Source organism: Pseudaquabacterium inlustre, from assembly GCF_038066595.1.
GTDB classification, from domain to species: Bacteria; Pseudomonadota; Gammaproteobacteria; order Burkholderiales; family Burkholderiaceae_C; genus Pseudaquabacterium; species Pseudaquabacterium inlustre.
In genome coordinates this window covers 1-57,671 of sequence record NZ_JBBUTH010000008.1, presented here as the reverse complement: position 1 = coordinate 57,671, position 57,671 = coordinate 1, and the positions used below count along the sequence as shown (strand labels likewise).

The window sequence follows — 57,671 nt, the reverse complement described above, 5'->3', positions numbered from 1 at the left end:
GTCCACGGCCCGGCCGCCGCCACCCGTCGCCTGGCCCGCCACGGCGTGCGGCGCTTGCGCTACGCTGCGCCGCTTCGATCCCACCACACGAGGAACCCCTCCATGCGCTACCGCCGTCTGGGCCGCAGCGGCCTGCAGGTCAGCGAGCTGTCGCTCGGCTCCTGGGTCACGTACCACAACCAGGTGGACGTGGACGCCGCCGTCGAGATGATGGCCGCGGCCTTTGATGCCGGCATCAACTTCTTCGACAACGCCGAGGCCTACGCCGCCGGCCAGAGCGAGGTGGTGATGGGCGAGGCCCTGCGCCGCCTGGGCTGGCCGCGCCTGAACTACGTGGTCAGCACCAAGTTCTTCTGGGGCCTGGACCGCGCCGGCGCGGCCATCAACCGCAAGGACACGCTCAACCGCAAGTACCTGATGCAGGCCATCGACGGCTCGCTGCAGCGCTACGGGCTGGACTTCATCGACGTCGTCTACTGCCACCGCCCCGACCCGCACACGCCGGTCGAGGAAACCGTGTGGGCCATGAGCGACATGATCACCCGCGGCAAGGCGCTGTACTGGGGCACCAGCGAGTGGAGCGCCGCCGACATCCGCGCCGCGTGGGAGATTGCCGAGCGCCACCACCTGCACAAGCCGGTGGTCGAGCAGCCGCAGTACCACCTGTTCCACCGCAAGCGGGTGGAGAAGGAATACGCCCGGCTGTACGAGGACCTGGGCCTGGGCCTGACCACCTGGAGCCCGTTGGCCTCGGGCCTGTTGACCGGCAAATACCGCGACGGCGTGCCGGCCGATTCACGCGGGGCGCTGGAAAACATGGCCTTTCTGCGCGACGGCCTGACCGACGCGGCCAAGAACGCCGCCGTGGCGCAGCTGGCACCCATCGCCGCCGAACTGGGCGGCAGCACCGCGCAGCTGGCCATCGCCTGGGCCACGAAGAACCCGCGCGTGTCCAGCGTCATCACCGGGGCCTCGCGGGTCAGCCAGCTGCACGACAACCTGGGTGCGCTGGCCGTGGCCGAGCGCCTGACGCCGGAGGTGATGGCGCGGATCGAGGAAATCACCGCACCGCTGGCAGGCTGAGCGGGCGCACACGCTCAAGTTGCGCCTGGCCGGGCCGAAAGGCCGAGAGCGATGCCCGGTGAATTCCTGCTCACGCGGCACGAGCCCTGGCTCGTGCTCGCCTCCCTGCTGCTGGCGGTGGTCGCGTCCTATGTGACGCTGGACCTGGCCCGGCGCGTGCACGCCGCGTCGCCCGACACGGCGCGCTGGTGGTGGCTGGGCGGCTCGCTGGCCATGGGCACCGGCATCTGGGCCATGCACTTCGTCGGCATGCTGGGCTTCGATGCCGGCATGCCGCTGGGCTACCGCTGGGCGCCCACCGCGCTGAGCTGGCTGGCCGCCGTGCTGGCCGCCGCGGTGGCGCTGGGGCTGGCGGCGCGGCCGCAGCTCACGCGGGCGGCCTGGCTGGGCGGCGCCACCAGCATGGCCGCCGGCATCTGCGCCATGCACTACACCGGCATGGCTGCGCTGGACATCGCGCCGGGCATCGATTGGCACGGCCCGATGGTGCTGGCCTCGGTGGCCGTGGCCTGGGCGGCCTCGGCCGCGGCGCTGGGCATCTTCGTGCTGCTGCGCGGCCACCGCGGGGCGCGGCGCCGCCTGCTGCAGTGGGGCGCGGCGCTGGCCATGGGCGCGGCCATCGGTGGCATGCACTACACGGCCATGGGCGCGGCGCGCCTGCCGCTGGGCGCCGTGTGCCGCAGCGCCGACGCACTGGGCGGCCAGCCGCTGGCCCTGCTGGTGGGGGCGATGGCCCTGCTGGTGCTGGGCGGGGCGATGCTGGTGTCGCTGAACGACAGCCTGCGCGAGGCCCAGCGCCGGGCGCTGGAGCGCTCGCTGCACGAGGCCGACCAGGGCCTGCGCGAGGCCACCGATGCGCTGCAGCGCCAGGCCTTCGTCGACGGCCTGACCCACCTGCCCAACCGCGCGCTGTTCCTCGACCGGCTGGAACATGCCCAGGCCCGCGTGGTGGCCGATGCCGTGGCCGCCGGCGTGGCGGGCGATCCGCCCGAGGCCTGTGGCGGGCTGGCGGTGCTGCAGATCAACCTGGACGGCTTCCGCCCGGTCAACGAGAGCTTCGGCGCCGCGGCCGGCGATCTGCTGCTGTGCGAGGTGGCGCGCCGCCTGGCGCTGGACATGCGGAGCAGCGACACGCTGGCGCGTCTGGGCGCCGACGAGTTCGCGGTGCTGATCGAGACGCGCGACGCCGGTGCGGCGGCCGAACTGCTGGCGCAACGCCTGCTGGCGCGGCTGGGTGCCAGCTACGAGCTGGACGGCCAGGCGGTCACGCTGTCGGCCTCGGTGGGCATGGCCGTGTGGCCGGGGCATGACGCCGCTGGCCCGCGCCTGCTGGCCTGTGCCGATGCCGCGCTGCAGGCGGCCAAGCGTGCCGGCGGCAGCGGCTACCGCGTCTACGAGCCCGGCATGGCCGGCGACGGCGGCGAGCAGGTGCGCCTGCAGCATGACCTGCGCCTGGCCCTGGCCCGCGGCGAGCTGATGCTGCACTACCAGCCCAAGGTCAGCACCGGCGGCGGCGGCGTGCACGGGCTGGAGGCGCTGCTGCGCTGGCGCCATCCGCAACGCGGCCTGGTCAGCCCGGCGCAGTTCGTGCCGCTGGCCGAGCGCTTCGGCCTGATCAACGCCATCGGCCAGTGGGTCATCGAGGAGGCTTGCGCGCAGCTGGCGCGCTGGAAGGCCGAGGGCCTGCACTGCCGCGTGGCGGTGAACCTCTCGCCCTACCAGCTGCGCCAGCCCGACCTGCCCGCGCAGATCGCCCAGGCGCTGCGGCACCACGGCCTGCAGCCCGCCGACCTGGTGTGCGAGATCACCGAGAGCGCGATGATGGAACAGGGTTCAGCCGAGCAGGCGGTGATGCAGCGCATCGCGGCGCTGGGCGTGCGCCTGTCGATCGACGACTTCGGCACCGGCTACTCCAGCCTGGCGCACCTGCGCCACATCCCGGCCCGGCAGCTCAAGATCGACCGCAGCTTCGTCGTCGACCTGGCCAAGGACCCCGACGCCCGCGCCGTGCTGGACGCCGTGGTGCGCCTGGCCCACGCCCTGCGCATGGAGGTGGTGGCCGAAGGCGTGGAGACCGAGGCGCAGCGCGTGGTGCTGGCGGCACTCGGTTGCGACATCCTGCAGGGCTACCTGATCGCGCGGCCGATGCCGCCCGACCAACTGGCCCGCTGGCTGGCCGAGCGCAGTGCGGAAGCCGCGCGCGCGGCGCCGCTGGCCCTGGGCGAGAACATCTGAGCGGCGGCGCGCCGCGCCACGCTGTCAGCGCTGCAGCGCCGCCAGCTGCGCGGGCGTGCCCACGTTCTGCCATGGCCCGGCCAGCAGGCTGCCACCCAGGCGCCCGGCCGCCGCGGCGGCGAACAGGCGCGGGCCCAGCGGCGCATGCGTGCCGGGCGCGATGCCATCCACCAGGCGGGCGCGCACCAGGGCCAGGTTGGCATAGGTCAACGGCCGCGGCTGGCCCTCGGGCGGGCGGCTGACGCGGCCGGCCCCATCCAGCGCGAAGTCACCGCGCGGGTGGAAGTCGGGGTTGGGCACCAGCCACAGGTGGGCGTCGTCGGGGCCCTGGGCAAAGCGCTGCGCCAGCTCGGCGCTGAAGTCGAAGCCCGGCGCCACGATGTCGCCCGACACCAGCCAGAAACACTCACCCAGCAGCGGCAGGGCCTTGGCGATGCCGCCGGCGGTTTCCAGCGCGCCGCCGTGGTCGCGGCCTTCCATCGAGTAATGGATCGTCAGGCCCCAGCGGCGGCCGTCACCCAGCGTGGCCGGGAATTGATCTTCCAGCCAGGCGGTGTTGATGACCACCTCGCGCACGCCGGCGCGGGCCAGCGCCGACAGGTGCCATTCGATCATCGGCTGGCCATGCACCGGCAGCAGCGGCTTGGGGCAGGTGTCGGTCAGCGGCCGCATGCGCTCGCCGCGGCCGGCGGCGAGGATCAGGGCCTTGAGATTCGGGGCGGTGCTCATCGGGCCGGCAGTGTATTTGGACACCCGGTTCCGCGAGTACGCGGAACCACCCGCCAAGCGGGGTGAGCGCGGACACGAAGCATCCAGTGGATGCTTCGCGCCAGCGAACGCCGGCTTCGGGCGGCCGGGCGCTCGGCCGGCCCCGCGAATGTCAACCGAGGCCTATTGGTGCCGGCGCGTTCTGCACGATCTTGCGGAACAGCGGCTCGTAGGCGCCGTCGGCAGCATGGCCGGTCAGCGGGTCGCGGTTGGTGGCGAAGGCCTCGTCCAGCGCCAGCCAGTCCTCGGGGCTGAAGTGCTCGCGCGCGGCGGGCAGGATCTCCTTCTCCTCCACCGCCATGTGCGCCAGGTAGGCATCGACATAGCGGTCGAGCGCGGTCTCGAAGGCCGGGCGGCGCGGCTCGCCCATCACCTCGTAGGCCAGCAGCGCGTGCTCCAGGCTGCGGATGGCGGCCTCGCCGCGGGTGTGGTCGGCGTCCAGCTTGTCCAGCGTGGCAGCCAGCGCCGGGCAGCGCGCGCGCACCAGCGGAAACAGCAATTCGCTTTCCTTCGGGTGGTGCAGACGCTCGGGGAATTCGTCCACGTACAGCAGCATCGCGCGCAGCACGTCGAAGTCGGGCGTCTTGCCGTCGCGGCGGCTTTGCTGCACCAGCAGCACCATCGAACGCAACATGGCGGCCAGCGCCTGGTGCTCGTCCTGGATCACGTGGAGAGAGGGGTGTCGCATGGTGTGGGCCTGGCTGGGCCGGGGGCTGTTGTCGGATCAGGCCCAAGGCTCGCGCCACGGCGGCCATCGCGCCTTGCGCAAGATCAAGCACGGTGGCGCTGACCCGCCGGCCCTGGCCGGTACCGCCGGGTTCGGACGGGCGGCTAAAATCGCGGGTTCCCCCGCCCTGAGCCCCGCTGTTGACGCGGGCGCCAGCACCCCTCCAAGAACCGCACACACCGGCAGCGCGCATGGCCCTCCCCACCTCCCCCGACACCCTCGGCCTGATGGCCAATGCGATCCGCGCGCTGGCGATGGACGCCGTGCAGCAGGCCAACAGCGGCCACCCCGGCGCGCCCATGGGCATGGCCGACATCGCGGTGGCACTGTGGGGCGGCCACCTGAAGCACAACCCGGCCAACCCGCACTGGCCCGACCGTGACCGCTTCGTGCTCAGCAACGGCCACGGCTCGATGCTGATCTACGCGCTGCTGCACCTGGCCGGCTACGACCTGCCGATGAGCGAGCTGCGCAACTTCCGCCAGCTGCACAGCAAGACCCCCGGCCACCCCGAGGTGGGCATCACCCCGGGCGTGGAGACCACCACCGGCCCGCTGGGCCAGGGCATCACCAATGCCGTGGGCATGGCGCTGGCCGAGAAGCTGCTGGCCGCCGAGTTCAACCGCGACGGTCACACCGTGGTGGACCACCACACCTACGCCTTCCTGGGCGACGGCTGCCTGATGGAGGGCATCAGCCACGAGGCCTGCGCCCTGGCCGGCGCCTGGAAGCTGAACAAGCTGATCGCGCTGTACGACGACAACGGCATCTCCATCGACGGCCAGGTGCAGCCCTGGTACATCGACAACGCTGGCCAGCGTTTCGAGTCCTACGGCTGGAACGTCATCGGCCCGATCGACGGCCACGATGCCAAGGCGGTTTCCGCCGCCATCGCCCAGGCCAAGACCTCTGAAACCAAGCCCACGCTGGTGATCTGCAAGACCGCCATCGGCAAGGGTTCGCCCAACCGCGCCGGCACCAGCAAGGCCCACGGCGAGCCGCTGGGCGCCGAGGAGATCAAGCTCACCCGCGAGGCCCTGGGCTGGACGCATGAACCCTTCGTGATGCCCGAGGCCGCCTACGCCGCCTGGGACGCCAAGGCCGCCGGCGAGGCCGCCGAGAGCGAGTGGGCCGGCCGCTTTGCCGCCTACAAGGCCGCCTTCCCCGAACTGGCCGCCGAATTCGCCCGCCGCATGGCCGGTGATCTGCCCGCCAGCTTTGCCGACGTGGCCACCGAGGCCGTGGGCAGCGCCCATGACAAGGCCGAGACCGTGGCCAGCCGCAAGGCCAGCCAGATCGCGCTGGAGCACTTCACCGCCAAGCTGCCCGAGATGCTGGGCGGCTCGGCCGACCTGACCGGCAGCAACCTGACCAACACCAAGAGCACCGCCGCGCTGCGCGTGGATGCCGCCGGTGCGGTGGTCAAGGGAGAGACCGGCAGCATCGGCCGCCACATCAACTACGGCGTGCGCGAGTTCGGCATGGCCGCCATCATGAACGGCGTGGCCCTGCACGGCGGCTACATCCCCTACGGCGGCACCTTCCTCACCTTCAGCGACTACAGCCGCAACGCCATCCGCATGGCCGCGCTGATGAAGCTGCGCGTGATCCATGTCTTCACGCACGACTCCATCGGCCTGGGCGAGGACGGCCCCACGCACCAGAGCGTGGAGCACGCCGCCAGCCTGCGCCTGATCCCCGGCCTGGACGTCTGGCGCCCGGCCGACACCACCGAAACCGCCGTGGCCTGGAGCATGGCCCTGGCCAACCGCGCCCGTCCCAGCGCGCTGCTGCTCAGCCGCCAGAACCTGCCCTACGCGCCCAAGGCCGATGCCGATGTCATCACCCGCGGCGCCTATGTGCTGGCCGAGCCCAGCGAGGTGGGCCTGAAGAAGAAGGCGCAGGCCGTGATCATCGCCACCGGCAGTGAAGTGCAGCTGGCCCTGCATGCCCAGGCCGCGCTGGCCCAGGCCAAGATCGCCGTGCGCGTGGTGTCCATGCCCAGCACCAGCGTGTTCGACCGCCAGGACGTCAAGTACAAGAAGGACGTGCTGCCGGCCAAGCTGCCGCGCGTCGCCATCGAGGCCGGCGTCACCGATTTCTGGTGGAAGTACGGCTGCGCCGCGGTGGTCGGCATCGACACCTACGGCGAAAGCGCCCCGGCACCGGTGCTGTTCAAGCACTTCCATTTGACGGCCGACAACCTCGTCGCCACGGTGCGCAAGGTTCTCGGCAAGTAAGCACTTCACACGGCACACTGCGCCCGGCGCATCGTGCCGGCGCTCGATGCCTCCCGGTTTTTCATTGACCCGCTAGGAGATAGAGACATGACCATCAAGATCGGCATCAACGGCTTCGGCCGCATCGGGCGCATGGTGTTCCGTGCCGCCATCGCCAACTTCAAGGACATCCAGGTGGTCGGCATCAACGACCTGCTGGAGCCCGACTACCTGGCCTACATGCTCAAGTACGACAGCGTGCACGGCCGCTTCAAGGGTGACGTGTCGGTCGACGGCAGCAACCTGATCGTCAACGGCCAGAAGATCCGCCTGACCGCGGTGAAGAACCCGGCCGAGCTGGCCTGGGGCGACGTGGGTGCCGACATCGTGGTCGAGTCCACCGGCCTGTTCCTGACCAAGGAAACCGCCGAAGCCCACCTGAAGGCCGGTGCCAAGAAGGTGATCATGTCGGCCCCCAGCAAGGACGACACGCCGATGTTCGTCTACGGCGTCAACGACAATACCTACGCCGGCCAGACCATCATCAGCAACGCCAGCTGCACCACCAACTGCCTGGCCCCGGTGGCCAAGGTGCTGAACGACACCTGGGGCATCAAGCGCGGCCTGATGACCACCGTGCACGCCGCCACCGCCACGCAGAAGACCGTGGACGGCCCCAGCAACAAGGACTGGCGCGGCGGCCGCGGCATCCTGGAAAACATCATCCCGTCGTCGACGGGCGCGGCCAAGGCCGTGGGCGTGGTGATCCCCGAGCTGAACAAGAAGCTGACCGGCATGGCCTTCCGCGTGCCCACCAGCGACGTGTCGGTGGTCGACCTGACCGTCGAGCTGAACAAGGAAGCCAGCTACGACGAGATCTGCGCCGCGATGAAGGCGGCCAGCGAGGGCGCCATGAAGGGCGTGCTGGGCTACACCGAGGACAAGGTGGTGGCCACCGACTTCCGTGGCGAGAGCTGCACCTCGGTGTTCGACGCCGAAGCCGGCATCGCGCTCGACAAGACCTTCGTCAAGGTGGTGAGCTGGTACGACAACGAGTGGGGCTACTCGAACAAGGTGCTCGAGATGGTCAAGGTCATCGCCTGACCTGCTTTGGCGACCTCCCCGGGGACTGACCCTGGGGGGCTGCGGGCAAGCTGGGCTTGACCCTGCGGCAGCAAAACTTCACGTGGCCGGCCTAGCATGCCGGCCACGTGCGTTTTGGCCCTTTGCTCGGCGCTTTGGCGGCGCTGCAGTCGTGGAATGATGTGGCGATGAACCTCCGGCTGTCCTTCTGGCTCGGGCTGCTGCCCGCATTGGTGCTGGCCGTGGGCCTGCCCTGGTCTGCCCCGGCGCAGGCCGATTCCGGCCATCCGGCCGCCGCCCGCCTGGGCCGCAGCGCCGCGCCGGCCGAGGCGGCGGGCGATGCGCGCGTGATCGTGCAGTACAAGCGCGGTGCCGCGCTGCTGGCCGCCTCGCCGCGCCAGCCGCAGCATGCGGCGGCACTGGGCACGCGCCTGGCGCTGACGCTGAGCAATGGCCGTGTGCTGGGCGAGCGCATGCAGGCCCTGCGCGGCAAGGGCCTGAGCTCCAGCGCGCTGGCGGCCCGGCTGGCCGCCCAGCCCGATGTGGAGTGGGCGGTGGTCGATGGCCGCAAGTCCATCACCGCCGCGCCCAACGACCCGTTTTTCGGCGCCGGCCAGACGGCAGTGACGCCGGTGGTGGGCCAGTGGTTCCTGCGTGCGCCCGACAGCACCATCGTCTCGGCCACCAATGCCGTGGGCGCCTGGGACATCACCACCGGCTCGGCCAGCATCACCGTGGCGGTGCTCGACACCGGCGTGCGCTTCGACCATCCCGACCTGGCCAGCAAGCTCTACGCCGGCTACGACTTCGTGCGCAGCGCCATCGAGGTGGACGGCAGCGGCGGCACCGATGCCGACGCCAGCGATCCCGGTGACTGGAACAGCAGCTGCTCCAGCACCCGCAGCAGCTGGCATGGCACGCAGGTGGCCGGTCTGATTGGTGCGGCCACCGACAACGGCGTGGGCGTGGCCGGCCTCGGCCGCAACGTGATGGTGCTGCCGGTGCGCGTGCTGGGCGCCTGCGGCAGCGGCTACGACAACGACATCATCGCCGGCATGCGCTGGGCGGCCGGCCTGTCCAACGACAGCAGCTGCTCGGCCTCGTCCACGCCCAGCGCCACCTGCAACCCGCACCCGGCGCGCGTGCTCAACCTGAGCCTGGGCGGCAGCGGCAGCTGCGGCTCGGCCTACCAGACCGTGATCACCGAACTGGTGGCGGCCAACGTGGCGGTGGTGGTGGCCGCCGGCAACGACACCGGCCATGCCGTCAATTCACCGGCCAACTGCACCGGTGCCATCGCGGTGGCGGGCATCCGCCACGCCGGCACCAAGGTGGGCTATTCCAACCTGGGCCCGCAGGTGGCCATCGCCGCGCCGGCGGGCAACTGCATCAACGTGGCCGAGGGCTCGGAGTGCCTGTACCCGCTGATGACCACGCTGAACCTGGGCAGCACCACGCCGGGCGCCAGCGGCTACAGCGACAGCTTCACCCACCCCTCGCTGGGCACCAGCTTCGCCGCGCCGCTGGTGGCCGGCACGGTGGCGCTGATGCGCAGCCTGGACGCCACGCTGACCCCCGCACAGATCAAGACCCACCTGCAGACCAGTGCCCGCAGCTTCCCCGCCACCGGCGGCACCGACGGCACCGTGGTGGCCTGCCGCGCACCCAGCGCCACCGACCAGCTGGAGTGCTACTGCACCACCACCACCTGCGGCGCCGGCATGCTGGACGCGGCGGCGGCGGTGAACCTGGCCTACCAGGCCACGCTGGCGCCCACCGCCGCGGTCAGCGCCTCGACGTCGGCGCCCACCGCCGGCCAGAGCGTCACGCTGGACGGCAGCGGCTCCAGCGCCAGCGGTGGCCGCACGATCGCCAGCTACGCCTGGGCCATCACCAGCGGCGGCAGCCTGGCCAGCTTCACCGGGGCCACCAACGGCGTCACGGCCACGCTGGCCACCAGCGCGGCCGGCAGCGTGACCGTCAGCCTGACCGTGACCGACAGTGCCGGCGTCAGCCGCAGCACCAGCACCACGCTCACCGTGGCGGCGGCGCCGGTGGCCACCACGCCGGTGACCAGCACCACCAGCAGCGGCGGCGGTGGCGGCGGCGCGCTGGGCCTGGGCTGGCTGGCCGGCCTGGGGCTGGTGGTGATCGCGCTGCGGGCGCGGCGGCCGCGGGTCGGCTGAGGTCTGACCGGGTCTGGAGCCGGGCGCTGCGCCCGGCTCAGGCGCGCGATGCGGCTGCCGCGCCCGGCGCGGGCGCGCAGGGCCGCCAGGCCTGGCGGCCGGGCAGCGTGAGGGCGGCGGTGCGGGCCTTCAGGTCCAGGCCGCCCGGGTCGGCCACGCGCAGCAGGGTGCCGGGCGCGTGCGCCTCGGCCATCACCAGCTGGGCGCTGATCACGCCGCGGTTGCGCAGGGCCTGCAGCGCCGCCTCGGCGGTGCGGGCATCGGCATAGCGGCCCAGCACCAGGCCGGGCAGGTGCCTGGCCGGGATGTCGGGCGACTGGTGCAGCTCGACGAAGGTGACGCCCTTGCGGCGCAGTTCGCCGGTCTTGCGCTGCAGGTGCTCGGGGTCGGCGTAGCGGCCCATCAGGATCACGTGGCGCGGGGCGGCCGGTGCGCTGGCCGCCTGCCAGGCCGTCTCGGGCACGCCGGCCTCGCGCAGCACGCGCTTGGCCGCGGCCAGCGTGGCGGCGTCGAAGGGGCCGGCCTCCACGCACACCGGCGTGCGCGGCGCACTGGCCTGGGCCAGGCTGGGCGGGGCGGGCGGTGCCGCACCCTGGGGCGCATCTGGCACTGGCACCGGCGCCGACGCGCCGACAGGGGCCGGCCGAGGCGGCGGCACCGGCTGCACGCGCAGCGCGCCGGGGTTGACCTGGCGCTGCAGGCGCTCGGGCTCGTGCTCGCGACCATCGCTGCCGGACAGCCAGCGCTCGGCGCCGCCCCAGCGCGCGGCCAGCAGGGCGCCGTTCACCACCAGCAGGCCGATCAGCAGCGGCCTCAGCATGGCGCGGCGGTTGCCGGCGGCAGGGCGCGGCGCACGCTGACCTCGCCGCTGTTCACCGGCACGCGCTGCGTGCGGCCATCGGGGCCGGTGCAGCGCAGCCACAACGTGCCTTGGGCGTCCACGCCATCGGCGACGCCCTGCGGCGCATCGGGCAGCGTGGTGGTCACCGGCAGGCCGGCCAGCAGGTCGCGTGCGGCAAAGCGGGCCTGCAGCGGTGCAAAGCCCTCGCGCGCAAACGCCAGCAGCGTGTGCACCAGGGCCGGCGCCACGCGGGCCAGGGCCTGCGGCGCCGTCAGTTCCGGGATCAGCTCGCGGGCGTGGGCATGGCCCCAGGGCAGCGGCGGCTCGTCGGCGGCCGGTGCGGGGCGCGGCTGCAGGTTCAGGCCGATGCCGATCACCGCCACGCGCTCGCCGCCCACCGGCAGCGTCTCGATCAGGATGCCGCCCAGCTTGCGGCCCACGCAGGCGGCATCGGCCAGCAGCACGTCGTTGGGCCACTTCAGGCCGATGCGCGGCGCGCCAGCCTGGCCGTCCACGGTGGGGCGGGCATCCGCCGGGTCGAGCGCCTCGGCCACCGCCAGGCCCACGGCCAGCGACAGGCCCGACCAGTCGGCCGGCGCATAGGGCAGCATCAGCGAGAAGGTGAGCGCGCCGCCCGGCGGCGTGACCCAGGCCTTGCCCTGGCGGCCGCGGCCGGCGGTCTGCGTCTCGGCCACCAGCAGGCAGGGCAGGGTGTCGTCGTGGCGGTGGTGCTCGGCCGGGCCGGCCGGCCGGTCGTCGCTGCGGCGGTGGCCGCGGCGCACGCGGTCGAGCAGCTCGGTGTTGGTGGACCCCATGCGCGCCACCACCTCCACGCTCAGGCCGGGCAGCAGCGGCTCGAGCTGCTGCCACAGAGCCTCAGCGCCCCAGTGGACGTGGCCGGTGTGCGCAGGGGTCATGCCGCTCACTTCTTCGGTTTGGCCTTGCGCGGCTGCTTCGGCGCCAGCATGGTGCCGCGGCAGGCGGCGGCACCGCAGTGGCAGGCGAAGCGCTTCTTCAGCGCGGGCGTCATGCGCTCGTCGATCACCAGGCCGTAGTCGAAGAACAGTTCCTCGCCCGGCGCGATGTCGCGCAGCGCATGCAGCAGCACGCGGCCGCTGGAATCGTCGGCCTCGATGTTCGGATCGCAGCTGTGGTTGATCCACTTGGCCGAGTTGCCGTGCAGGCGGCCGTCGATGACCAGCTCGTCGTTCAGGTGGAAGTAGAAGGTGTGGTCGGGCTGCGACGGATCGTGCGGATGGCGGCGCACGGCCTCGTCCCAGCCGATGATCTCGCCGGTGTACTCGATCACGAAGTCACCCTCGGCGATGGGCTGCAGTGCGTACATGCCCTTGCCGTGCACGCCGCTCTTGCGCACCTGCAGCCGCCGCCCCTGGCCGCGCGGCGCCTGGGTGGCCGAGGCATCCCCATGGGCCTGGGCCGGCACATGCCGGGCCGCCGGAGCGTGCGCGTCGGGATCGTGATCGTTGGCTTGCACGGCAAACTTCATTGGGTAAAGTGAATTCATGGGCGCGTGCGCACACCCGTACATGGGCGTGCGCGCGTGCGAGACTGCGGCGCGGATTGTAGGCACGGCCCCTGGCATCGAACCCCAGGGCTGGGCCGCCGATCCACGCACCCGAGCGTTTGCCGACCCCCGACATGACCAAGACCCTCATCATTGCCGAGAAGCCCAGCGTGGCGCAGGACATCGTGCGCGCGCTGACGCCCACGGCCGGAAAGTTCGACAAGCAGGCCGACCACTTCGAGAACGACCGCTACGTGGTCACCTCGGCGGTGGGCCACCTGGTGGAGATCAAGGCGCCCGAGGAGTACGACGTCAAGCGCGGCAAGTGGAGCTTTGCGCACCTGCCGGTGGTGCCGCCGCACTTTGACCTGGCCCCGATCGACAAGGCCAAGAGCCGGCTGAGCGCGGTGGTCAAGCTGGCCAAGCGCAAGGACGTCAGCGAACTGATCAACGCCTGTGACGCGGGGCGCGAAGGTGAGCTGATCTTCCGCCTGATCGAGCAGTACGCGGCCGGGGCCAAGGGCACGCTGGGCAAGCCGATCAAGCGCCTGTGGCTGCAGAGCATGACGCCGCAGGCCATCCGCGAGGGCTTCGAGAAGCTGCGCAGCGACGAGCAGATGCTGGGCCTGGCCGATGCGGCGCGCAGCCGCAGTGAGGCCGACTGGTTGGTGGGCATCAACGGCACGCGGGCCATGACGGCCTTCAACAGCCGCGATGGCGGCTTCTTCCTCACCACCGTGGGCCGGGTGCAGACGCCGACGTTGTCCATCGTGGTCGAGCGCGAGGAGAAGATCCGCAAGCACATCGCCCGCGAGTACTGGGAGATCAAGGCCGGCTTCGCGGCCGAGGCAGGTGAATACGAAGGCAAGTGGTTCGACCCGGCCTACAAGAAGGACAAGGCCATCGGCCCTGATCCGTCCAACCCGGTGCCCGAGGGCGACCGCCGCGCCGACCGCTGCTGGACCGAGGCGCAAGCCCATGCCATCCGCGATGCGGTGCTCGGCCAGCCGGCCACCGTGACCGAGGAGAGCAAGCCCTCCACCAGCGCCTGCCCGGGCCTGTATGACCTGACCACGCTTCAGCGCGAGGCCAACAGCCGCTTCGGCTTCAGTGCCAAGACCACGCTGGCCCTGGCCCAGGCGCTGTACGAGAAGCACAAGGTGCTGACCTACCCGCGGACCGACTCGCGCCACTTGCCCGAGGACTACTTGGCCACGGTGAAGAACACCTTCGGCATGCTGGCCGACGAGGATCTGCCGGGCCCGCTGCGCAGCTTAAGCATGCACGCCCGCAAGGCCATCAACGAGGGCTACATCAAGCCCAGCAAGCGCGTGTTCGACAACGCCAAGGTGTCGGACCACTTTGCCATCATCCCCACGCTGCAGGCGCCCAAGAGCCTCAGCGAGGCCGAGGCCAAGCTGTACGACCTGGTGGTCAAGCGCTTCATCGCCATCTTCTACCCGTCGGCCGAGTTCCAGGTGACCACGCGCATCACCAAGGTCAAGGGCAAGGTGGACGGCGCCGAGCACTGCTTCCAGACCAACGGCAAGGTGCTGGTCAACCCCGGCTGGCTGGCGGTGTACGGCAAGGAAGCCCAGGCCGATGACGACAAGGACACCACGCTGGTGCCGGTGAATGCTGGCGAGATGGTGGCCAACGAGTGGGCCGACGCGGTGGCGCTGAAGACCCGCCCGCCGGCGCGCTACACCGAGGCCACGCTGCTCAGCGCGATGGAAGGCGCGGGCAAGACCATCGACGACGACGAGCTGCGCGAGGCCATGGCCGAGAAGGGCCTGGGCACGCCGGCCACGCGGGCGCAGACCATCGAAGGCCTGATCGCCGAGAAGTACATGCTGCGCGAAGGCCGCGAGCTGATCCCCACCGCCAAGGCCTTCCAGCTGATGACGCTGCTGCGCGGCCTGGACGTGGAAGACCTGACCAAGCCCGAGCTCACCGGCGCCTGGGAGCACCAGCTGGCCGAGATGGAGCATGGCCGCCTGAGCCGCGCCAAGTTCATGGAAGGCATTGCCGCCATGGCCGAGCGCATCGTCAAGAAGGCCAAGGAATACGACCGCGACACCATCCCCGGCGACTACGCCACCTTGAAGGCTGCGTGTCCCAACTGCGGCGGCGTGGTGAAGGAGAACTACCGCCGCTTCACCTGCACCGGCGCCGATGGCAACAGCGACGGCTGCGGCTTCAGCATGACCAAGATCCCGGCCGGTCGCAGCTTCGAGCTGCACGAGGTGGAGACCTTCCTGGCCGACAAGAAGATCGGCCCGCTGGAAGGCTTCCGCTCCAAGGCCGGCTGGCCGTTCACGGCCGAGCTGAAGCTGGTGCGCGATGACGAGATCGCCAACTGGAAGCTGGAGTTCGACTTCGGCGACGACGCCAAGGAAGGCGAGGGCGAAGGCGAGGCGGTCGACTTCTCGGGCCAGGAATCGCTGGGCAGCTGCCCCAAATGCAAGGGCCACATCCACGAGCACGGCAGCAACTACGTGTGCGAGCACAGCGTGGGCGCCAAGGTCACCTGCGATTTCAAGACCGGCAAGATCATCCTGACCCAGCCGGTCAGCCACGAGCAGCTGGGCAAGCTGCTGCGCACCGGCAAGACCGACCTGCTGGACGGCTTTGTCTCCAACCGCACCAAGCGCAAGTTCAAGGCCATGCTGGTCTGGGACGAGAAGGAGGGCAAGGTGGGCTTCGAGTTCGAGCCGCGCGGCGAGAAGGGTGCGAGGCCCGCCGCGAAGAAGACGGCCGGCCGCAAGGTGGCCGCCAAGAAGGCCGAGTGAGGTGACCTGGACTTGTCTGCGGGCCACCGGCCCGCAGGCCTGCGTGCTGGACATCAGCGTCTCGCCCAACGGCAAGCGCACGGCGGCCGAGGGCTGGCACGACGGCGCGCTGCGCGTGCGCCTGGCCGCCCCGCCGGTGGACGGCAAGGCCAATGCCGCGCTGGTGGCCTGGCTGGCCGATGCCATCGGCTGCCCGAAGCGCGACGTGAGCCTGCTGCGCGGCGACACCGCGCGCCGCAAGCAGCTGCAGATCGACCGCCCGGCCGACGACGTGGCGGCGTGGCTGGCGACGCTGGGCCTGCCCCAGCCCGAATGACACTGCGCGGGGTGGCATTGCGCGAGGTGGCATTGCGCGAGGTGGCATTGCGCACCGTCGCCGGGCCGCTGTGCACCGGCGCAGCGCGGCGGCGCGGCATCATCGGGCCCGCATGACACTGACCATCGCCACCAAGCTGTTGTCCATCGTGCTGGCCGTGGTGCTCGGCTGGCTGGCCGGCCGCATGCGCTGGCTGGGCGAGCCGGCCGCGCGCGCCGGCGATGCCGACCCGGCGCGCATGCTGGGCAATGCCGCGTTCTACATCTTCGTGCCGGCGCTGCTGATCCGCACCACGGCGCGGCTGGATCTGGCGGCGCTGCCGCGCACCACGCTGCTGGCCTTCTTCGTGCCGGCCATCGCGATGACGCTGGGCGCCTACGTGCTGGCGCGCTGGCAGGCCGGCCGCCTGCCGCCGCTGCCGCCCGGTCGCCAGCTGCCCGAGGCCGAACGCCGCGCCGCGATGCCGGCCGCGCGGGCCTTCGCGGTGGTGTTCGGCAACTCGGTGCAGGTGGGCATCCCGGTGGCCACGGCCATGTTCGGCGAGGCCGGGCTGGGCATCCATGTCACGCTGGTCAGTCTGCACGCCCTGGTGCTGTTGACCTTGCTGACCGTGCTGGTGGAACTGGACCTGGCGCGTGCCCGCTCGGCGCACGAGGCCACCAGCAGCGTGCTGCGCACCGTGCGCACCACGGTGCGCAACGCGGTGATCCACCCGGTGACGCTGCCGGTGCTGCTGGGCCTGGCGTGGAACCTCACCGGCCAGCCGCTGCCGGCCGTGGTCGACGAGGTGCTGCAGCTGCTGGGCACCGCGGTGGCGCCGCTGTGCCTGGTGCTGATCGGCCTGTCGCTGGCCTACACCCGCATGCATGGCGCACTCGGCCCGGCGCTGGGCATCACGCTGGCCAAGCTGCTGCTGATGCCCGCGCTGGTGCTGGGCGTGGCCCATTGGGGCTTCGGCCTGGGCGGCCTGCCGCTGGCCGTGGTGACGGTGATGGCCGCGCTGCCCACCGGCAGCAATGCGCTGATCTTCGCGCAGCGCTACCGCTCGCAGGAGGCCGAGGCCACGGCGGCCAGCGTGCTCAGCACGGTGGGCTTCATGGCCACCGCGCCGCTGTGGTTGTGGGCGGCCACGGTGCTGGGCTGACGGGCGCCCCACCGCCACCGCGCCCCGGCTGCCGCCCTGGCCGCCGCGCCCTGCTGCGCCGCAGCAGGGCGTTTGCGACAATCGCGGCATGACGCCGACCGACATCCCTGCCTACATGGCCCACGTGGGCGTGGCCGCCCGTGCCGCCGCCACCGCCATGGCCGCCGCGTCCACCGCGGCCAAGAACGCCGCCCTGCGCGCCCTGGCCCAGGGCCTGCGCGAAGCCGGCCCGGCCCTGCAGGCCGAGAACGCGAAAGACCTGGACGCCGCCCGCGCCGCCGGCCTGGCCGAGCCGATGGTCGACCGCCTCAAGCTGAGCCCGTCCGTGATCGCCACCGTGGCCGAAGGCTGCGAGCAGATCGCCGCCATGCCCGACCCGATCGGCGAGATCACCGGCGTGAAGCGCCGGCCCACCGGCATCAGCGTGGGCCAGATGCGTGTGCCGCTGGGCGTGTTCGGCATGATCTACGAGAGCCGGCCCAACGTGACCATCGAGGCCGCCAGCCTGGCCATCAAGAGCGGCAACGCCTGCATCCTGCGCGGCGGCAGCGAGGCCCTGCACAGCAACCTGGCGCTGTGGAAGCTGGTGCAGGCCGCCCTGGTGCAGGCTGGCCTGCCGGCCGACGCGGTGCAACTGATCGAGACCACCGACCGCGCCGCCGTGGGCCGCCTGATCGCCATGCCCGAGTATGTGGACGTGATCATCCCGCGCGGCGGCAAGGGCCTGATCGAGCGCATCAGCGCCGAGGCGCGCGTGCCGGTGATCAAGCACCTGGACGGCAACTGCCACACCTATGTGGATGCGCAGGTCGACCTCGATCTGGCCGTGACGGTGACCGACAACGCCAAGACGCAGAAATACAGCCCCTGCAACGCCACCGAGGGCCTGCTGGTGCATGCCGGGCAGGCGGCCGCCTTCCTGCCGCGCATCGGCGCGGTGTTCGCGGCCAAGGGCGTGGAGATGCGTTGTGACCCGCGTGCCCAGGCCATCCTGTCCGGCGTGGCCGGCGCGCAGGTGGTGGCGGCCACCGAGGCCGACTGGGCCACCGAGTACCTCGACAAGATCATCAGCATCAAGGTCGTCGACAGCCTGGACGAGGCCATCGCCCACATCAACCGCTACGGCAGCCACCACACCGACGCGATCCTCACGACGAACCACCCGAACGCGATGCGCTTTCTGCGCGAGGTGGATTCGGCCAGCGTGATGGTGAACGCCAGCACGCGCTTTGCCGACGGCTTCGAGTACGGCCTGGGCGCCGAGATCGGCATCAGCACCGACAAGTTCCACGCCCGCGGCCCGGTGGGGCTGGAAGGCCTCACGTCGATGAAGTGGGTGGTGCTGGGGCAGGGCGAAATCCGCCAGTGATGCCGGGCATGAGTGATCCGCGCACGGCCATCGTCCTGTTCTCCGGGGGGCAGGATTCCACCGCCTGCCTGGCCTGGGCACTGGACCGTTACGCCCGTGTCGAGACCCTGGGCTTCGACTACGGCCAGCGCCACCGCATCGAGCTCGATTGCCGCCAGGTGGTGCGGCGTGCGCTGGCCGCGCAGTTTCCGCATTGGGCGGCCCGGCTGGGTGACGACCATGTGCTGGACCTGAGCCTGCTGGGCCAGATCAGCGACACCGCGCTGACCAGCGAGCGCGCCATCGAGCTGCAGGCCAACGGCCTGCCCAACACCTTCGTGCCCGGTCGCAACCTGCTGTTCCTGACGTTTGCCGCCACGGTGGCCTACCGCCGCGGCGCCAGCGTGCTGGTGGGCGGCATGTGCGAGACCGATTTCTCCGGCTACCCCGACTGCCGCGACAACACCCTCAAGGCGCAGCAGATCGCGCTGTCGCTGGGTCTGGACACGCCGATGACCATCGAGACGCCGCTGATGTGGCTGACCAAGGCGCAGACCTGGGCGCTGACGCAGCAACTGGGCGGTGACGCGCTGAACGCGCTGATCGTCGAGCACACCCACACCTGCTACCTGGGTGAGCGCGGCGCGCTGCACGCCTGGGGCCATGGCTGCGGCCAGTGCCCGGCCTGTGCGCTGCGTGCGGCCGGTCATGCCGAGTGGTGCGCAAGCCGGCCGGGCGCCGGGGCGGGCGCGGCATGAGCGAGGCCGGGCTGTCCATCGCCCACCTGCCCTGGGGCTGGATCGGCCTGCTGGTGGTGCTGGGCCTGTGGATGCTGGGCGCGCGCAACCGCATCGTGGCGCTGCGCGGTGCGGTCAGCACGGCCTGGCAGCAGGTGGATGCGGTGATCAAGGCGCGCCAGCAGGCCATCGGCGCGCTGCTGGATGCGGCGCTGCCGCTGCTGACGGCCGAGCGCGGTGCGGTGGACGCCGTGGTGGGGGCGCAGATCCAGGTGGCCACGGCCGCCGAGGTGCTGCGCAAGCGCCCCACGCGCGAGGAGCCCACGGCGGTGCTCGCGCGCGCCGAGATCGGCATGTCCTCGGCACTGGCGCGCCTGGTGGCGCTGATCGAGACGCACAGCGAACTGCGCTACGAAACCGAGGTCAAGGCGCAGTTGCGCGCGTTGGCCGACCAGGCGCCGCGCCTGGCCTTTGCCCGCGAATCCTTCAACGAGGCGGCGCTGCGCTACAACGCCGCCATCGACCAGTTCCCGACGCGGCTGCTCAACGGCCTGTTCCGCTTCGAGCGCGCCGGCACCTTGTAGGTCAGCGGTCGGTCATCACCGAGGCCGTGGCCACCAGTTCGTCGAACAGCGCCAGCGAGGCCTGGCCCGACACGCCGTAGGGGTCGAGCACCGGCATGGCCGAGTACTTCAGCAGCAGCGCGGGGTTCAGCCGGCTCATGTTCACCAGGCCCATGGCCCAGCCGGAGAAGCGGCGCTCGGCGATCTCCTCGTAGCTGAGCAGTTCCACGTCGGTGTGGCGCGGGTCGCGGGCGATCTTCAGGTACAGGCGGTTCACCGCCGAGCGGCCGCCTTCCAGCGCCTGCATGAAGATGCCGCTGGCCGGGCAGTGGCACAGCAGGCCGGTGACGCCCTGGGTGGGGTTGTGCTCCTTGCAGTGGCGCATGATGCCGGCCAGTGCGTCGGCATCCAGGTCGGCCGCGGCGCGGCTTGCGTACATCAGTCGTACCAGCATGGTGTCAACGCTCCTGGCTCTTCTTGGGCAGCAGCGAGAGGAATTCGCGCCGCAGGTTGGGATCCTTCAGGAAGGCGCCGCGCATCACGCTGTTGACCATCGCGCTGTCGTCGTCCTTCACGCCGCGCCAGTGCATGCAGAAGTGGTCGGCCTCCATCACGATGGCCATGCCGTCGGGCTTGACCCGGTCCTGCAGCGCGTCGGCCAGCATCACCACGGCCTCTTCCTGGATCTGCGGGCGGCTCATCACCCAGTCGCACACGCGGGCGTACTTGCTCAGGCCGATCAGGTTGCTGTGCTCGTTGGGCAGGATGCCGATCCACACGCGGCCGATGATCGGGCACAGGTGGTGGCTGCAGGCCGAGCGCACGGTGATCGGGCCGACGATCATCAGCTCGTTCAGGCGCGAGAAGTTCGGGAACTCGGTGACGGACGGCATCGGCACATAGCGGCCGCGGAACACCTCCTCGACGAACATCTTGGCCACGCGCTTGGCCGTCTCGTTCGTGTTGTGGTCGCTGTCGGTGTCGATCACCAGCGCCTGCAGCACCTTGTGCATCTCGCGCTGCACCTCGGCCTTCAGCTCGGTGAGCTCGCCCTCGCGGATGTGTTCCGCGATGTTGTCGTTGGCGTGGTAGCGGCAGCCGGCGTTCACCAGCCGCCAGCGGATGCGTTCGGAGGCCGGCAGCCGGGCCAGCTCGGCCTCGCTGAGGGCCGGGCGCGTGGCGGGCGCGGCGGTTTCGGGATCCGTCATGGGGGTGATCCGTCGAGTGGGCGGGTGCGCATTGTGGGGCGGATGCCGCAGGCCCGGAGGGCGAAGGGGCTCCGCCCGTGCAGCCCGGCGGCGCCAGCGTGAAGCCTGCCCGCCCGGCCTTAGACTCGCCGCCCATGTCCGCGCCTGCCCAAGCCCTGTCGCGCCTGCTCGATGCCGTGGCCGACGCGGTGGCGGCGGTGCGCGCCGGCAAGTCCCTCAATGAACCGTTGGCCGCCTGTCCGCCCGACTTGCGCGCCGGCACCCAGGCCCTGGCCTTCCACGCGCTGCGCCACCTGGGCGCCGCCGAGGCGCTGCGCACCGCGCTGGCGCCCAAGCGGCCACCGCCCAAGGTGGATGCGCTGCTGCTCACCGCGCTGGCGCTGCTGTGGCCGGGCCAGGCCGATGGCGGCCTGCCGCCGCCCTATGCGCCGCACACGCTGGTCGACCAGGCCGTCACCGCGGCGCGCAAACGCACGCCGCAGGCGGCCGGCTTCGTCAATGCGGTGCTGCGCCGTTTCCTGCGCGAGCACGATGCGCTGGTGGCCGCTGCCCGCACCCGGCCCGAGGCGCTGCACCAGCATCCGGCCTGGTGGATCGACCGCGTGCACGCTGACTGGCCCGACACGTACGCCGCGCTACTGGCCGCCGCCAACCGCCCGGCGCCGATGGTGCTGCGCGTCAACGCCCGCCAGTCCGACGTGCCGGCCTACCTGGCGCGCCTGGCCGAGGCCGGCATCGGCGCACGCTCGCTGGCCAGCCCCGCCACGCCGCAGGCCATCGTGCTCGACCAGCCCTGCCCGGTGCAGGCCCTGCCGGGCTTTGCCGATGGTGCGGTGTCGGTGCAGGATCTCTCGGCCCAGCGCGCCGCGCCGCTGCTGCTGGATCCGGCGGCGCTGGGCGCCGGCCCGGCGGGCGAGGCGCCGCCGCCGCTGCGCCCAGGTGCGCGCGTGCTGGACGCCTGCGCCGCCCCCGGCGGCAAGACCGCCCACCTGCTGGAGCTGGCCGACCTGGACGTGCTGGCGCTGGATGCCGACGTGCACCGCCTGGCCCGCGTGCGCGACACGCTGGACCGCGTGCGCCTGAGCGCCGCGCTGGCCGCCGCCGATGCGCGCCACACCGGCGCCTGGTGGGACGGCCGGCCCTTCGACGCCATCCTGCTGGACGCGCCCTGCACCGCCTCGGGCATCGTGCGCCGGCACCCCGATGTGCGCTGGCTGCGCCGCCCGGCCGATGTGACGGCGCTGGCCCGCATCCAGGCCGAACTGCTGGACGCGCTGTGGCCGCTGCTGGCGCCGGGCGGGCGCCTGCTGTACGCCACCTGCTCGCTGTTCCGTGCCGAAGGCCAGCAACAGATCGACGCTTTTTTGCAACGCCACGGCGCGTCCGGCGCACGGCTGTGGACAGGTTCTCCCGGTCATCTGCTGCCCCTGCCAGACAATGGGTCCACGCCGGCCGGCGCACCGATCCAGGGCGACGGCTTCTTCTACGCCCTGCTGCTCAAGCCTTGAGTCCGTCCCGCCGATGCGCCGCCACCAGCCGCCACTGCTGCCGGGCACGCCCCAGCGCGTGCCGCGCGCGCTGCGCTGGCTGGGCACGCTGCTGGCGCTGCTGACGCTGTGCACCGCGCTGCACGCCCAGGGCGTCGATCTCGCCGGCCTGCGCGTCAAACGCGCCGACGGTGAACTGGCACTCGACTACCAGGCCCGCCTGAGCCTGTCGCCGTCCATCGAGGAGGCGCTGCACCGCGGCGTGCCGCTGTACTTCACGGCCCAGGCGGCCGTCTACCGCAACCGCTGGTACTGGCGCGACGAGCGCGTGGCCCGCGTCAACCGCACCTGGCGCGTGGCCTACCAGCCGCTCACCGCGCAGTGGCGTGTCAGCCTGGGTGGGCTGTCGCAGGTGTACGGCAGCCTGTCGGAGGCGCTGGCGCCGCTGTCGCGGGTGAGCGGCTGGCGCATCGCCGATGGCGAGAAGCTCGAATCCGGCGAGCGTTACTACGTCGAGTTCAGCTTCCGCCTCGACAGCAGCCAGCTGCCACCGCCGATGCAGGTGGACATCGGCAGCGACTGGAAGCTGGGCGTCGAGCGCACGGTGAGAGTGGATTGAGCGCAGCGTGACCAAATCGGCGCGGTGGGCATTGCTGGTGTCGTCGGTGGCCGTGCTCGGCCTGGTGCTGGTGCTGGCCTTCGTGCTGTCGCTGTCCACCGGCGGCGGTCTGGTCAGCGAGCGCAATTTCGTCTGGCTGTACTGGGTCAACGTGGCGGTGGCGGCGCTGCTGCTGCTGGCCATCGGCCTGGCGCTGATCCGCCTGCTCACGCGGCTCAAGCGCGGCAAGTTCGGCAGCCGGCTGCTGGCCAAGCTGGCGGGCATCTTCGCGCTGGTGGCGGTGCTGCCGGGGGCGCTGATCTACGGCGTCTCGTACCAGTTCGTCGGCCGCAGCATCGACGCCTGGTTCGACTCGCAGGTGGCCACCGCGCTGGACGCCGGCTTGGCGCTGGGCCGCGGCACGCTGGACGCCGCCGCCAGCGACCTGGCCGCCCGCGCCCGCACCGGTGCCGACCGCCTGTCCGAGCTGCGTGCCACGCTGGGCCCGCTGGCACTGGAGCGCGTGCGCGCCCAGCTGGACGTGCGCGACGCCGTGCTGCTGGGCCCCAACGGCCAGGTCATTGCCTCGGCCGGCGGGGCGGCCGAGGTGCTGCAACCCGAGCGCCCGGCGGCCAACCTGCTGCGCCTGGCGCGCAGCCAGCGCAGCGTGGGCGTGCTCGAAGGCCTGGACGACGAGCCGCGCGCCGGTGCCCGGCCCACGGCCCGTGTGCGCGCCGTGGCCGTGGTGCCCAACCTCGACATCTCGCTGGCCACGGCCAACGAGGAGCGCTTCCTGATGCTGGTGCAGCCGGTGCCCGATGCGCTGGTGGGCCAGGCGCTGGCGGTGCAGGCCGCCTACCGCGACTACCAGCAGCGTGCCATCACCCGCGACAGCCTGCGCCGCATGCTGCTGGGCACGCTGACGCTGGCGCTGGTGCTGTCGGTGTTCGGCGCACTGCTGCTGGCGGTGATGCTGGGCAACCAGATCGTGCGCCCGTTGCTGCTGGTGGCCGACGGCGTGCGCCAGGTGGCCGAGGGCGACCTGACGCCCAAGCCGGTGTTCGCCTCGCGCGACGAGCTCGGCGGCCTGACCCGCTCGTTCGCGCAGATGACCGAGCAGCTGTCGGAGGCGCGTGAGCAGGTGCAGCGCGGCGTCGGCCAGCTCGAGCGCGCGCGCACCCGGCTGCAGACCATCCTCGACAGCCTGACCGCCGGCGTCATCGTGCTCGACCGCCAGGGCCGCATCGACACCGTGAACCCCGGCGCCACGCGCATCCTGCGCCAGCCGCTGTCGGCCTACCGCGGCCGCCGGCTCGACGAGGTGCTGGGCCTGACCGACTTCGCCGCCGCCGTGTGGCAGCGCAGCGAGCTGCACCGCACCCACCCCGAGGCCGGCGAGCGCGACCACTGGCAGGACGCGTTCGAGCTGCCGATCGGTGGTGGTGTGGGTGGCGGCGCTGGTGGCGGTGCGGGTGGGGCCACCCCGGCTGGCGCGGGCGAAACGGTCAACCTGCTGGTGCGCGGCGCCCTGCTGCCCGGCGACCAGCGCCTGCTGGTGTTCGACGACATCACCGAGGTGGTGTCGGCCCAGCGCTCGGTGGCCTGGGCCGAGGTGGCGCGGCGCCTGGCGCACGAGATCAAGAACCCGCTCACCCCCATCCAGCTCTCGGCCGAGCGCCTCGAGCACAAGCTGGCCGGCCACTTGGCCGAGCCGGCCGACCGCGCGATGCTGGCGCGCTCGGTGGCCACCATCGTGGCCCAGGTGCAGGCGATGAAGAAGCTGGTCGACGAGTTCCGCGACTACGCCCGCCTGCCGGCCGCCAAGCTGGCCACGCTGGACCTCAACGCCCTGGTGCGCGAGGTGCTGGGCCTGTACGCCGCGGCGCAGGAGCAGGGCCGCCTGGTGGCCACGCTGGAGGCCGGCCTGCCAGCCATCGACGGCGACGCCAGCCAGCTGCGCCAGGTGATCCACAACCTGGTGCAGAACGCGCTGGACGCCGTGGCCGACCAGGCCGACGGCCAGGTGCGCGTGAGCACCGAGGCCGCCCGCGACGACGATGGCGCGCTGCGCTCGGTGCGCCTGCGCGTGGCCGACAACGGCGCGGGCTTCTCCGACAAGGTGCTCAAGCGCGCCTTCGAGCCCTATGTCACCACCAAGGCCAAGGGCACCGGCCTGGGCCTGGCGGTGGTCAAGAAGATCGCCGACGAGCATGGCGCGCGGGTGCGCATCGTCAACCTGCGCGATGCCGGGCCGGGGCCCGACCCCGAGACAGGGGCCGATGCCCATGCAGGCAACGCCGTACGCGGGGCCCAAGTTTCGTTATCATTTTCTCGCTTTGCCCCGGCATCCCCCCCGCCCGCCCCCCACATGCCGGCACAGGCCCGGACCCTGAACCCCGCCCCGGACACCACGGCCCCCGACGCGGCCGCCTCCGGGCAGTGAGCACGCATGGCAACGATTCTTGTAGTTGACGACGAACTGGGCATCCGCGGCCTGCTGTCCGAGATCCTGTCCGACGAGGGGCACACGGTCGAGCTGGCCGAGGACGCCGGCGAAGCCCGCGCCGCACGCGACCGGGTGCGCCCCGACCTGGTGCTGCTCGACATCTGGATGCCCGACGTGGACGGCATCTCGCTGCTCAAGGAGTGGGGCGCCAACGGCCAGCTCACGATGCCCGTCATCATGATGAGCGGCCACGGCACCATCGACACCGCGGTGGAGGCCACCAAGTACGGTGCCACCGCCTTCCTGGAAAAGCCGATCACGCTGCAGAAGCTGCTGCGCGCCGTGGAGCAGGCCCTGGTGCGGCCGGCGCCGCGCCCCGCCGCCGCGCCCGCGGGCCCGGGCCTGGCGCCCGGCCTGGGCGGCGCCGCACTGGGGGGCCTGGGCCACCTGGGGGCGGCCGTGCCGGGCGGCCTGATGCCCCGCATGGCCGAGGTGCCGGCCAACGGCTTCGACGCCGGTGCCACGGCCCTGCCGGCCGGTGCCGCCGCGGCCGGCCATGGCGGCCTGCGCGCCGAGCAGAGTTTCGACCTCGACCGCCCGCTGCGCGAGGCGCGCGACGCCTTCGAGAAGAGCTACTTCGAGTTCCACCTCGCCAAGGAGAACGGCTCGATGACCCGCGTGGCCGAGAAGACCGGCCTGGAGCGCACCCACCTGTACCGCAAGCTCAAGCAACTGGGTGTGGACCTGTCGCGCAACAAGCGCGGCCTGACCTGATCCGGCCGACGGGTCTGCTCAGCCGCCACTGCCGTCGCAGCGGTTGCGATGCGCAAAAAGTCTGCGCAACTTGCCGTGGGGCACAAAACCAGGCTATACTAGCGGGCTGTTGTTGGCCTGGTAGCTCAGTTGGTAGAGCAGCGGATTGAAAATCCGCGTGTCGGTGGTTCGATTCCGCCCCAGGCCACCATCCATGCGGGATTAGCTCAGTTGGTAGAGCGATACCTTGCCAAGGTATAGGTCGAGAGTTCGAGCCTCTTATCCCGCTCCAACATTCAGGCAATCTGCCTGCAAACGCCAGCCCCACGCAGGGCTGGCGTTTTGCTTTGTGGGCCTGGCTTACTGCGTGGTGACGATGGTCACGCGGCGGTTCTCGGGCGCGTCCACCTTCTGCGGGTTCAGCAGTTCACTGGCGCCCTTGCCCACCGAGCTCAGGCGTTCGGGCAGCACACCCAGCTTGGTGGTGAGGTAGCTCACGACGGCCTGGGCGCGTTCGGCCGAGAGCTTCTGGTTCAGGTCTTCGCCGCCGCGCGGGTCGGCATGGCCTTCGACGCGGAAGGCGAAGCCGGCCAGGCGGTCGGACTGCAGGGCCTTGGCCACCTTCTCCAGCACTTGCACGGTCTCGGGCGTGATTTCCGCCGAGCCGGTGGCGAAGGTGATCAGCAGGCTGGCCTTGCCGGGGCCGGGCGGCTTGGTCGCTGCGCCGGGGCGCAGCGACGGGCGGATCGAGCGCATGGCGCCGCTGGCCGCTGCCTCGGACGGCGGCGGGTTGATCTCCAGCGCATCGACCAGGGCGTCCTCGGTGACCTGCGAGGCCTTGAGCAGCGGGGCCGCGGGGGCTTTCTGCGCCTGGACGGCGGTGGCCGTCCACAGCGCCAGCACGGCGCCGGTCACGCCGAGCAGGCGGCGCAGGTGTACCGGGGCGTGGGCCCGGCGGGGGGTGGCAAGGGTCATCGCGGACTCCGATCGGACGGTTCGAACTGTGGGCTCAGGCATTGTGGGGCGGATGGGGTGCGCGGGGCTCAGCGGGTCAGGCGTTCCTCGAGGCGGCGCTGCTCGAACAGGTAGTCGGCACCGGCCTCGTGGCCGCCGTCGCGCGCGGCGCCGTACTGCGGGCGCTGCGGCAGCTGGCGCGCCACCTGGAAGCGGATCTGCTCGAACAGCGAGCTGCCGGGCTTCCAGCTCGACACCTGGCCCAGGGTCTGCATCAGGCTCCAGGCGAAGGGCGAGTGACCGTTCTTGCCAGCGTCGAACACCGGCTCGTTGCCGCCCGAGGACATCACCACCGCCGCGCGGTGCGCCAGCAGCGCCTTGGCGTCCTGGGTGTTGACGCCGCGGATGCGCTCGCCCGACACCAGGCTGCCCGAGAAGCAGCTGTCCGAGATCATCGCCACCTGCTGCGCCGGCAACTGGCGCAGCAGCTTGCCGATGTCGGCGTTGGAGATCCAGGTCTCGGGCCGCGTGGCGTCGGCATCTGCCGGCTGCCAGTAGCCCTGGCCGGTCTTCTCCACCAGCTCGCCATGGCCGGCGTAGTACAGCACCACCGAATCCTCGGGGCCGAGCGTGAACTGCAGCTGGTTCAGCGTCTGGTACAGCATGGCGCGGCTGGGGTTCTCGAGCACCAGGGTCTCGTAGCCCAGGTTGGACTCGAGCGACGCGGCCACCGCGCGGGCGTCGCCCACGGCATTGGCCAGGCGCGGGATGCGCGGGTCGCTGTACTGGTCGATGCCCACCAGCACCGCCACCTTGCGGCGGATCTGCGGCAGCGCCGCGCTCTTGACCGCGCGCGCCGACAGCAGCCGCGCGCCCGGCGCGTTGGCCAGGATGGGCGTGACGGTGATCGGGCCGCTGGGTGCGGCGGCCGGTGCCGTGGCGGGTGAGGCTGTGGTGCCGCCGGCCGGTGCGGCGGCCACGGCTGGCGCGGCGGGGGCGGTGGGTGCGGTGGGTGCAGGGGACGGGGCCGCTGCCGCCGCTGCCGGGGCGGTGGATGACGGCACCGGCATCGGCGCCTGCTGCACCACGCGTGCCGCGGTGCCCGAGGGCGCCAGGCCCGGCAGCGGCGAGAACATCAGGCACTGGCCCGAGGCCGCCTGCTCTGCGGTGGCGCAGCCCGGTGCGTCGGCCAGTGCGGGGTTCTGCTCCAGCCGGGTGATGGCCTGCGCGAACACGCTCTTCTTGTACTGCTCGCGCGCGGTCAGCACCGCGGCAATGGTGTCCTTGGACATGTTGTCCAGGTCGAGGCTGGCGAAGGCGCGGCGCTCGCCGGTGCTGCCGCTGGCCGGCGTGACCACCTGCACCGCATCGAGCGTGCGGCCCTCGGTGGCCGAGCTGGTGGCCGCCGGCACCAGCACCGCCACCACCGCGGTCTGCGCGATCTTGGGGGTGTCGGTCACCAGCGGCACCACCGGCGGCGGGGCCTCGATGCTCAGCGCCACGGCGTTGCCTGGCGCCTGCTCGAAACTGTAGTTAGCCGCCGCGAGGCCGCTGCCGTGGATGGCGTAGCGGCCCGGTGCGGCGCTGGTGGCCGTGGGGGTGCTGAACTGCAGCGTGCCGGTGGTGGCGCTGGCCTGCGTCTCCTCGCCCACGAAGCCGGTCACGCGGCCGCTGAGGGCGGGCAGCGTGCCGCCCTGCACCACGCTCACGCCGTCGGCCACATAGCGCAGCGTGGCGGGCGTGATGGCCGCGGTGGCCGACAGGCTGGCCTGCGCGCTGTCGAGCCGGTAGTTGCCGGCATCGCTGCCCGCCAGGCTGAAGCTGCCCAGCGTGACCGCCTTCTCGCTGCCCACGCCGGCGCTGTCGAACTGGCCGGTGGCAGCGCCGGTGACGCGGTCGCCCTCCAGCACGCCGCTGAGCGTGACGCTCTGCGAGCGCGCGGCGGTGCTGCCGTCGTACACCTTGCTGGCGGCGGTGGCGGCGGTGGCCGTCAGGCTGCGCGGGCTGATGCTGGCGGTGGCCGTGGCGGTGGGAAGCTCGTAGTTGCCGGCATCGGCGCCGGCCAGGCTCAGGCCGCCCAGCGTCACCGTCTTGGCCGTGCCCACGTGGCGGTCGGCGAAGGCCGCGCTGCTGGCGCTGGCGGTCACGGCGTCGCCGCTCACCAGGTTGCCCAGCGTGATGGTGCTGCCGGGCGTGGCCGCCGTGCTGCCGTCGTACACCTTGTCGGCCGCCGTGCCCACGCCGGTGAGCACACGCCGGGTGATGCTGGCGGTGGTGCTGGCCGAGGTGGTGTCCAGGCTGTAGTTGCCGGCGTCGCTGCCGCTGAGCGCGAAGCCGGTGACGGTGACGGTCTTGGCGGTGCCGACATGGCGGTCGGCGAAGCTGCCGCTCATGCCGGTGAGGCCGACGTTGTCGCCGCTGACCGTGCCGCTGAGCGTGCCGCCGGTCAGCGTGGCGCTGGTGCTGCCGTCGTACACCTTGTCGAGTGCGCCGATGCTGGCCACCGTGACCGGCTTGGGCGTCACCGTGCCCACCAGGCTGGCGCTGTCGATGGCCACGCCGTAGACCGGCGCCCCCTGCGCATCGACGAAGCCGGTGCCGGTGGCCACCAGCGACATCGGGATGTCGCTGCCGGCATGGCGGCTGTCCAGCATCAGGCGGCCGGTGTAGGTGACGCCATCGCGCAGGCCGCTCAGGCCGCTGCCGGCGGCGGCCAGGTCGACCGCGGTGCTGCCGTCGTAGACCCGGCTGTAGGCGCTGGCGAGGCCCAGCACCGGCTGGCTGGCGAACAGGAAGCCCGAGCCCGACTCGGCCGGCGTGCTGTCGGACAGCCCGAAGCCGTATTGCCGGAAGCTGGCCTGCAGCGCGCCGGGCTGGAAGGCGTAGCCATCGCCGATCAGGGCCGAGTCGGCCGCATAGACCAGCCAGCGCCCGTTGGGCGTGGACAGCACCTCGCTGCCCGACTGGTTGAAGAAGCCGGCCAGGCTGCCGTAGCCGCTGGTGAAGCTGCTGGCCCGCACATGGCCGCGCAGCGACCCCGCGTTGCTGAAGCCGGACAGGCCGGCGAGGGTGATCGCATCGCCGCTGGCGGTGGACTGCAGGCTGGCGTTGGCGCCCAGCCCGATGCTGTTGGCCAGCAGCGTGATCGTGCCGCCGCTGCTCAGGCTGGTGCCGCTGCTGCTGCCGGTGCCGTCGGTGCCGGTGGTGGCCAGGGCCCGGCGCGTGCTGCCCGGGGGCAGGCCCGTCTGGTTCTGGCTGCCTTCGCCCAGGTCGATCAGGCTGGGGTCGAAGTTGCCGATCAGCAGGATGGGCGCGGTCAGCTGCAGCGCGGTGCCGGCCCCGAAGGCCAGGCTGGTGGCTTCGCCCGAGCGGCCGATCTCGAGGGTGTTGGCGCTGAGTGTGACGCTGGCGGCGTCACCGCTCAGGCGGGCGCCGTCGATCGACAGGGTGTCGCCGGCCGACAGCGTGACGGTGCTGCCCGCGCCGGTGACGATCTCGCCACCGATGCGCACGTTCGTGTCGCCGCTCAGGGTCAGCGCGCCGCCCTGGCTCATGTCGATGGCGGCCGGCGCCGTGCCGGCCAGGTAAAGGGCCAGGTCGCCATTGCTGCCGGCGTCGCGGCCGATCAGCTGCACGCTGGCGCCCCCCAGCGCCACCAGCCGGGCGCTGGCACCGCGCAGGCCCAGGCCGAAGCGCTGCAGCACCGGGCCCAGGCTCGACACCGACGCGGTGCCGTCCATCACCTCGCCGATGATCGTCGCCTGGCCCTCGGCACCCGCCTCGGCGCTGCCGACCTGCACCGGCGCCAGGATGTCCACGCCGGCCGGCATCGTGGTGCTGCGGTACACGCCCGAGTAGGCGCCGCCGTCGATGTTGAGCCGGGCGGTGGCCGTGGTCTGGCCGCCGGCCAGCTTGACGCCGGTGCGGAAGCCGTCGCCGTTGGAATCCACCGTGCCCAGCAGCGCGATGCTGCGCGCCGTGAGCGTGCTGCCGTCGACGATGGCCACGCCATGCGTGTCGCCGCTGCTCACCTCGCTGTGGCCCACGATGCTCAGGCTGCCGCTGCCGGCATCCAGCGTCGAGGCCGACACGGTCACGCCGTCGCGCAGGCCGGTGGTGTCGGTGGCCAGGGCGCCGCGCGTGCTGGTGATCTCGAGCTCGCAGGCGTTCGGACCGCAGGACATGGCGTTGCCGCCCAGCGTGAGGTTGCCGCCGGCCGTGGCCAGCGTGGACGAGCGCACCGCGATCGCGCCCTCGCCGCCGCCGCGCGCCGCCGTCAGCGTGATGGCCAGCGGGGCGCCATCGCTGCGCAGCGTGCTGCGGTCGATGGTGATGTTGCGGTCGGCCAGCAGCGTGAGGCCCACGGCGCTGGACGCCGCCGGCCGGATGGTGGCGTTGATGACGCTGATGTCGCCCGCCCCTTCGCCGCCCGCGCCGGTCTGCACGGTGACGTTGTTGCCGGCGTTCAGCGCCGCCACCAGGGTTGCCGTGCTCAGCAGCGCCGGGCTGCCGGAGCTGGTGAAGCTGGGGTTGCCGCTGACGGCGGTGTCGCTGCCGACGTCGCTGATGATCAGGTCATGCGGGTCGAGCAGCCAGCGACCGGCCGGGCCGGCCGGCGCATCGGTGCGCACCGCAGCCGGGCGGGCATCCAGCCAGCCGCCCGAGGTCTCCACGAAGCCGCCCTGGCCACCCTGCGCACCGCCGCGTGCGCTGAGCGTGCCGTAGCTGCGGTTGGCCTGCGTGCCCCACAGCACCAGCGTGCCGCCATCGCCGCGCGACAGCGCGTCGGCGCTCAGCGTGGCGCCGGGGGCGAAGAACACCGCGTCGGCATTGCGCAGCGCGGCGTCCTGGCCGCGCACGCCGCCCCCCACGTAGGCCGCGCCGCCGCCGGTCTGGCCCGACACGTCGACCCGCGCGTCCGCCAGCAGGCCCACCTGCCGGCCCAGCAGCGAGACGCGGCCGCCCAGGCCGCTGCCACCGGTGGCCGCCACCGTGCCGGCCACCAGCAGCGTGCCGCCCGCGCCGGCGTCCACGCCAATCTGGCCGCCGCTGGCGCCGCTGGCGCTGGTGTGGCTGGTGGCCGACAGGTTCACCGCCTGCGTGCCGGCCAGCAGCACGCTGCCGCCGGCGCCCAGGCTGTCGGCGCGCACGATGCCCTGCTGGTTGACGATGGCCGCCTGCAGGTCGATGCGTCCGCCGCTGGCCACCGCCTGCCCCAGGTTCAGCACCTCGCCCTGCGGCGCGCTGACCTGCAGTGCCAGGTTGGGCAGCGCGGTGTCGGCGAAGGTCATGGTGGCACCGGCCGCCAGCGCGACCTGGCCGCCAGGCGCTTCGATCAGGCCGTCATTGCGCACGCCGCTGACGCCCAGCAGCAGCACCTGACCGCCGTTGACCGTGCGCAGCTCACCCTGGTTGAGCACGTCGGCCGTGCCGCTGGCCGAGAAGCCGGCCGGCGTGAACAGCCGGTAGCGCCGCGTGGTCCAGTCGGCATCGGCGATGGCCAGCGTGGAGGCCACCAGACCGGCCACGTCCACGCGTGCGCCCTGGCCGAACAGCACGCCGTTCGGGTTGAGCAGCCAGACCTGGCCGTTGCTGCTCAGGCTGCCGAAGATCTGCGACGGATCGCTGCCGGTGACGCGGTTGAGCACGCGGCTGCTGGCATCGGGCTGCACGAACTGCACCGCGTGGCCGCTGCCGATCGAGAACTGCTGCCAGTTCAGGATGGCGTTGGCGCTGTTGGTCACGGTCATGCGGCTGCCGCTGGTGGCCACCTGGGCCTGGCCCTGCACGACCTGCAGGCCTGTGGGCAGCGGGGTCGGCAGCGCCGGCCCGGCCGCCTGCAGCGGCAGCGTGGCGAACAGCCCGGCGGCGGCCAGCGCCAGCGGGCGCAGGGCGGGGTGGCGGCGCGTGGCCGGCGGGTGGCGCAGGCTGCGGGACGGGGTGTGCGGGAGGTTCATCGCGGGAACTCCGGAAAGACGGGGTGTGCGGGGCCGGCGTCAGAAGCTGGCGTTCACCGAGACATGGCCGCGCCAGTCGCCACGCTGGGTGCTGGCGGCGTCGTCGAAGGCCTGGGCGGCGGCCAGGCGCAGCTGCACCGGGCCCCAGGCCAGGCGCAGGCCCAGACCGGCCGAGGACAGCGTGCAGCGGTTGTGGCCGGGGCGGCAGGCGGTGTCGGCGTGGTTGCTCACCTGGCCGGCGTCGATGAAGCCCAGCAGCCGCAGGTCCACGCCGTCACCGGCCCAGCCCAGGCGCGGCGTCACCAGCTCCAGTGCCGCCTGCAGGCCGCTGTCGCCCGACAGCTCGCGCTCGTGGTAGCCGCGCACCGAGGCGGCACCGCCGATGCCGAACTGCTCGCCCGGCACCAGCGGATCGGCCGCGCTCTGCACGGCCACGCGGCCGGCCAGCTGCCAGTCGTCGAACACCGGCACGGCCAGGTTGGCCGAGGCGCGCAGCACGGTGTAGCGGCGCTTGGCGCCGGGGCGCACGGCCTCGAAGGCCGCGGCACCGGCATGCGCGCCGCCCAGGCCCAGGTTGTGCGCCACCGCCAGGCTGCCACCGGCGCTGACCTGGCCGGCGCGCTGCACGCTGTACTCCAGCGTGAACGGGTGCACCGTGACGCTCTCGCCAGCGGTGCCGCAGGCGCCGTCGGGCAGGCCGCTGATGCCGCATTCGTTGAGGTAGGCGCGGTATTCCAGCCCGGCGCTCAGGCGCTGGTCGAATTCGCCGGCGCGCGGCAGGTACCACTGGGTGCGGGCGCCGGCGATGCGCCCCTTGCCGGCAAAGCGCAACCCACCCGCGGCGGTGGCCTGCAGGCCGCCGTCGACGCTGGAATAGGCGGCGAACAGGTCCAGTGCGGCCATCTGTGCCACCAGCGGCAGGCGGTAGCCCAGGCTCAGCACCTTGACCTGCGACGGGTGGGTGGGCGAGGTCTGGGCCTGCAGGCTCAGCACATCGTCGTGGCCGCTCACGTCGGCGTGCTGCCAGCCCAGACTGACGCGCGCCTCGCCGGTGCGGGTGTTGCCGGTGTTGTCCAGCCCCAGGTTCCAGCGCGTGGCGGGCTGCTCGTCGACCTTGACCGTGGCTTCCACCTCACCGGGCGCGGTGCCCGGGCCCAGCAGCACGCCGAGCTGGCGGGCGGGGTTCTCGTTGGCCAGCTGCAGTTCGCGGTCGATGCGGCGCAGCCGCGGCGTGGCGCCCTCCACCAGCGCCGGCAGGGCGGCGCGTACGCGCTCGGCGCTCAGGCGCCGGGCGCCCTGCACGCTCACCTTGGCGACCTTGCCTTCCAGCACGGCGATGGTCACCACGCCGTCCTTCACCGGCTGCGGCGGCAGGTAGGCCACCACCGCGCCGAAGCCGGCTGCGCCGTACAGCGCCTGCACCGCCTCGGCGGCGCGGCGCAACTCGGCCAGGCTGCGGCTGCCGCGGTAGGGCTCGAGCGTGGCCTTGATCAGCCCGGCGTCGAGCAGCGTGTTGCCCTCGATCCAGAAGCCGTTGACCTGCACGGTCTCGGGGCTGGTCTGGCCGGCCGGGGCCGCCGTCTGGGCGTGGCCGGCGGCGCCGGCGCCGAGCCCGAATGCCAGCACGCAGGCCTGCGCCACGGCCCGCCCGGTGCGCCCGGTGCGCCGCGGGGCCCGTGGCTGGCGTCGATCTTGTTGCAGCAGCATGCCGCCCTCCGCTTCGGTTTTGCCTCTCGCGCGGATGGTAGGCCGCATGGCCACCGGCCGGATTGACATGCTCCCGCACTCGGGGGTGGGCCATCCCAAACTCGGTGGACAGCCGCGCGCCGCGCCGGTTGGCCGGCATGGCACCTGGCGCGGGCTGGCGGGCCCAGCGCTTACCATCGCGCCAGCCCCGCCGCCTTCGATGGCTCACCCCGGTGAGCGCCTGCCGTGAGCACCACACCGCCCGATCCCGCACGCCCCGTCGCGCCCACCCAGGTCGACCCGTTCAACGGCCGTCCGCCCGGCGCGGGTGGCAGCGCCGGCAATGCGCTGCCGGTGGGCACCTACCTGGGCGAGTTCGAGCTGCTGGGCGTGGTGGGCGAGGGCGGCTTCGGCATCGTCTACCGCGCCTGGGACCACTCGCTCAAGCGCCAGGTGGCGGTCAAGGAGTACATGCCGTCGGCCATCGCGGTGCGCCTGGGCGATGGCGCGCAGGTGCAGGTCAAGAGCGAGCGCCATGCCGAGACCTTCGACGCCGGCCTGCAGAGCTTCGTCAAGGAAGCGCAGATGCTGGCGCAGTTCGACCACCCGGCGCTGGTCAAGGTGTACCGCTTCTGGGAGGCCAACGGCTCGGCCTACATGGTGATGCCGTTCTACGAGGGCACCACGCTGCGCGATGCGTTGCGCGCGCGCAGCGAACGACCCGACGAGGCCACCATCCTGGGCTGGATCGGGCCGGTGGCCGACGCGCTGTCGGTGATCCACGCCGAGCAGTGGTACCACCGCGACATCGCGCCCGACAACATCATGCTGCTGGCCGGCACCGGCCGCCCGCTGCTGCTGGACTTCGGCGCCGCGCGCCGCGTCATCGGCGACATGACGCAGGCGCTGACCGTGATCCTCAAGCCCGGCTATGCGCCGGTGGAGCAGTACGCCGAGGTGCCGGGCATGAAACAGGGCCCGTGGACCGACGTGTACGCGCTGGCCGCGGTGGCGCATTTCGCGGTGCGCGGGCGCACGCCGCCGCCGTCGGTGGGCCGGCTGCTGAACGACAGCTACGAGCCGCTGGCCCAGGCCGCCACCGGCCTGGCCGGGCGCTACAGCGCGCGCTTCCTGGCCGCCATCGACCATGCGCTGGCCGTGCGCCCCGACCAGCGCACGCCCGACATCGCCAGCTTCAAGCGCGAACTGGGGCTGGGCGAAGCCCCGGTGGCGCCGGTGGCCGCCGCCGCCACGGCGCTGCCGCCGCTGCATGCCGGCCGCGTAGACGCAGCGCCGGCCCGCGCCCCGGCCGGGCCCGCTCCGGCGGCCCCCGCGCCGGCTGCGGTGCCTGCGGTGCCTGCGGCGCTGCCGCCCACCGTGGTGATGGACAGCGCTCCGCCTGCTGCCGGCCCGGTGGCCGGTGGCGCCGCAGCAGCAGCAGCGCCCGCCCCGTCGTCGGCCGGCGGGCGAGGCGCGTTGCTCGGTGCCGTCGCCGTGGTGGCGCTGTTGGCCGCCGGTGGCGCCTGGTGGGCCTGGCGTCCGGCGGCTGCGCCACAGCCTGCGGCGGCCGCCGCACCGCCCGCGCCGGCCCCAGTCGCCAGTGCGCCCGCGGGGGGCGGTGCCGTCCCGGGTGGGGCGCCGGCAGCCGCCGGCTTCGACGTGGCGGCCGAGTTCGCCCGCGTGATGCAGGCCCAGACACCGGGCTACGGACTGGACGTGGCCATGGACAAAAGCCGCCTGCGCATCGACCGCGACAAGCTGGTGTTCACGCTGCGCTCGCTGCAGGAAGGCTATGTCTACGTCTTCTACAACGGCGCCGACGGCCAGCTGCAGCAGCTCTATCCCAACGGTCTGACGCCGCCGCCGCGCATCGCCAAGGGCGGCACGCTGAAGCTGCCGCAGGGCCGGCTGGATTTCAACGTGGCCGGCCCGGCCGGCGTGAGCCGCCTGCTGGTGATGGTGAGCCGCTGGCCGCGCGACCATGGCGAGTACGGTCCGAAGGAAGACAACGGCTTCCGCAGCTTCCCCACCGGGGCCGATGCCGCGGCCAAGCTGGCTGCACACCGCGGCCCGCTGCCGCTGCTGGCCGGCCAGGCCCAGTGTCCGCCGGGCGGCGCCACCTGCGAAGACGCCTTCGGCGCGGCGATGACCACCTTCGAGGTGACGCCCTGAGCCTGGTGTGTTGAGCCCCCTGCGCGGCGCAGGCGGGCGCGGTCACATGCGTTCAGGCCCGGCCGGCGGCACCGGCCCGTGGGCGTTGGGCCCGGGCGTGCCGCGGCGCAGCGCCAGCACCAGCAGCGCGACGGTGCCCAGCACCGGCACCGCAGCCAGCAGCAACCACCAGCCGCTGCGGCCGGTGTCGTGCAGCCGGCGGATGGCCACACCCACCGCCGGCGGCAGCATGGCCAGCGCGAACAGCGTGGACAGCAGCGCCACCCCGCCGCCGTGGCCGCGGCTGCCGGCTTGGCCCACCACGGCGTCGATCACCGTCAGGTAGACCGAGATCAGGCCGTACAGGCCCATGAAGCACCAGTACTCGCGACGCCGCGCACGGCCCTGCCACACGGCATAGTGGCGCACGGCGTGGAGAAACCAGTCCATGGCGCGCCGGTCCGTCAGGGCAGCACGATGTCGGGCGGCGCGGTGATCACCGGCAGCGGCTGCGTGTCGTCGCCGCTGTAGGCGGCGGCCGTGGCGGCCTCGGGCGCCCCGGGCGCGGCGGTCGCGGCAGGCCGGCGCGGCACCCGCACCGCGGGCCAGGCGAAGAACTGGTGGACCTCGTCGGCGCGCGCCATCGTGTCGGCTTCGCCCAGCGCCATCAGCTCGCGCGTGAACGGCGCCTCGAACAGCAGGTAGCTGGCCAGTGCGGCGCCGCGCGCATCGGGGCCCACGCCGCCCACGCCCACGCCGCGCAGCAGCGCGCGCACCGGCGTCGGCAGGTTCTCGAGGTGGCGCGTGGCGATGTCGTCGATGCGCTGGCTGGGCGAGATCACCAGCGACTCCACCGGCCGCAGCGGCGTGTCCTGCCGCACATGGTCGGGCAGCAGGGCCAGCGTGCGGTTGATGCGCTGCATGCGCTCGATGTCCACCGTCAGCGCATCCAGGAAGATGCTGGACATCGCGTGGCCGGCGATCTGCGCCAGGCTGGGGTAGTCGGCGTCGGGGTGGCGGGGCGCCTGGGCGGGCGGCTCGTGCATGCGCCCGGCGCCGATGATCAGCAGCCGTTCAGCCCCCAGGTGGATGGCCGCCGACAGCGGCGCGCTCTGGCGCATGCTGCCGTCGCCGTACCAGCCGGCATGGCCGCCCGGCCCGTGCACGCGCGCGGCCGGAAAGATGAAGGGGATGGCCGACGAGGCCAGCAGGTGTTCGACACCGATCTCGTCGATCTGCAGCGCGATGCGCTGCGAGCGCAGCCAGGGCTCGATGCGCTGGGCCGCGCTGTAGAAGGTGACATGCTCGCCGGTGGAGTAGCTGGAGGCTGTGACCGCCAGCGCATGCAGCTGCCGCTGCTGCAGCAGCCGGGGCAGGCGCTGCAGCGGCACGGCTTGGCGCAGCAGGTCGGCCAGCGGCGCGTTGTCCAGCAGCGAGCGCGGGCGCAGCTTGCGCCAGCGGGCGATCAGCCAGCCGGCCGACAGCATCGTGAGCCAGCGCGCGCCGGTGCGCAGCACGCCCAGGGCGTCGGCGCGGTAGACCTGGTCGGCGCTGAAGTTCTCCCACACCCGCGCCAGCACCTCGACCGCACCTTCGAAGGTGTCGGCATGACAGGCCAGCGACGCGGCATTGATCGCGCCCGCCGAGGTGCCGGTGATGATGCCGAAGGGGTTGCTCAGCCGGGCGCGGTGGCGCAGCCGCTCGCGGCGCAGCCGGGCGATGGCGCGCAGCACGCCCACCTGGTAGGCGGCGCGGGCGCCACCGCCGCTGAGCACCAGACCGGTGAGCGGGGTTTCGACCATGGCCCGAATGTAGCGGGCCGTCCCCGACGTGTGATCAGGGAAAAATGCTGCAAAACGCACGCAGACGGGCTGCCGCGCGCGCCGCGTTCAGTAGGTTTCCAGGTGCAGCCGGCCTTCGCGCTTGAGCGTGGCGCCCACCGTGTCCCATTCCAGCCCGGCGCCATGGGCGATGTCGCGCAGCGCCAGCACCACCCCCTCTTCCATGGCCTTGAGGCCGCAGACGTAGAAGTGCGCGAGCGGGTCGGCCAGCAGCGTGGCCAGGTCGGCCGCACGCTCGCGCATGGCGTCCTGCACGTACTTGCGCGGCTGGCCATTGCGGCCGTTCATGCGGCTGAAGGCGAAATTGATGTCGATGAAATCCTTGGGCAGGCTCTGCAGCGGGCCGAAGTAGGGCAGCTCCTGCTGGCTGCGCGCGCCGAAGAACAGCATCAGCCGGCCGCCCTCGAACTGGGCGGACTGCCGCTGGCGGCGGCGCCACTCGGTCATCGCCCGCATCGGCGCGCTGCCGGTGCCGGTGCAGATCATCACGATGTGGCTCTTCGGGTGGTTGGGCATCAGGAAGCTGGTGCCGAAGGGCCCGATCACCTGCACCGTGTCGCCCACCTTCAGGTCGCACACGAAGTTGCTGGCCACGCCGCGCACCGGGCGGCCCTGGTGGTCCTCCAGCACGCGCTTGACGGTGAGCGACAGGTTGTTGTGCCCGGGTCGCTCGCCGTTGCGCGGGCTGGCCACGCTGTACTGGCGGGCATGGTGCGGCCGGCCGTTGGCATCGGTGCCGGGCGGCACGATGCCGATGCTCTGGCCTTCCAGCACCGGGAAGGGCAGCGCGCCGAAGTCCAGCACGATGTGGTGCGTGTCGTACTCGGTGCCGACCTCGGTGACGCGCAGGTTGCCCGCCACCGTGGCGGTGATGAAGGGCTGCGCGGCCTTGGGGCCGTAGAGGTTGGTGTACGGGTGCGCGGCGCTCCACGGCGGCAGCGTGGCGCCGTAGCTCGCGGCCTGGAACGGCGCCTGGCCGGTGGCATCGGCCACGGCGGCCGGGGCTTCGGCGGGTGCGGCCTCGACCGTTCCCGCGCCAGCCTCGGCCAGCTGCTCGGCGCTCAGTTCGGCCGGCAGGCTGTCCCAGCCCAGCTGCTCGTCCAGCGTGTAGGCGCGCGCTGCCGGCATGCGCCGGTAGTTGTCGATCGAGCCGGTGGGGCAGGGCGAGATGCAGGCGTTGCACCAGTTGCACTTGGCGGCATCGACCACGTAGTTGCGGCTGTCGTGCGTGATCGCGCCCACGGGGCACATGGTCTCGCAGGTGTTGCAGCGGATGCAGATCTCGGGGTCGATCAGGTGCTGCTTGATGACGGTGACGGCCATGTCCATGGTGCGCGGTATCCAGGGCAGAGGATCAACCCAGCGGCCGCCGCGGAACCGGCTTTGCCGGGCCGCTGGCGGCGCCCCCTTGAGGGGGTAAGCGGGACGAACAAGCGTCCAGTGGACGCTTGTTGGCCGGCGAACGGCTTGCCCGCTTCGGGGGTGGGTCAGTTCTTCAGTTGAAGCGGACGTACTCGAAGTCGACCGGCTGGCGGTTGATGCCGAGTGCCGGCGGCGCGATCCAGTTCGCGAACTTGCCGGGCTCGACCACGCGGCCCATCAGGCTGGCAACGAAGGCGCGGTCGGTGTCGCTGGGCAGCCAGTCTTCCACCTTGGCGTTCCACTCGTGGTCGGTGATCACGCGGCCCTCGGGCGAGACCTTCACGCCCGACAGCGTGCCGATCTGGCGGTGGAAGGCCTTGTGCGGCACCTTCAGCTTGAACGGGATGCCGGCCTTCTCGATGACCTTGTTCCAGCGCTCGACGCCACCGATGGAGTCCTTGATGTAGTCGTCGCGCAGCACCTCGTTCAGCGCGTTGAGCATCGGCACTTCCTTCTCGGTCAGCTGGCCGCCCTGCACTTCCAGCACGCGGTAGGTGCTGCCCTTGAGGATGTGGTCGTCCAGGCGCTTGCCTTCCTCGAAGCGGCCCTTCAGGCCCGACGAGTAGAAGGTGGCGGCATTGCTGCTCTGGTCGGCGCCGAACAGGTCGATGGTGACGCTGAAGTGGAAGTTCAGGTAGCGCTGCAGCGTGGGCAGGTCGATCACGCCGGCGGCGCGCAGCTTGCCCGGGTCGTCGGTCTTCAGCTCGTTCATCACCTGGCAGGTGCGCTGGATCACGCGGCTCACGCCCGACTCGCCCACGAACATGTGGTGCGCCTCTTCGGTCAGCATGAACTTGGTGGTGCGGGCCAGCGGGTCGAACGCGCTTTCGGCCAGCGCGCACAGCTGGAACTTGCCGTCGCGGTCGGTGAAGTACGTGAACATGAAGAACGACAGCCAGTCGGGCGTCTTCTCATTGAAGGCGCCCAGGATGCGCGGGTTGTCCTGGTCACCCGAGCGACGCTCCAGCAGGGCCTCGCCTTCCTCGCGGCCGTCGCGGCCGAAGTACTTGTGCAGCAGGTACACCATGGCCCACAGGTGGCGGCCTTCCTCCACGTTGACCTGGAACAGGTTGCGCAGGTCGTACTGGCTGGGGCAGGTCAGGCCCAGGTGGCGCTGCTGCTCGACCGAGGCCGGCTCGGTGTCACCCTGCGTCACGATGATGCGGCGCAGGTTGGCCCGGTGCTCGCCCGGCACCTCCTGCCAGGCGTCCTCGCCCAGGTGGTCACCGAAGTGGATCTTGCGGTCCTTCTCTGCCGGGTTCAGGAAGATGCCCCAGCGGTAGTCGGGCATCTTCACGTGGCCGAACTGGGCCCAGCCCTGCGGATCGACGCTGACCGCGGTGCGCAGGTACACATCGAAGTTCTGCGAGCCATCGGGCCCCATGTCGCCCCACCAGTTCAGGTAGTTGGGCTGCCACTGCTCGAGCGCGCGCTGCAGCGTGCGGTCCTCGGCCAGATTGACGTTGTTGGGGATCTTCTCGCTGTAGTTGATGCTGCTCATGCTGTCTGCTCCACGTGGGTTTGAATAGACGCTTGCTTAGACGCGGTTCCAGTCGAAGGCGGCCTTGTCGCCTTTTCCGTAGACCTTCAATGCACCCTTTTCGCCAACGGCGTTCGGACGCTGGAAGATCCAGTTCTGCCAGGCCGTGAGGCGGCCGAACACGCGGGTGACCATGTTCTCCACGCCGTTGAAGCGCAGGTTGGCCTCCATGCCGGTCAGCGCGTCGGGGCTCATGGCCACGCGCTCCTCGATGGCGATGCGGGTCTCGTCGGCCCAGTCGATGTCGTCCGGGTTGCTGGTCACCAGGCCCAGCTTGAAGGCAGCATCGGCATCCAGGCTTTGGCCCAGCGTGGCGCGCACGGCGTCCATCGCCGGCGCCTCGTCGTAGAAGCGGCGCGCCAGGCGGCTCTGGCCGGTGGCCATCGGGTACAGGCCGAAGCTGGCACCGCTGACGGCGATCTTCGGCGTGGCGGCTGCGTCGTCGGGCAGCATCAGCATGTAGCTGCGGTCGCAGGCCAGGGCCAGCTCGAGGAAGGTGCCGGCGAAGCACGAGCCCGGCTCGATCAGCGCGAACAGGCTGCGCGAGCTGACATCCAGGCGGCTGAGCGTGCGGCGCAGGTGGCCGACCGTGGCGCGTACCAGCCAGTGGTCGCCGTGGGCGGCCAGGGTTTCGTCCATGGCCAGCACGGCGGCGGCGTCGCCCTGCGTCTTGATCAGCCAGGTGCCGATCTCGGGCTCGTTGGTGCGCATCTCCAGGATGGCGTCGTCCAGTTCACGGGCCAGCACCAGCGGGTACCAGGCGCTGCCGGCGGCCTCGATGCCGGCCACGTCGGTGGGCTGGGCGCCGGTGGGGCCCTTCACGGTCAGGCTGGCGGTGCGGCGGGCGCGGTCGATCTCGACCGTGACATGGCCGTAGCGCAGCGCATCGGCTTCCACCGTCTTGTTCAGCGGCCCCAGCGTCACGCCGGTGGCGTGGGTGGGGCGGTGGCTGGCGGCGGCCAGCTGGCGGGCGCGCTCCTGCACCTTGGCGGCGAACTGCGCGGGCTTGGCGATGTCGTCCACCAGGCGCCAGTCCTTGGCCTTCTGGCCGCGCACGCCCTCGGTGGTGGTGCAGAAGATGTCGGCCAGGTCGTGTCGCACCCTGCGCTTGTCGGTCACGCGGGTCAGGCCGCCGGTGCCGGGCAGCACGCCCAGCAGCGGCACTTCCGGCAGGCTCACGGCACTGCTGCGGTCGTCCACCAGGATGATCTCGTCGCAGGCCAGGGCCAGCTCGTAGCCGCCGCCGGCGCAGGCGCCGTTCACGGCGGCCAGGGTCTTGAGCCCGTCGTGGCTGGACGAATCCTCCAGCCCGTTGCGCGTCTCGTTGGTGAACTTGCAGAAGTTCACCTTCCAGGCGTGGCTGCTGACGCCGAGCATGAAGATGTTGGCGCCCGAGCAGAACACCTTGTCGCGGCTGCTCGTGACCACGAGCGTGCGCACTGTGGGGTGCTCGAAGCGCACGCGGTTGATGGCGTCGTTGAGCTCGATGTCCACGCCCAGGTCGTAGCTGTTGAGCTTGAGCTTGTAGCCCTCGCGCAGGCCGCCGTTCTCGTCCACGCCCATGGCCAGCGTGGCGATCTCGCCCTCGACCTTCAGCGTCCAGTGGCGGTAGCGGGAAGGATCGGTCTGGTAATCGACTCGGCTGGCTTGGCTCACGGAGGTCTCCTCAGCTGCGCGGCGGCAGGTGGGTTAGGCAGGATAGTGCGTTGATCTGAATTCAGTGCACGCAGTATGGTGCATGTTGTTGGGCGAGGTCAAGCAATTTGCTGCATGTGGGGGAATGGGCTGCTCAGCCCGGCGGCAGCGCCAGCGCCTGGCGCACCAGTTCGCGCAGCGCCGTGAAGCTGGGCTCCAGCGCCTGGGCGCTGGTGTCGAGCGTGAACTCGGCCTTGGAATAGAAGGCCGCACGCCCGGCCAGGATGCGCTTGAGGTCATCCATGGCCTCGGCGCTGGCGGCCATCGGGCGCATGTCGCCCTGGGCGGCCACGCGCTTCATGTGGTCTTCGGGGCTGGCCTGCAGCCACACGGTGGTGCAGTGGGCCAGCAGCAGGTTGAAGGTGGCGGGGTCGGACACCAGGCCACCGGGCGTGGCGATCACCGCCTCGGGGTAGATCTGGATCGCCTCTTCCAGCGCACGGCGCTCGTAGCGGCGGTAGGCGTTCTGGCCGTACAGCGCCTGGATCTCGCTGATGCTGCAGCCGGCGAACTTCTCGATCTCGCGGCTCAGTTCCACGAACGGGAAGCCCAGGTCGTCGGCCAGCAGCTGGCCCAGCGTGGACTTGCCCGCGCCGCGCAGGCCGATCAGCGCCACGCGCGGGCTGCGCCCGGCATTGCCGCCGCCGGTGCCCAGCAGCTCGCCCACGGCCACGCGCACGCGGCGCAGCGTGGCTTCGTCGCGGTGCTCCAGCAACTCGCGCAGCAGCAGCCACTCGGGCGTGGAGGTGGTGACGTCGCCGGTCAGCTCGGCCAGCGGGCAGTGCAGGGCCTGGGCCACCTGCTGCAGCACCAGGATGGAGGCATTGCCGATGCCGTATTCCAGATTGGCCAGGTGCCGCTCGCTGACCGCGGCGGCCAGCGCCACGGCCTTGCGCGTCATGCCACGGCGCGCGCGCAGGGCGCGCACCCGGTCGCCCAGGGCCACCAGGAACGGGTTCTTCTCTTCCGTGTCGGGGCCGGCGTCGGGGTCGCCGGCCATCGCCGCCTCATGAACTATCGTGCTTGACACCCGAACTCCTCGAACCTATCGTTGTTGGCACGCACAATAATTCATCTGATCTGGCGTCGCAAGCCGGATCGACAAGCTGCAAGGCCCGCGCGATGAGCACCACCCCCGACCAATTCCGCGCCCGGCTGGCGGCGCTGACCTCCCAGATCGCCGGCCGTCCGCTCGACGCCGCCCTCGACGCCTGGCTGAACGCCGAGCACGGCCCGGCCAGCGCCACCTGGCAGGCCCTGGCCGCCGACTGCGCCACCGGCGTGCGCGAGGGCTGGCTGTGCAACCGCGAGGGCGGTGGCATCCGTTATGGCCGCATCTTCAAGCCGGCCGATGACCTGCACGGCTTCTCGGTCGATGTGGTCGACATGGCCGACATCGCCGGCCCGCACCATGTGCATCCGCAGGGCGAGATCGACCTGGTGATGCCGCAGGACGGCCACGCCGCGCAGTTCGACGGCCGCCCGGCCGGCTGGGTGGTTTACCCGCCCGGCAGCGCCCACCGGCCCACGGTGAGCGCCGGCCGCGCGCTGGTGCTGTACCTGCTGCCGCAGGGGCAGATCGAGTTCACGCGGTGAGCCTGGCTGTCGGCGCGGGCCCGGGGCCGATCGAGTTCATCGACATCGCCTGGGCCGGCCGCCCGGTGCGCATCGAGCATCAGTGGATCGCGGCCGAGGATGCCGACGCGCCGTTGATCGTCTTCCTGCACGAGGGCCTGGGCTCGGTGGCGATGTGGCGCGACTTTCCGGCGCGGCTGTGCGCGGCCACCGGCTGCCGTGGCCTGGTGTATTCGCGCCCCGGCTATGGCCGCTCGACGCCGCGGGCGCCCGGCGAGGCCTGGCTGAACGACTTCATGCACCGCCAGGCGCACGAGGTGTTGCCGGCGCTGCTGGCGGCGCTGAAGGTCGACGCACCGTACTGGCTGTTCGGGCACAGCGACGGCGGTTCGATCGCGCTGCTGCATGCCGCACGCTGGCCCGAGCGCGTGGCCGGCACCGTGGTGCTGGCGCCGCACATCCTGGTGGAAGACGTCTCGGTGGCCAGCATCGCCCTGGCGCGCACGGCCTACGAATCCACCGACCTGCGCAGCCGCCTGGCCAAGTACCACGACGACCCCGACAGCGCCTTCTGGGGCTGGAACGACATCTGGCTGCACCCGGCGTTCCGCGCCTGGGCCATCGCCGACGAACTGCCCACGCTGACCGGCCCGCTGCTGGCCATCCAGGGCCTGGACGACGCGTACGGCACGCTGGCCCAGATCCGCGGCATTGCCGAGCGCTGCCCGCAGACGCGCCTGCTGGAACTGCCGGCCTGCGGCCATTCGCCGCACAAGGACCAGCCGCAGGCGGTGATCGACGCGGTGGAGGCCTGGACGCGCGGCGCCGTCTGACCTGGCGGGCGCGGCGGCGGCCGCGTCAGCGCGGCTCGTTGCGCTGCTCGGCCTCGCGCCGCAGCTTCACGCACTCGGGGTGGTTGCGCAGTTCGGGCACGCGGCTGCACTGGCGCTCGATGCAGGCCCAGCGCGCGATCAGCACGCGGCCCTCGCAGCGCTCGCTGGGGCTCAGCACCCGGGCCTTCATGACCATGGGTTCACCGTCGGGGTCGGCCTCAGCGGCCACCGGCGCGGGCGCGGGGGCCGCGGCGCGGGGCGGTGGTGTCACCGCGGCGGTGGGTGTGCCCTGGCGTGAGGCGCCCGCCGAGGGGCCGGCGGCCGCCGGGTTCACCGACGGGGCGGGTGCGGTTGTGTGCGGCGCAGGCGCTGCCGCGCTGGTGGTGCCCGCTGCGGTGGCCGTGCCGGTGGCGGGTGTGGCGGGGGATGTGGCGGGGGATGTGGCAGCGCCAGGGTGTGAGGCCGTGCCCGGGCTGGGCGGCGGCGGCAGCATCGGCCAGCGGTAGGCGCCCGACGCCGCGGCGGCAGGTGCCGTGGGCGCGGCGTTGCCCGGCCGGTTGGCAGCGCCCGCCGTGGCGGGGCTGGACGGCCTGGGCGTGGTGGCCGCAGGGCTGGGGCCGGCCGGGACTGCACCCGGCGCGCTGGCCATCGCCGGCGGTGCCGTGGCACTGGCCTGCGGCCCGGGCCCCTCGGCGGTGGCCAGCGGAGCCGAGGCTGGCGCCGGGGCCTCCGCAGGGCTGCTGGCGGCCACCGGCACGGCCTGCGGCGCCGGGCCCGACCGCCACAGCGTGCCCAGCGCCAGAGCCACGAGCACGCCCGCGCCCACCAGGGCCGGCAGGCGCCAGCCCAGGCTGCGGCGCGGTGGCGTGGGGACGGCGCTGGCCGGGGTGGCGGCGGGTGGATCCACCGGGGGGGCCGCGTCGAGTGGGCGGCTCGCCGGGGCCGGGGGCGGCGCTTCCTCGGTGGTGGTGCGGTCGGTGCCGGGCGACGCGGGTGCCCGGCCATCGATCCAGATTTCCGGGGCGGCGGTGGCCGGTTCTGCCACGGCCGTGGGTGCCCAGGCCTGCGCGTCGGGCTGCTCCGGGCCGGTGGCGCGCCCATCGGCGGGCGGCGCGTCGGGGGGCGGGCTGGGCGGCGGCGCGCTGGACGGCGGCGCGCTGGACGGCGCCGGCCCGCCGCGGCGCATCAGCTGCGTGCGCTCGAAGGGCTCGTCGGCCGCGGGTGGCTCGCGGCGGCCGGCCAGCGCGTCGACCAGATCGGCCACCTGATGGGGACGGTCGGCGGGCCGCGGCTGCAGCATCCAGTCGATGCAGCGCAGGAAGCGCTCGCTGCAGCCCGGCAGCGCCTGCCGGGCCAGCGGCGGCATGTCGTCGTGCACCGTGCGCGTGGTGGCGGGGGGTGGCGCGCGGCCGACCAGCAGGTAGTGCACCGTTGCACCCAGCGCGTACAGGTCGGTCCATGGCCCCTGCTTGACCGCGCCGGCCTCGCCATATTGCTCGATCGGCGCATAGGCCGGCTTCAGGATGGCGGTCAGTGCCATGCTCTTGTCGCCGATCACGCGGCGCGCGGCGCCGAAGTCCAGCAGCACCGGCCGGCCGTCGGGCTCGATCAGCACGTTGTCGGGCGAGATGTCGCGGTGGTACACGCCCTCGCGGTGCAGGCGCGCCAGCGCCCCCAGCAGCGGCTCGACGATGGCGCGCAGCCAGGCCTCGTCCGGCGGCTCGCGCAGCGCGCGGCGCACCTGCTGCAGGTTCTGGCCGGCGTAGTAGGGCATGGCCATGTAGGCCGTGTGGTGCGCTTCCCAGTAGCGGTGCACCTTCACCAGCGACGGGTGGTCGAAGCGCGCCAGCAGCCGCGCCTCGTTGACGAAGCTGCGCAGCCCCAGCGAGAAGCTCTCGGCGTTGGCCTGCGACAGCACCGCCACCTCCAGCGTCGCCGGGCTGCGCCCGGCCAGCGAGCCGGGCATGTACTCCTTGATCGCCACCTCGCGCTCGAGCGCGTGGTCGAAGGCCAGGTAAACGATGCCGAAGCCGCCGACGCCCAGCACGCGCCGGATCTCGAACTCACCCAGCCGGGTGCCGCGCGGCAGTGCGCTGGGCGGATCGGCGTCGGGCAGGGCGGCGGGCATGGCCCGGGCAGGATAGCAGCCGCCCTGCGCGGGCCAAGCGCCGGATCGGGGGTGCCGGCCGGCTCAGCGCGCCGCGCGGGCGGCCTTCAGCGCGTCGGCAATCGCCTGGTTGGCGGCGGCCACGGCGTACAGCAGGGTGCGGGCGGTGGCCGGGCCGTCCAGCTCCAGCCGGGCGTCCACGCGCGGCGCCTCGCCGGGCGCCACGCCCAGGCGGCGGCCCAGCGCCAGCAGGGCCTGCAGCGGATCGGCCGCGCCGCCGCCAGCGCCTGCCATCCCGGCGGCATCGGTGGGCGCCGGCACCAGCCGGCCGAACTCGGGGGCCAGCACCAGGGCTTCGGCCAGCGTCACCTGGGCCAGCTGGGCATGGGCCTGCACCAGGGCCGACTGCGGCGCCGGCACCAGTTCCATCCACGGCGACAGCGCCGGGCCGCCGCCGGCGAAGCTGCTGCGGCGCTCGCCGGCGGGATCCAGCCCGCCCAGGTTGACGGCGATCGCCAGCGACAGGCCCTCGATGCCCTGGGTGGCGAAGGCCACGCGCGCGGCCAGGTTGCCGGGGTTCAGGCCGGCGGGCAGGCGCGGCACGATGCCCATGCCCGTGGGGGCCAGCACCAGGTAGCGGTGCTGCGCGTCGTTGCCGGCTGATTCCACCAGCACCGGCTGGCCCGGCGTGCTGGCCGGCGCGCTGGCCTCATACACCGCGCCGGCACTGCCGAGCAGGCGGTCGATGTCCTCGGGCTGCACGCCGGCGGCGGCCAGCCGGGCCTGCAGGTCGGCCCAGGCGCGGTCGGTCAGCGCCTGCAGCGCGCCGATGTCGGGCTGTGCGGCAAAGGCCAGCCGCGCGCCCTGGGCGCCCACGCGCCGGCCCAGCACCCGGCCGTCGACGGCGGGCGCGGGCGCCTCGCCGCCCACCTCCACCAGCAGCTGGTACTCGGCGATGTAGAAGCGCTTGCCCTGTAGATCGAGGCGGCCGCTGGTGCGGGGCGAGGGCATGGCCGCGCCCACCGGCCGGGCGAGCGCGCCCGCCACGGTGGCCGGCGCCAGCGGCTGCAGCGTGCGCGGTGCAGGGGTGGCCGGCTGTGCCCAGGCCGCCGCGATGCCCGCCCACAGCGCCGCCACGGCCAGCGCACGGGCCAGACGGCGGCTGCGGCGGGCCCGGCGCGGGCCGTCAGCCAGCGGTGCAGCACACAGGGGAGAAGGCACGGACATCGGCGCCGATGCTACGTCAGCGCCTGGGCTACAGTGCCGGCCCGTTGTCACTCGCGCCCGGCCGGCCGTGCCGGGTGCCCGCACCGATGTTCGCACCCCTGCAAGCCGCCATCGTCGATCTGGATGGCACCCTGGTCGACACCGTCGGCGACTTCGAACTCGCCCTGAACCGCACGCTGGCCGATCTGGCGCTGCCGGCGGTGGACCGCGCGTTCATCGAGCGCACCGTCGGCAAAGGCAGCGAGCACCTGATCCGCAGCACGCTGGCCCATGTGGGCGCCGATGCCGCGGCGCTGGCCGAGCCGGCCTGGCAGCACTACCAGCGCCACTACCTGGCGATCAACGGCCAAGCCTCGCGGGTCTACCCCGGCGCGCTGGAAGGCCTGCAGCGCCTGGCCGATGCCGGCCTGAAGCTGGCCTGCCTGACCAACAAGCCGGGCGCCTTCGCCCGCCCGCTGCTGGCGGCCAAGGGGCTGGACCGCTTCTTCAGCCAGGTGTTCGGCGGCGACGCCTTCGCCCGCAAGAAGCCCGATCCTCTGCCGCTGCTGGAGACCTGCAAGGCCCTGGGCACCGCACCGGCGCACACGCTGATGCTCGGCGACTCGAGCAACGATGCCCAGGCGGCGCGCGCCGCCGGCTGCCCGGTGGTGCTGGTGAGCTATGGCTACAACCACGGCCAGCCGGTGCAGGCGGCCTCGCCCGATGCGGTGATCGACCGCATCGACGCGCTGCGTTGGCCGGCCTGACGCGTCACCCGGCGTCGCGGCAGCCGCGTCAGCCGGCGCCCTGATGACTGGTCGGGGGCTTGCCCAGCAGCGCGTCCTTCAGCAGGTGATCGGCGGGCGACTTGCCCAGCCAGATGCGCAGCAGGCCGTTGAAGAACTCGGGCTCGGGGATCGGCTCGTTCATCGGCTTGCCGTTCACGCGTACCACGGTGCCGGCGCCCGGCGTCCAGTCGACGCTGAACTGGTCGCCGGCCACCAGCTTCTTCTTGGCCGCGAAGATCTCGGCCAGCCGGATGGTGCCGGGGATGCTGCGCGCGAACTCCTCGCGTGGCGAGTTGTCCTGCATGCCGCGGGTGAACAGCTTGCCCAGTTCGTTGGCGTCGATGTCGCGCAGCATCACCACCTGCACGCGCTTGGGGCCGCCGGCGGCCAGCACCGCCTCGGTGGTGGGCGCCTTGGCCGTGAGGTACAGGCCTGCGGTGTAAACCTTGAACACCGCCTTGTAGCGGATGCCGGCGCCGTTGAGCTGCAGCACGCTGCCGCCCAGGCTGAGCTGCGGCTCGTAGCGCACGCCGGCGGTGTCGAAGTTCTGGGCCCAGGCGCCGGCAGGCAGCGCGACCAGGCCACACAGCGCCAGTGCGGCGGCGAGCCCCCGGGTCAGCGGGCGCAGGGCGGCGGGGCGGGCAGATCGGGGCACGGAACAACTCCTCGGGAGGCGACGCGAACGCGGCATGACGCAGCGCCCGCCCCGGTACGCAGGCGAACCGGGCGGGCGCCGAATGTAGCTTGAGTGATAAATGTGACACAGGCCCGGATCACGGGGGGAATTCCCCGCCCCGTTTCCCCGTCTCTGGCCGGGCGGCGGATCGCGCACCGCACCGTGGTCCGGCGCCGACGCGGACAGCGCCACGGTCACCGGCCGGTCAGAAAGCCGCTGCTACACTCGCCGCCATGTTCATCGCGCGCACTCAGACCAAAGGGTCGGCCGACCGGGGGGCTTGGCCCTGGCGACGCTCGTCCGCCTTCGTCTGACACCTGCCCGCCGGCCGGCGCGCCCTGGCACCCCGCTGCCCCTGCGCCCGCGCCTCACGGCCCACCGCCCGGTGGCGCCTTTTTGCAGCAATTGCAAGCCGCGCCGCCTGAACCGCCCAATCCCGCCTGGCCACCGATGGCGCACCTTTCGCGCCCGTGGCCGGCCCGCTGGAGGCCTGATCCGTGATCACCGAACTCGAATTCCAAAGCCTGGCCGCCCAGGGCTTCAACCGCATTCCGCTGCTGACCGAAGCCTTCGCCGACCTGGAAACCCCGCTGTCGCTGTACCTGAAGCTGGCCGGCGGCGCCAAGCACAGCTTCCTGCTCGAATCCGTCGTCGGCGGCGAGCGCTTCGGCCGCTACAGCTTCATCGGCCTGCCGGCGCGCACGCTGCTGCGCGCCACCGGCTTCGTCACCGAGGTCGTCACCGACGACCGCGTGGTCGAGCGCCACGAGGGCAATCCGCTGGACTTCATCGAGTCGTACCAGAAGCGTTTCAAGGTGGCGCTGCGCCCGGGCCTGCCGCGCTTCTGCGGTGGCCTGGCCGGCTATTTCGGCTACGACGCGGTGCGCTTCATGGAGCCCAAGCTGGCCAAGGTGCAGAAGGACGGCGGTCTCGACACCCCCGACATCCAGCTGCTGCAGACCGAGGAGCTGGCGGTCATCGACAACCTGTCGGGCCGCCTGTACCTGATCGTCTACGCCGACCCCGGCCAGCCCGAGGCCTACTTCAAGGCCAAGCGCCGCCTGGCCGAGCTGGCCGACAAGCTGCGCTATTCGGTCACCGCGCCGCAGGTCAAGCGCGGCGCCAGCCACAGCGTCGAGCACGAGCTGACGCAGGCGCAGTACGAGCGCATGGTCGAGCGCACCAAGGAATACATCGCCGCCGGCGACTGCATGCAGGTGGTGATCGGCCAGCGCCTGAAGAAGCGCTTCACCGAAAGCCCGCTGAGCCTCTATCGCGCGCTGCGCTCGCTGAATCCCAGCCCGTACATGTACTACTACGACATGGGCGGCTTCCAGATCGTCGGCGCCAGCCCCGAGATCCTGGTGCGCGAGGAGGCCACGCCCGAAGGCCAGAAGGTCACGATCCGCCCGCTGGCCGGCACCCGCCCGCGCGGCGCCACGCCCGAGAAGGACGTGGCCCTGGCCGCCGAACTGCAGGCCGACCCCAAGGAGCGCGCCGAGCACCTGATGCTGATCGACCTGGCGCGCAACGACATCGGCCGCATCGCCAAGACCGGCACGGTCAAGGTCACCGAGGCTTTCGAGATCGAGCGCTACTCGCATGTGATGCACATCGTCAGCAACGTCGAAGGCCTGCTGAAGGATGGCATGACCAACATGGACGTGCTGAAGGCCACCTTCCCGGCCGGCACGCTGAGCGGCGCGCCCAAGATCCGCGCGATGGAGATCATCGACGAGCTGGAGCCCGTCAAGCGCGGCATCTACGGCGGCGCCTGCGGCTACCTGAGCTTCGCCGGCGACATGGACGTGGCCATCGCCATCCGCACCGGCATCGTGCAGAACAACACCCTGTACGTGCAGGCCGCGGCCGGCGTGGTGGCCGATTCGGTGCCCGCGCTGGAGTGGAAGGAAACCGAGCACAAGGCGCGCGCCTTGCTGCGCGCGGCCGAGCTGGTCGAAGAAGGTTTCTGAGGAAGAAGGAGAACGACCATGCTGTTGATGATCGACAACTACGATTCCTTCACCTTTAATCTGGTGCAGTACTTCGGTGAGCTGGGCCAGGACGTGCGCGTGATCCGCAATGACGAGATCACGGTCGACGAGATCGGTGCGCTCAAGCCTCAGTACCTGGTGCTGTCACCGGGCCCCTGCTCGCCGGCCGAGGCCGGCGTTTGCGTGCCGGCCATCCAGGCCTATGTCGGCAAGCTGCCGATCCTGGGCGTGTGCCTGGGCCACCAGAGCATCGGTGCGGCGCTCGGCGGCCACATCGTGCGCGCCAAGGCGCAGATGCACGGCAAGGCCGATGTGCTGACCACTGACCAGCAGGGCGTGTATCGGGGCCTGCCCAAGCAGTTCAACGTCATCCGCTACCACTCGCTGGTGATCGAGCAGGCCACCTGCCCGAAGGAACTGGTGGTCACGTCCACCAGCGCCGACGGCGAGATCATGGGCGTGCGGCATCGTGATCTGGCCGGCACCGACAACCCGCTGGAAGGCGTGCAGTTCCACCCCGAGAGCATCCTGTCGGAGCACGGCCACGCGATGCTGCGCAACTTCCTGCAACTCGGTCGGGGCGCCTGATGAGCAGCGTCGCCTACGGATCCGGCACCAACACTCGGGCCGCCGGCCCGGTGGTGGATCTGCGCAGCGACACGGTGACGCGGCCTACCGCGGCCATGCGTGCCGCGATGGCCGCCGCCGAGGTCGGCGACGACGTGTTCGACGACGACCCCACGGTGCATGCGCTGCAGGCGCGCATCGCCGGCCTGCTGGGCAAGGAGGCGGCGCTGTTCATGCCCAGCGGCACGGCCAGCAACCTGTGCGCGCTGCTGACCCATGGCACGCGCGGCGACGAGTACCTGGTCGGCCAGCTGGCCCACTGCTACCGCTACGAGGGCGGCGGCGGTGCCGTGCTGGGCGGCCTTCAGCCGCAGCCGATCGCGATGCGCCCCGACGGCACGATGGACCTGGCCGACATCGCCGCGGCCATCAAGCCCGACGACGAACACTTCGCCCGCACCCGCCTGCTGTGCCTGGAGAACACCTGGAACGGCAACGTGCTGCCGGCGGGCTATGTGGCCGAGGCCACCGCGCTGGCCCACGGCCGCGGCCTGGCCACGCACTTGGACGGCGCGCGCCTGTTCAATGCCGCCGTGGCCTCGGGCGCCGCGCCAGCGGATCTGGCGCGCGGCTTCGACACGGTGAGCGTGTGCTTCAGCAAGGGCCTGGGCGCGCCGGTGGGCTCGGCCCTGGTCGGCCCGGCCGACTTCATCGCCCGCGCGCGGCGCTGGCGCAAGGTCACCGGCGGCGGCATGCGCCAGGTGGGCCTGCTGGCGGCTGCGGCGCTGCACGCGCTCGATCACCATGTCGATCGCCTGGCCGACGACCATGCCCGCGCTCGCCGTCTGGCCGATGGCCTGAGCGGCCTGCCGGGCCTGACCGTCACGCCGCCGCAGACCAACATCGTATTCGCCAGCGTGAGCGGCGACCGTGGCCCCGCGCTGCTGGCCCACCTGGCCGCACGCGGCGTGTTGGCCACCGGCCTGATCGGCCTGCGCTTCGTCACCCACCTTGATGTCGACGATGCCGGCATCGACCGCGCCGTTGCTGCGGTGCGCGAATTCCTGCTGTCCTGACCCGGAGATCCACGCCATGCCGATCAGCAACACCGAAGCCCTGACCCGCGTCATCGAGCACCGCGAGATCTTCCACGACGAGATGCTGGCGCTGATGCGCCGCATCATGCAGGGCGAGATGTCGCCGGTGATGATCGCCGCCTTCGCCATCGGCCTGCGCGTCAAGAAGGAGACGGTGGGCGAGATCGCCGCCGCCGCCCAGGTGATGCGCGAGTTCGCCACGCCGGTGGCGGTGGCCGACCGCACGCACCTGGTCGACATCGTCGGCACCGGCGGTGATGGCTCGCACACCTTCAACATCTCCACCGCGTCCACCTTCGTGGCCGCCGCCGCGGGCGCGCGCGTGGCCAAGCATGGCGGGCGCAGCGTGTCGTCCACCTCGGGCTCGGCCGATGTCATCGAGGCGCTGGGCGCCCGCATCGATCTGAAGCCCGAGCAGGTGGCCGCCTGCGTCGCCGAGACCGGCATCGGCTTCATGTTCGCGCCCAACCACCACGCGTCGATGAAGCATGCCGCGCCGGTGCGCAAGGAGCTGGGCGTGCGCACCATCTTCAACATCCTGGGGCCGCTCACCAACCCGGCCGGTGCCGCCAACACGCTGCTGGGCGTGTTCCACCCCGATCTGGTGGGCATTCTGGTGCGCGTGCTGCAGCGCCTGGGCGCCGAGCATGCGCTGGTGGTCTACGGCATGAACGGCATGGACGAGATCTCGCTGTCCGGTGAAACGCTGGTGGGCGAGTTGAAGGACGGCGAAGTGCGCGAGTACGTGGTGCATCCCAGCGACTTCGGCCTGCCGGTCTACGACAGCCGCGTGCTGCGCGTGGCCAACCGCGACGAGTCGGTGCAGTGCATCCAGCGTGCGCTGGCCAACGAGGACGGCCCGGTGCGCGACATCGTGCTGCTCAATGCCGGCGCGGCGCTGTACGCCGCAGGCGTGGCCGCCAACGTGGCCGAAGGCGTCAAGCGCGCCCGCGAGGCCGTGGCCTCGGGCGCGGCCATGGCCAAGCTGAGCCAGTTCGTCGCCGCCACCCAGCGCCTGGCCGGCGCCTGATTCCCGGAGCACGAAGCCCATGTCCGACATCCTGAACAAGATCGTCGAGGTCAAGTGGACCGAGGTGGCCGCTGCCCGCGCCGTCGAGTCCGAGGCCGCGCTGCGCGCCCGCGCCGACGAGGCCAACCGCGCCAACCCGCCGCGTGGCTTTGCCGCCGCGCTGCAGGCCAAGGTGGCGGCCGGGCGGCCGGCCGTGATCGCCGAGGCCAAGAAGGCCAGCCCCAGCAAGGGTGTGATCCGCGCCGATTTCCGCCCCGCCGACATCGCCGCCAGCTACCAGCGTGGCGGCGCGGCCTGCCTCAGCGTGCTGACCGACCGCCCGTTCTTCCAGGGCTGCACCGAATACCTGCAGCAGGCCCGCGCCGCCTGCGCGCTGCCGGTGATCCGCAAGGACTTCCTCGTTGACCCCTACCAGGTGCTGGAAGCCCGGGCGATGGGCGCCGATGCCATCCTGCTGATCGCCGCCTGCCTGAGCGACGCGCAGATGGCCGAACTGGAAGCCTGCGCCATCGAACTGGGCCTGGATGTGCTGGTCGAGGTGCACGACGGTGACGAGCTCGAGCGCGCGCTGCGCCTGAAGACGCCGCTGGTCGGCATCAACAACCGCAACCTGCGCAGTTTCGAGGTCTCGCTGGACACCACGCTGGGCCTGCTGCCGCGCGTGCCGGCCGACCGGCTGCTGGTCACCGAATCGGGCATCCTGGGTCCGGTCGACGTGCACCGCATGCGCGAGGCCAACGTCCACGCCTTCCTGGTCGGCGAGGCCTTCATGCGCGCAGGCGACCCTGGCGCTGAACTGGCACGGCTGTTCGCGTGAGCCGCCGCGCGCCCGCGGCGGGGCAGGGCCGGCTGTTCGACGATGCGTCCGCCGCCATGCCGGCCGCGGCGGCGCTTGCGCAGCCGAACGACAACCGGCTGCTCGAGCCCATCGATGCGCTGCTGGCGCGCGCCGAGGCCGAATTGGGTGACTGGGCGCCGGTGATCCGCGCTTGGGCCGACTCCCCCGACGGCCAGGCTCTGCAGCGCCACATCGCCCAGCGCCAGGCCGCCGGTGCGGTGATCTACCCGGCCGATGTGTTCCATGCGCTGCGCCTGACGCCGCGCGCAGCCGTGCGGGTGGTCATCCTCGGCCAGGACCCGTACCACGGCGCCGGACAGGCGGAAGGCCTAGCCTTCTCGGTGCCGGCGGGCCAGCGCATCCCGCCCAGCCTGCGCAACATCGACGTCGAACTGCAGCGCGACCTGGGGCTCCCGGCGCCTGCTCACGGCCACCTGGCGGCCTGGGCGCGCCAGGGCGTGCTGCTGCTCAACACCACGCTCACCGTCGAGGAGGGCCAGCCCGCCAGCCACGCCAAACGGGGCTGGGAGGCGCTGACCGACGCACTGATCCGCGCCACGGCCGCCGATGCGGGCGACAAGGCCTGCCTGCTGTGGGGGGCGCACGCGCAGGCCAAGGCCGCGCTGATCGACAGCGCCGGCGGTGGCCGTCACCGCGTGCTGTGCGCCAATCATCCGTCGCCACTGTCGGCCCGCCGGCCACCGGTGCCGTTCATCGGCTGTGGCCACTTTTCGGCGGCGCAGGCCTTCGTGGCCGAGCGTCACCCGGGCCGCCCGCCCCTGGACTGGCGACGCTGAGCGCGGCCGAAATCGCAGTCAACGCACGCAGTCATTGTTCAGTCGCAAAAACCCTGCTATAGTTCGAAGTTCTTCGCCACGGAGGGGTGCCCGAGTGGCTAAAGGGGGCAGACTGTAAATCTGTTGGCTTACGCCTACGCTGGTTCGAATCCAGCCTCCTCCACCAGTGCGAAGAACGCGTGGACCTTGATGTGCGGCATGCAATGCATGGCAAGTATCGGGGTTTGGCAAGGCGGGAGTAGTTCAATGGTAGAACCTTAGCCTTCCAAGCTAATGACACGGGTTCGATTCCCGTTTCCCGCTCCAGCGTTGTTTGGTTCTTTTGAGTCGATACCGGATTGCATCCGGCTGCCGGGTTCAGCCCAGTGTCGACTGCCCATGTGGCTCAGTGGTAGAGCACTCCCTTGGTAAGGGAGAGGTCGCGGGTCCGATTCCCGCCATGGGCACCACCCAATTCCCCTTTTTTCTTCATTTACCTGTTTGATCGCGAGGAGCGCGCAACATGGCAAAGGGCAAGTTTGAACGTACCAAGCCGCACGTGAACGTGGGCACGATTGGTCACGTGGACCATGGCAAGACGACGCTGACGGCGGCGATCACGACGATCCTGGCCAAGAAGTTCGGCGGCGAGGCCAAGGCCTACGACCAGATCGATGCGGCGCCGGAAGAGAAGGCGCGCGGCATCACGATCAACACCGCGCACGTCGAGTACGAGACGGCCAACCGCCACTACGCGCATGTGGACTGCCCGGGCCACGCCGACTACGTGAAGAACATGATCACGGGTGCCGCCCAGATGGACGGCGCGATCCTGGTGTGCTCGGCCGCTGACGGCCCGATGCCCCAGACCCGTGAGCA

At 72.0% G+C, this 57,671-nt stretch carries 45 protein-coding genes and 5 tRNA genes; 31 read left to right on the top strand and 19 right to left on the bottom strand.

Annotated features, from left to right (window positions below):
• Positions 1-102: 102 nt before the first annotated feature.
• Positions 103-1,083 carry a potassium channel beta subunit family protein gene (locus AACH10_RS14845; protein WP_341411224.1) on the top strand — a complete coding sequence of 327 codons (981 nt, stop codon included), beginning with the start codon at positions 103-105 and terminating at the stop codon, positions 1,081-1,083.
• A gap of 51 nt (positions 1,084-1,134) precedes the next feature.
• On the top strand, positions 1,135-3,318 hold the full coding sequence (locus tag AACH10_RS14840) for a putative bifunctional diguanylate cyclase/phosphodiesterase (RefSeq protein ID WP_341411223.1): 2,184 nt from the start codon (positions 1,135-1,137) through the stop codon (positions 3,316-3,318).
• Positions 3,319-3,342: 24 nt separating this feature from the next.
• Here the strand turns inward: AACH10_RS14840 and murU are convergent, their stop codons facing one another.
• Positions 3,343-4,047, bottom strand: a complete 705-nt coding sequence (gene murU, locus AACH10_RS14835; RefSeq protein WP_341411222.1) for an N-acetylmuramate alpha-1-phosphate uridylyltransferase MurU — start codon at positions 4,045-4,047, stop codon at positions 3,343-3,345.
• A gap of 151 nt (positions 4,048-4,198) precedes the next feature.
• Entirely contained in the window at positions 4,199-4,774 is a 576-nt protein-coding gene (locus AACH10_RS14830) for a hemerythrin domain-containing protein (protein WP_341411221.1), read from the bottom strand.
• A gap of 230 nt (positions 4,775-5,004) precedes the next feature.
• Between AACH10_RS14830 and tkt the strand changes: the two genes are divergently transcribed.
• The 3 genes from tkt to AACH10_RS14815 all read left to right on the top strand — a co-directional run bounded on the left by tkt (position 5,005) and on the right by AACH10_RS14815 (position 10,301).
• A complete protein-coding gene (tkt, locus tag AACH10_RS14825) occupies positions 5,005-7,053 on the top strand; it encodes a transketolase (RefSeq protein ID WP_341411220.1) in 2,049 nt (682 codons plus the stop codon).
• Positions 7,054-7,140: 87 nt separating this feature from the next.
• The gene (gap, locus tag AACH10_RS14820) at positions 7,141-8,136 is read left to right on the top strand and encodes a type I glyceraldehyde-3-phosphate dehydrogenase (RefSeq protein WP_341411219.1); all 996 of its coding nucleotides are present in this window, start codon (positions 7,141-7,143) and stop codon (positions 8,134-8,136) included.
• Between the two features lie 167 nt (positions 8,137-8,303).
• Positions 8,304-10,301, top strand: coding sequence for a S8 family serine peptidase (locus tag AACH10_RS14815; protein ID WP_341411218.1), 1,998 nt, complete (start codon positions 8,304-8,306; stop codon positions 10,299-10,301).
• 37 nt (positions 10,302-10,338) lie between these two features.
• Here AACH10_RS14815 and AACH10_RS14810 read toward each other — a convergent pair whose 3' ends face one another.
• The 3 genes from AACH10_RS14810 to AACH10_RS14800 are packed head-to-tail and all read right to left on the bottom strand — an operon-like array spanning position 10,339 to position 12,637.
• Positions 10,339-11,121 (bottom strand): hypothetical protein, encoded by a 783-nt coding sequence (locus tag AACH10_RS14810; RefSeq protein WP_341411217.1) that lies wholly within the window; start codon positions 11,119-11,121, stop codon positions 10,339-10,341.
• Positions 11,115-12,059, bottom strand: coding sequence for a biotin--[acetyl-CoA-carboxylase] ligase (locus AACH10_RS14805; RefSeq protein WP_341411216.1), 945 nt, complete (start codon positions 12,057-12,059; stop codon positions 11,115-11,117). Before AACH10_RS14805 ends, AACH10_RS14810 begins: the two co-directional genes overlap by 7 nt.
• Before the next feature lie 5 nt (positions 12,060-12,064).
• Positions 12,065-12,637: an SET domain-containing protein gene (locus AACH10_RS14800; protein WP_423228611.1), complete on the bottom strand. Its 573-nt coding sequence runs from the start codon at positions 12,635-12,637 to the stop codon at positions 12,065-12,067.
• 164 nt (positions 12,638-12,801) lie between these two features.
• Between AACH10_RS14800 and AACH10_RS14795 the strand changes: the two genes are divergently transcribed.
• The 6 genes from AACH10_RS14795 to AACH10_RS14770 all read left to right on the top strand — a co-directional run bounded on the left by AACH10_RS14795 (position 12,802) and on the right by AACH10_RS14770 (position 19,588).
• Positions 12,802-15,459 carry a DNA topoisomerase III gene (locus AACH10_RS14795; protein ID WP_341411214.1) on the top strand — a complete coding sequence of 886 codons (2,658 nt, stop codon included), beginning with the start codon at positions 12,802-12,804 and terminating at the stop codon, positions 15,457-15,459.
• Between the two features lies 1 nt (position 15,460).
• Positions 15,461-15,775 carry a DUF167 domain-containing protein gene (locus AACH10_RS14790; RefSeq protein ID WP_341411213.1) on the top strand — a complete coding sequence of 105 codons (315 nt, stop codon included), beginning with the start codon at positions 15,461-15,463 and terminating at the stop codon, positions 15,773-15,775.
• A gap of 112 nt (positions 15,776-15,887) precedes the next feature.
• Entirely contained in the window at positions 15,888-16,919 is a 1,032-nt protein-coding gene (locus AACH10_RS14785) for an AEC family transporter (RefSeq protein ID WP_341411212.1), read from the top strand.
• An 88-nt stretch (positions 16,920-17,007) separates the two neighbouring features.
• Entirely contained in the window at positions 17,008-18,288 is a 1,281-nt protein-coding gene (locus AACH10_RS14780; protein WP_341411211.1) for a glutamate-5-semialdehyde dehydrogenase, read from the top strand.
• Positions 18,289-18,296: 8 nt separating this feature from the next.
• Positions 18,297-19,025: a 7-cyano-7-deazaguanine synthase QueC gene (gene queC, locus AACH10_RS14775; RefSeq protein ID WP_341411210.1), complete on the top strand. Its 729-nt coding sequence runs from the start codon at positions 18,297-18,299 to the stop codon at positions 19,023-19,025.
• Positions 19,022-19,588, top strand: coding sequence for a LemA family protein (locus tag AACH10_RS14770; protein WP_341411209.1), 567 nt, complete (start codon positions 19,022-19,024; stop codon positions 19,586-19,588). The genes queC and AACH10_RS14770 overlap by 4 nt, the downstream gene beginning before the upstream one ends.
• A 1-nt stretch (position 19,589) precedes the next feature.
• On the opposite strand, the gene AACH10_RS14765 is transcribed toward AACH10_RS14770, so the two are convergent.
• A complete protein-coding gene (locus AACH10_RS14765) occupies positions 19,590-20,021 on the bottom strand; it encodes a BLUF domain-containing protein (RefSeq protein WP_341411208.1) in 432 nt (143 codons plus the stop codon).
• Between the two features lie 4 nt (positions 20,022-20,025).
• Positions 20,026-20,775 (bottom strand): GTP cyclohydrolase I, encoded by a 750-nt coding sequence (gene folE / locus AACH10_RS14760; RefSeq protein ID WP_341411207.1) that lies wholly within the window; start codon positions 20,773-20,775, stop codon positions 20,026-20,028.
• A gap of 134 nt (positions 20,776-20,909) precedes the next feature.
• Between folE and rsmB the strand changes: the two genes are divergently transcribed.
• From rsmB to AACH10_RS14730, 6 genes are all read left to right on the top strand, one after another.
• Entirely contained in the window at positions 20,910-22,283 is a 1,374-nt protein-coding gene (rsmB, locus tag AACH10_RS14755) for a 16S rRNA (cytosine(967)-C(5))-methyltransferase RsmB (protein WP_341411206.1), read from the top strand.
• A gap of 13 nt (positions 22,284-22,296) precedes the next feature.
• On the top strand, positions 22,297-22,881 hold the full coding sequence (locus AACH10_RS14750; RefSeq protein WP_341411205.1) for a DUF4390 domain-containing protein: 585 nt from the start codon (positions 22,297-22,299) through the stop codon (positions 22,879-22,881).
• A gap of 7 nt (positions 22,882-22,888) precedes the next feature.
• Positions 22,889-25,303 (top strand): sensor histidine kinase, encoded by a 2,415-nt coding sequence (locus AACH10_RS14745; RefSeq protein WP_341411204.1) that lies wholly within the window; start codon positions 22,889-22,891, stop codon positions 25,301-25,303.
• Positions 25,304-25,309: 6 nt separating this feature from the next.
• Complete coding sequence (locus tag AACH10_RS14740; RefSeq protein ID WP_341411203.1) at positions 25,310-26,080, top strand: response regulator; 771 nt, start codon at positions 25,310-25,312, stop codon at positions 26,078-26,080.
• A 114-nt stretch (positions 26,081-26,194) separates the two neighbouring features.
• Positions 26,195-26,270: transfer RNA gene (locus AACH10_RS14735), tRNA-Phe, on the top strand.
• A gap of 5 nt (positions 26,271-26,275) precedes the next feature.
• Positions 26,276-26,351, top strand: a tRNA-Gly gene (locus AACH10_RS14730).
• A gap of 68 nt (positions 26,352-26,419) precedes the next feature.
• Here AACH10_RS14730 and AACH10_RS14725 read toward each other — a convergent pair.
• The 3 genes from AACH10_RS14725 to AACH10_RS14715 form a co-directional block, all read right to left on the bottom strand.
• Positions 26,420-27,034, bottom strand: a complete 615-nt coding sequence (locus AACH10_RS14725; RefSeq protein WP_341411202.1) for an OmpA family protein — start codon at positions 27,032-27,034, stop codon at positions 26,420-26,422.
• A 68-nt stretch (positions 27,035-27,102) separates the two neighbouring features.
• On the bottom strand, positions 27,103-32,970 hold the full coding sequence (locus tag AACH10_RS14720) for a YDG domain-containing protein (protein WP_341411201.1): 5,868 nt from the start codon (positions 32,968-32,970) through the stop codon (positions 27,103-27,105).
• A 39-nt stretch (positions 32,971-33,009) separates the two neighbouring features.
• Entirely contained in the window at positions 33,010-34,677 is a 1,668-nt protein-coding gene (locus tag AACH10_RS14715; RefSeq protein WP_341411200.1) for a ShlB/FhaC/HecB family hemolysin secretion/activation protein, read from the bottom strand.
• 225 nt (positions 34,678-34,902) lie between these two features.
• Between AACH10_RS14715 and AACH10_RS14710 the strand changes: the two genes are divergently transcribed.
• Positions 34,903-36,828, top strand: a complete 1,926-nt coding sequence (locus AACH10_RS14710) for a serine/threonine-protein kinase (RefSeq protein ID WP_341411199.1) — start codon at positions 34,903-34,905, stop codon at positions 36,826-36,828.
• A 42-nt stretch (positions 36,829-36,870) separates the two neighbouring features.
• Here the strand turns inward: AACH10_RS14710 and AACH10_RS14705 are convergent, their stop codons facing one another.
• The 6 genes from AACH10_RS14705 to AACH10_RS14680 all read right to left on the bottom strand — a co-directional run bounded on the left by AACH10_RS14705 (position 36,871) and on the right by AACH10_RS14680 (position 44,335).
• Positions 36,871-37,257 carry a DUF805 domain-containing protein gene (locus tag AACH10_RS14705; RefSeq protein WP_341411198.1) on the bottom strand — a complete coding sequence of 129 codons (387 nt, stop codon included), beginning with the start codon at positions 37,255-37,257 and terminating at the stop codon, positions 36,871-36,873.
• Between the two features lie 14 nt (positions 37,258-37,271).
• Positions 37,272-38,609, bottom strand: a complete 1,338-nt coding sequence (locus AACH10_RS14700; RefSeq protein ID WP_341411197.1) for a patatin-like phospholipase family protein — start codon at positions 38,607-38,609, stop codon at positions 37,272-37,274.
• Between the two features lie 87 nt (positions 38,610-38,696).
• A complete protein-coding gene (gene boxA, locus AACH10_RS14695) occupies positions 38,697-39,977 on the bottom strand; it encodes a benzoyl-CoA 2,3-epoxidase subunit BoxA (protein WP_341411196.1) in 1,281 nt (426 codons plus the stop codon).
• 166 nt (positions 39,978-40,143) lie between these two features.
• Entirely contained in the window at positions 40,144-41,571 is a 1,428-nt protein-coding gene (gene boxB / locus AACH10_RS14690) for a benzoyl-CoA 2,3-epoxidase subunit BoxB (protein ID WP_341411195.1), read from the bottom strand.
• A gap of 36 nt (positions 41,572-41,607) precedes the next feature.
• The gene (gene boxC / locus AACH10_RS14685) at positions 41,608-43,266 is read right to left on the bottom strand and encodes a 2,3-epoxybenzoyl-CoA dihydrolase (RefSeq protein ID WP_341411194.1); all 1,659 of its coding nucleotides are present in this window, start codon (positions 43,264-43,266) and stop codon (positions 41,608-41,610) included.
• A 133-nt stretch (positions 43,267-43,399) separates the two neighbouring features.
• Positions 43,400-44,335 carry a helix-turn-helix transcriptional regulator gene (locus AACH10_RS14680; protein WP_423228610.1) on the bottom strand — a complete coding sequence of 312 codons (936 nt, stop codon included), beginning with the start codon at positions 44,333-44,335 and terminating at the stop codon, positions 43,400-43,402.
• A 92-nt stretch (positions 44,336-44,427) separates the two neighbouring features.
• On the opposite strand from AACH10_RS14680, the gene AACH10_RS14675 reads away from it, so the two are divergent.
• Positions 44,428-44,901, top strand: coding sequence for a 4-hydroxylaminobenzoate lyase (locus AACH10_RS14675; protein WP_341411192.1), 474 nt, complete (start codon positions 44,428-44,430; stop codon positions 44,899-44,901).
• A complete protein-coding gene (locus AACH10_RS14670; protein WP_341411191.1) occupies positions 44,898-45,713 on the top strand; it encodes an alpha/beta fold hydrolase in 816 nt (271 codons plus the stop codon). Before AACH10_RS14675 ends, AACH10_RS14670 begins: the two co-directional genes overlap by 4 nt.
• Before the next feature lie 25 nt (positions 45,714-45,738).
• Here the strand turns inward: AACH10_RS14670 and AACH10_RS14665 are convergent, their stop codons facing one another.
• The gene (locus AACH10_RS14665; protein WP_341411189.1) at positions 45,739-47,841 is read right to left on the bottom strand and encodes a serine/threonine protein kinase; all 2,103 of its coding nucleotides are present in this window, start codon (positions 47,839-47,841) and stop codon (positions 45,739-45,741) included.
• Positions 47,842-47,904: 63 nt separating this feature from the next.
• The gene (locus AACH10_RS14660) at positions 47,905-49,041 is read right to left on the bottom strand and encodes a hypothetical protein (protein ID WP_341411188.1); all 1,137 of its coding nucleotides are present in this window, start codon (positions 49,039-49,041) and stop codon (positions 47,905-47,907) included.
• Between the two features lie 92 nt (positions 49,042-49,133).
• Between AACH10_RS14660 and gph the strand changes: the two genes are divergently transcribed.
• A complete protein-coding gene (gph, locus tag AACH10_RS14655; protein ID WP_341411187.1) occupies positions 49,134-49,793 on the top strand; it encodes a phosphoglycolate phosphatase in 660 nt (219 codons plus the stop codon).
• Between the two features lie 28 nt (positions 49,794-49,821).
• On the opposite strand, the gene AACH10_RS14650 is transcribed toward gph, so the two are convergent.
• Positions 49,822-50,469 (bottom strand): chalcone isomerase family protein, encoded by a 648-nt coding sequence (locus AACH10_RS14650; RefSeq protein ID WP_423228609.1) that lies wholly within the window; start codon positions 50,467-50,469, stop codon positions 49,822-49,824.
• Between the two features lie 518 nt (positions 50,470-50,987).
• Between AACH10_RS14650 and trpE the strand changes: the two genes are divergently transcribed.
• From trpE to AACH10_RS14600, 10 genes are all read left to right on the top strand, one after another.
• On the top strand, positions 50,988-52,463 hold the full coding sequence (trpE, locus tag AACH10_RS14645) for an anthranilate synthase component I (protein ID WP_341411186.1): 1,476 nt from the start codon (positions 50,988-50,990) through the stop codon (positions 52,461-52,463).
• A gap of 18 nt (positions 52,464-52,481) precedes the next feature.
• The gene (locus AACH10_RS14640; protein WP_341411185.1) at positions 52,482-53,072 is read left to right on the top strand and encodes an aminodeoxychorismate/anthranilate synthase component II; all 591 of its coding nucleotides are present in this window, start codon (positions 52,482-52,484) and stop codon (positions 53,070-53,072) included.
• A complete protein-coding gene (ltaE, locus tag AACH10_RS14635; RefSeq protein ID WP_341411184.1) occupies positions 53,072-54,127 on the top strand; it encodes a low-specificity L-threonine aldolase in 1,056 nt (351 codons plus the stop codon). The genes AACH10_RS14640 and ltaE overlap by 1 nt, the downstream gene beginning before the upstream one ends.
• Before the next feature lie 16 nt (positions 54,128-54,143).
• Positions 54,144-55,178, top strand: a complete 1,035-nt coding sequence (gene trpD, locus AACH10_RS14630) for an anthranilate phosphoribosyltransferase (RefSeq protein WP_341411183.1) — start codon at positions 54,144-54,146, stop codon at positions 55,176-55,178.
• A 19-nt stretch (positions 55,179-55,197) separates the two neighbouring features.
• Positions 55,198-55,995: an indole-3-glycerol phosphate synthase TrpC gene (gene trpC, locus AACH10_RS14625; RefSeq protein ID WP_341411182.1), complete on the top strand. Its 798-nt coding sequence runs from the start codon at positions 55,198-55,200 to the stop codon at positions 55,993-55,995.
• A 56-nt stretch (positions 55,996-56,051) separates the two neighbouring features.
• Complete coding sequence (locus AACH10_RS14620) at positions 56,052-56,813, top strand: uracil-DNA glycosylase (protein WP_423228618.1); 762 nt, start codon at positions 56,052-56,054, stop codon at positions 56,811-56,813.
• 80 nt (positions 56,814-56,893) lie between these two features.
• Positions 56,894-56,979: transfer RNA gene (locus tag AACH10_RS14615), tRNA-Tyr, on the top strand.
• A gap of 66 nt (positions 56,980-57,045) precedes the next feature.
• Positions 57,046-57,119 (top strand) — tRNA-Gly (locus AACH10_RS14610).
• 68 nt (positions 57,120-57,187) lie between these two features.
• Positions 57,188-57,262, top strand: a tRNA-Thr gene (locus AACH10_RS14605).
• Positions 57,263-57,315: 53 nt separating this feature from the next.
• Positions 57,316-57,671 (top strand): GTP-binding protein (locus AACH10_RS14600; protein WP_341411180.1); only part of this gene is annotated, 356 nt, incomplete at its 3' end.

Bases quoted from the DNA above. Each gene is read 5' to 3' on its own strand.
- AACH10_RS14675 (WP_341411192.1), top strand. From the start codon at position 44,428: ATGAGCACCACCCCCGACCAATTCCGCGCCCGGCTGGCGGCGCTGACC.
- AACH10_RS14845 (WP_341411224.1), top strand. From the start codon at position 103: ATGCGCTACCGCCGTCTGGGCCGCAGCGGCCTGCAGGTCAGCGAGCTG.
- AACH10_RS14620 (WP_423228618.1), top strand. From the start codon at position 56,052: ATGCCGGCCGCGGCGGCGCTTGCGCAGCCGAACGACAACCGGCTGCTC.
- trpD (WP_341411183.1), top strand. From the start codon at position 54,144: ATGCCGATCAGCAACACCGAAGCCCTGACCCGCGTCATCGAGCACCGC.
- rsmB (WP_341411206.1), top strand. From the start codon at position 20,910: ATGTCCGCGCCTGCCCAAGCCCTGTCGCGCCTGCTCGATGCCGTGGCC.
- AACH10_RS14640 (WP_341411185.1), top strand. From the start codon at position 52,482: ATGCTGTTGATGATCGACAACTACGATTCCTTCACCTTTAATCTGGTG.
- AACH10_RS14805 (WP_341411216.1), bottom strand. From the start codon at position 12,059: ATGACCCCTGCGCACACCGGCCACGTCCACTGGGGCGCTGAGGCTCTG.
- queC (WP_341411210.1), top strand. From the start codon at position 18,297: ATGAGTGATCCGCGCACGGCCATCGTCCTGTTCTCCGGGGGGCAGGAT.
- AACH10_RS14770 (WP_341411209.1), top strand. From the start codon at position 19,022: ATGAGCGAGGCCGGGCTGTCCATCGCCCACCTGCCCTGGGGCTGGATC.
- AACH10_RS14780 (WP_341411211.1), top strand. From the start codon at position 17,008: ATGACGCCGACCGACATCCCTGCCTACATGGCCCACGTGGGCGTGGCC.
- AACH10_RS14740 (WP_341411203.1), top strand. From the start codon at position 25,310: ATGGCAACGATTCTTGTAGTTGACGACGAACTGGGCATCCGCGGCCTG.
- gap (WP_341411219.1), top strand. From the start codon at position 7,141: ATGACCATCAAGATCGGCATCAACGGCTTCGGCCGCATCGGGCGCATG.
- boxA (WP_341411196.1), bottom strand. From the start codon at position 39,977: ATGGACATGGCCGTCACCGTCATCAAGCAGCACCTGATCGACCCCGAG.
- boxB (WP_341411195.1), bottom strand. From the start codon at position 41,571: ATGAGCAGCATCAACTACAGCGAGAAGATCCCCAACAACGTCAATCTG.
- AACH10_RS14830 (WP_341411221.1), bottom strand. From the start codon at position 4,774: ATGCGACACCCCTCTCTCCACGTGATCCAGGACGAGCACCAGGCGCTG.
- AACH10_RS14785 (WP_341411212.1), top strand. From the start codon at position 15,888: ATGACACTGACCATCGCCACCAAGCTGTTGTCCATCGTGCTGGCCGTG.
- AACH10_RS14720 (WP_341411201.1), bottom strand. From the start codon at position 32,970: ATGAACCTCCCGCACACCCCGTCCCGCAGCCTGCGCCACCCGCCGGCC.
- AACH10_RS14840 (WP_341411223.1), top strand. From the start codon at position 1,135: ATGCCCGGTGAATTCCTGCTCACGCGGCACGAGCCCTGGCTCGTGCTC.
- AACH10_RS14705 (WP_341411198.1), bottom strand. From the start codon at position 37,257: ATGGACTGGTTTCTCCACGCCGTGCGCCACTATGCCGTGTGGCAGGGC.
- tkt (WP_341411220.1), top strand. From the start codon at position 5,005: ATGGCCCTCCCCACCTCCCCCGACACCCTCGGCCTGATGGCCAATGCG.
- AACH10_RS14725 (WP_341411202.1), bottom strand. From the start codon at position 27,034: ATGACCCTTGCCACCCCCCGCCGGGCCCACGCCCCGGTACACCTGCGC.
- gph (WP_341411187.1), top strand. From the start codon at position 49,134: ATGTTCGCACCCCTGCAAGCCGCCATCGTCGATCTGGATGGCACCCTG.
- trpC (WP_341411182.1), top strand. From the start codon at position 55,198: ATGTCCGACATCCTGAACAAGATCGTCGAGGTCAAGTGGACCGAGGTG.
- ltaE (WP_341411184.1), top strand. From the start codon at position 53,072: ATGAGCAGCGTCGCCTACGGATCCGGCACCAACACTCGGGCCGCCGGC.
- AACH10_RS14700 (WP_341411197.1), bottom strand. From the start codon at position 38,609: ATGGTCGAAACCCCGCTCACCGGTCTGGTGCTCAGCGGCGGTGGCGCC.
- AACH10_RS14815 (WP_341411218.1), top strand. From the start codon at position 8,304: ATGAACCTCCGGCTGTCCTTCTGGCTCGGGCTGCTGCCCGCATTGGTG.
- murU (WP_341411222.1), bottom strand. From the start codon at position 4,047: ATGAGCACCGCCCCGAATCTCAAGGCCCTGATCCTCGCCGCCGGCCGC.
- AACH10_RS14810 (WP_341411217.1), bottom strand. From the start codon at position 11,121: ATGCTGAGGCCGCTGCTGATCGGCCTGCTGGTGGTGAACGGCGCCCTG.
- AACH10_RS14795 (WP_341411214.1), top strand. From the start codon at position 12,802: ATGACCAAGACCCTCATCATTGCCGAGAAGCCCAGCGTGGCGCAGGAC.
- AACH10_RS14765 (WP_341411208.1), bottom strand. From the start codon at position 20,021: ATGCTGGTACGACTGATGTACGCAAGCCGCGCCGCGGCCGACCTGGAT.
- AACH10_RS14715 (WP_341411200.1), bottom strand. From the start codon at position 34,677: ATGCTGCTGCAACAAGATCGACGCCAGCCACGGGCCCCGCGGCGCACC.
- AACH10_RS14750 (WP_341411205.1), top strand. From the start codon at position 22,297: ATGCGCCGCCACCAGCCGCCACTGCTGCCGGGCACGCCCCAGCGCGTG.
- folE (WP_341411207.1), bottom strand. From the start codon at position 20,775: ATGACGGATCCCGAAACCGCCGCGCCCGCCACGCGCCCGGCCCTCAGC.
- AACH10_RS14665 (WP_341411189.1), bottom strand. From the start codon at position 47,841: ATGCCCGCCGCCCTGCCCGACGCCGATCCGCCCAGCGCACTGCCGCGC.